Source organism: Yoonia sp. MH D7, from assembly GCF_054439475.1.
In genome coordinates this window covers 3193959-3250263 of sequence record NZ_JBTJCF010000001.1, presented here as the reverse complement: position 1 = coordinate 3250263, position 56305 = coordinate 3193959, and the positions used below count along the sequence as shown (strand labels likewise).

Genomic DNA, 56305 nt, shown 5'->3' with positions numbered 1-56305 from the left:
TCTGGCGGCACTCGGCCAATCCGTCTTCATCATGATTTCGGCCGTCGTCATCGCCTCTGCCGCGATCATGCGTCTGCTCGACGACACGGTGGCTCTCCCGGAAAATGAGACGAGCGGCATGGCCATCATCACCTTGTCGATCGTTCTCACCCTCGCATTAGTGGTCTGGCAACGGCGCGTCGCGGCCCGCACCGGCAACCGCGTGGTGGCTGCCGATAGCCTGCACTATTTGGGCGACCTCATCCCTAACGTCGGCGCGCTGCTGGCACTCTGGGCCTCGGCACAATTTGGCATCGGGCAGATCGACAGCATTGTGGCACTCGCCGCCGCCGTCCTGCTTGCGTTCGGTGCATCGCGCATCGGCAAAGCCGCATTTGACGCGCTGATGGACCGGCAAGCCGACCCCGAAATGATCGCGGGCATCGCAGACATCGCCACAAACTTCCAAGGGGTGCATGGCTACCACGATCTGAAAACACGGGTCGCCGGGTCTGCGGTGTTTGTGAACCTGCATATCGAACTTGACGGCACTCAAACCCTTGAAGACGCGCATCGTATCAGCGCAGCCCTACGCCGCGCGATCACCGACGCGTACCCCCGCGCCGATGTTCTTATCCACAAAGACCCGGCCGGCGTCGAAAAACACCCCGAGGACACGCGCTAAATCGTCTAGACACGTGCAAGACGCAAAGAAGACGCGATAAAGACAGGCGGTTAAGCCAAGCCGCGCCCCTTCAACAACGCCTCAACGCCCGGCATCCGCCCACGGAATTTGGTATATAATTCCGCCGCATCCACAGACCCGCCCGACGACAAAATGGTCTGCTCCAACCGCTTTGCCAGGATCGGGTCAAACGGCCCCTCCCCCTCTTCAAATGCGGCAAATGCATCAGCATCCATCACCTCGGACCACATGTAACTGTAGTAGCCGCAAGAATACCCGTCACCCGCAAATACATGGGCAAACTGCGGCGTAGCATGGCGCATCCCGATAGCATGCGGCATGCCAATATCTTCCAAAACCTGCGCTTGTTTCTGCATCGGATCACTGGGCGCGGCACCCTCGTGAAACGCCAGATCTACCAACGCCGAGGCAACATATTCGACAGTTGAGAACCCCATATCATAGGTCGCTGCCCCCAACATACGGGTCAACAAATCCTCTGGCATCGGTTTTCCCGTTACCGCATGGATCGCAAATTCTGCAAGAACTTCAGGCACTTCCAACCAGTGTTCGTACAACTGACTGGGCAATTCCACAAAATCTCGCGCGACCGATGTGCCACTGATGCTTTCGTAAGTCACATCCGATAACATCTGGTGCAACGCATGACCAAACTCGTGAAACAACGTGCGCGCATCGTCGTAAGACAGCAACGCAGGCGCGCCATCCTCGGGCTTGGCAAAGTTGCAAACATTAATCACATGGGGCCTGATATCCCCCGCCAATTTCTGCTGCGACCGCATCGCGGAACACCACGCGCCCGACCGTTTTGAGCCCCGCGCAAAGTAATCGCCAATGAAAACCGCCACATGCTGACCGCCACGCGTCACCTCCCATGTGCGCACATCATCATGGTATTTCGGTGCTTCAATCGGCGCAAATTCCAAGCCAAACAAACGATTTGCACAGACAAACGCCGCCTCGATCATGCGATCCAATTGCAAATAAGGCTTCAACTCGGCCTCATCCAGATCGTGCAATTCCTTGCGGCGTTTTTCACTATAAAACCGCCAATCCCAAGGCTGCAACGGCCCTTCCCATCCATCCGAATGTAGCAATCTTTCCAACTGCTTAGCGTCATGCTCTGCCGCCGCCTTGGCAGGTTTCCAGACCTCCATCAACAACCCGCGCACCGCCTCAGGCGTGCCCGCCATTTCAGTCTCTAACTTGTAATTCGCAAAGTCGTCATAGCCCAAAAGCTGCGCACGCTCATGACGCAACGCCAAAGTTTCCGCCGCAATCCCACGGTTATCCGTCTCGCCCACATTGGCCCCACGCGCGGTCCAAGCATCATAGGCTTTCTCGCGCAAATCACGACGTTCCGAAAATTGCAAAAACGGCACGATCAACGAGCGCGACAGCGTCACAACAGGCCCATCAGCACCCTTTTCGTTTCCCGCCGCCTTTGCCGTCGCAATCACAAAATCAGGCAGCCCCGCCAACCCGTCCTTGTCCAGCGCCATCGTCCACGATCGTTCATCCGCCAGCAGGTTCTGCGTGAACTGCGTGCCTAAAACCGACAACCGTGACTTCACATCACGCAAACGATCCGCCGCCGCCCCCGTCAACTGTGCCCCCGCCCGCACAAACCCGCGCCGCGTCAACATCAACACCCGCGCTTGTTCATCACTCAGACCAAGGTCATCACGTTGATCCCAAAGAGTTTCAACCCGCTCGAATAACGCCGTATTCGCCGTGATCCACGACCCATATGCACTCAATTTAGGCGCAAACTCACGCTGTAACGCCTCGCGCGCGGGGTTACTATCCGCCCCTGCAACGGTATAAAACGTCCCCAAAACACGGCCCAACAGATCCTCGGCCATCTCCAATTTCTCAATCGTATTGGCAAATGTCGGGGCCTCGGTATTCCCCGTAATCGCATCGATATTGGCCTTCGCCGCTTCTAACGCGGCATCAACTGCAGGCATAAAATCATCGTCAGAAATCGCCTCGAACGGCGGCAATTGAAACGGGGTGTCCCAGTCGGACAAAAGCGGATTGGTCATGGGGAAATCTCCTTTTTCCACAACCTAGGGTGCGCCGCCGCGTTGCGCCAGTGCTGACCTAACGCTTGTGCATTCTGCGCTCGAAATTGCGCAAATGGCTCGCGTATAGCTAGCGACCAACTTCATGCGCGACGTCCACCGTTTGTTGGTTTAAATATCACTGCGCTACGCAGGCGCGTGACGCCCAGCGCAGACTTCGCAATCATCGCGTCTGCTGGCTGAAATGACGCGGGTTTGCACGTAAAGTGCGTCATAAATCAGTAGTTTGCCTCGCAAACCCTCGCCAGCGCCGGTAATTTCCTTGACCGCCTCCAGCGCCATCATCGCGCCGATCACCCCTGGCAAGGGCCCGATCACACCTGCCTCGGCGCAATTTGGCACCAAAACAGGATCAGGCGCGTTGGGAAAAATGCAGGCAAAACACGGTGCGCCGCGCGCGGGATCATAAAGGCTCATCTGCCCTTCCCACTGCGTCAACGCGCCCGCGATCAAGGGTTTACCCGCTACTGCGCACGCAAGATTGACCGCGAAACGGGTTTCGAAATTATCGGTCCCGTCCAGCACCAGATCGTAATCAGCCAGTAATTCAGCCGCGATATCCGACGTAAACTTGCGGTGGTATGGGCGTAGCGTCACATGCGGGTTCAGCGCCGCCATCGCATCGACAGCAGAGTGAACCTTGGGCCTGCCGATTTGCGCGGTGGTGTGGATCACTTGGCGTTGCAGGTTCGTGGTGTCGACCACATCATCGTCAATCACGCCAATCGTGCCAACGCCGGCCGCCGCCAGATATTGCAGCGCAGGCGCACCCAAACCGCCCGCCCCTACTACCAACACACGCGCATTTTTCAGCGCTTTTTGCCCCGGTCCACCAACTTCGCGTAACATGATATGGCGGGCATACCGATCCAGTTCGTCGCTCTCAAATGCACCTGTTTTGACAGGCTTCGCATGGGTCGCAACGGCCATTGCTTTCACACGACGCAACCCCGCGCGGTAGGCATAGCCGATCGCCACAAACGCCAACAACAACGCCCATAGCCGCACATCGCCGCCAGTCGCTTCGCGCAACGGATGCCCGTCAGGCAGTTCGATTTGAATAAAAATCACCCCCGCCATCAGCACGCAAACCATCACCATACGAGCACGTCTAGGGGTACCCATCGCGGCCCCGATACCCCACAAAACACCCATCATGGCAAGAACAGTAATCATGCGCCTGTTGACCCGAAACCGCCCGCACCGCGCACGGTGTCATTCAATACATCGACAAGCGCGAATTGCGCTTGCACTACAGGCGCCACGACCATCTGGGCGATACGCATCCCGTGGGTGACCTCAAAATCGGCATCGCCCATATTTATTAAAATCACTCCAACAGACCCGCGATAATCACTGTCAATTGTGCCGGGCGCATTCACCATGCTGATCCCGTATTTCAGTGCCAAACCAGAGCGCGGCCTGATCTGCACTTCAAACCCCTCGGCAATCGCCATGCGCAAGCCAGTCGGGATCAAAACCCGCGCGCCCGCTTTTAGTGTCACCGCTTGGCCGTCAGCAAAATTCGCGCGCAGGTCAGCCCCCGCCGCCCCTGCAGTCTCGTATGCGGGCAACACAATATCGCGATCCGCACCCTCTGCCCACGCCAATTGCACGATCATAACAGCGCCTCTGCAATTTTGAGAGCCAAGCGCGCGGCCACCGCATCTTTGCTCATGCGCGGCCAATCCTCTGATCCGTCGGCCATGATCAAGGTCACATCATTTTCCGACCCGCCCATAATGCCCGTCGCAGGTGACACGTCATTGGCAACGATCCAGTCGCACCCCTTGCGCAGCCGCTTTGCTGTGGCATTTTCAATGACATCATCTGTTTCAGCAGCGAACCCCACTACCAATTTCGACCGTCCCTTTTCGAGTTTGGAGAATGTCGCCAAAATATCAGGGTTCTCCGCAAATTCCAAAGTCGGCAAGCCATTCCCGTCTTTTTTAATCTTGCTCGCCCCCGCATTCGCCACACGCCAATCCGCCACAGCCGCCGCAAAAATCGCTGCATCTGCCGAAGGCGCATCCATCACTGCCGCCAACATTTCCGCAGCAGTTTGCACCTTGATCACACGCACACCTTGGGGCGGCGGCACATCGGCAGGACCGGTGATAAAAGTCACATCAGCGCCCAAATCTGCCAGCGCCCGCGCAATCGCCGTACCCTGCGCACCAGCGGACCGGTTCGCGATATAGCGCACAGGATCAATCGGTTCATGTGTTGGACCAGAGGTGACCAGCACATGTTTGCCCTGCAGCGGACCGCCCCCGAGTGCCGCATCAATCGCATCCACGATCTCTAGCGGCTCGGCCATACGCCCGTAGCCAAATTCGCCACAGGCCATGTCGCCTTCGCGCGGACCAACCGTCAAAATACCATCCGATTTCAAGGTCTCGACATTGCGCTGCGTCGCACGGTGCTCCCACATACGCACGTTCATCGAAGGTGCAACCAGCACGCGCTTATCGGTCGCAAGCAGCACTGTAGAGGCGAGATCATTTGCCAAACCACCCGCCATTTTCGCCATCAAATCGGCGGTCGCAGGTGCCACAACAATCAAATCAGCGGCGCGGGACAGTTCGATATGCCCCATCTCGGCCTCGGCCGTCAGATCAAACAGGTCCTGAAATATCTTCTCGCCGGCCAACGCCGACACACTTAACGGGGTCACAAATTCAGCGCCCGCTCTGGTCAGTACCGGCGTCACCTTTGCGCCGCGTTCGCGCAGGCGCCTGATCAAATCCAGTGATTTGAACGCCGCGATTCCGCCACCAATAATCAGCAAGATGTGTTTGTCAGCGAGCATATTTCGACCTCCGGTAATTTGGCCCAACTTTACGGCACAAATCACCCGAAACACAATGAGCGGCGGTTAGTGCAGCATTGCCATCAACTCTGGCCCTTCAGCCTCTAGTGATTTGCGCATTTTGCCAAACGCTGCCGCCTCTAGTTGCCGCACGCGCTCTTTGCTCAATCCCAATTCGCCACCTAAATCTTCTAACGTGCGTGGCTCGTCGCGCATTTTACGCTCGCGTACAATGAACTGCTCGCGATCATTCAACGATGTCAGCGCGGTCAATAACCACTGGCGCAGGGTCGCAGTATCATGATTGTTGCCTACCTTTTCCTCGGCTTGCAGCCCGTCATCCTCTAGCGCATCAATCCATTCGCGACCTTCGTCCTCTGCGGATTGGGTGGCATTCAGCGAGAAATCCGAGCCTGACAACCGCCCGTCCATCATCACCACATCGTGCAACGGCACACCAACTTCGTCAGCAATCAACTTGTGCAAAACATGCGCCTCTATTGTCACGCCATCCTTGGTCGCCTCACGTTCAATGCGTGCCTGTACACGGCGCATGTTGAAAAACAACGATTTCTGCGATGATGTGGTTCCCGTCCGCACCATCGACCAGTTCCGCATCACATGGTCTTGGATAGACGCTTTTATCCACCAGACCGCGTAGGTCGAAAACCGCACGCCGCGGTCAGGGTCAAACTTTTCAGCGGCCTTCATCAAGCCGACAGACGCCTCTTGAATCAGATCATTCATCGGCGTGCCATAGCGGCGAAACTTACCCGCCATCGAGATTGCCAGCCGCATATAGGCGGTGATCAGACGGTGTAACGCCTGTTCGTCGCGGTTATCACGCCATGCATATGCCAGTGCCAATTCGGTATCAGCATCCAGCATCTCGGCCCTCATTGCCTTGCGCGTGTGTGTCTGGTCAAAATTTTTGACGTCACCCATGATTGCACCCCTTTAATGACTTGATAACTATTATTACGTGGATTGGTTGCGCTCGGATCACAATTAGTGGTTATTTTGTGCGATCACTTTCTGTGATGGCCCACCTGACCATATGTCATTGGCCGCCAGATACGGTGTCGCGTAACCTAAGCGGGTCGCCCCTTTTCACAGTGAGACTGCTTTGATGACCTACCAACTCTACCTCGGAAACCGCCTTTACTTCAGCTGGTCGATTGCGGCCTATCTGATGTTCGACCGCTTTGGGCTAGGGGATCAGGTCACAACGACCATTTTGCGCCCAGACAGCGAGGCGGCCTTGCGTCCGATGCTCAAAGACCTCGCACCGGCGCGTACACTTCCCATTGCAATCACGCCCGACGGCGCTTTGCTAAACGACAGCATGGCGATTGCCGAAGAACTGGCAAGCCGCCACCCCGACATCGCGTTTTGGCCCACCGACCCACTGGCGCGCGGCACAGCACGCGCATTGGCCAACGAAATGCACTCGTCCTTTGGCGGGTTGCGCGGCGCTTGGCCCGTGAACCTGCGGACGGCTTACGCGACCGTCACCCCACCCGACGACATTGCGTCAGAACTGGACCGGCTGGAAGAAATCTGGACCCACGCGCGCCACGTCACAGGCAGCAAAACCCAATGGCTTTGCGGAGATTACTCTCTGGTCGATGCGATTTTTGCGCCCATGGCCACGCGCCTCGCGACCTACGGCTTTGACACGCGCCCCACCAGCAAAGCCTATGTCGCGGCTCACCTGGCTGATCCATCTTTGCGGCGCTGGCGGGCAATAGGCTTGGCAAGCGAGCCGACACTCCCCGCCTTTGAGCGTGATTTCACAGAGGTCACATGGCGCGGCCCGCCGCTATTATCCGCCAAACCCGTCGCAACAGGCACGCCCGAAAATACAACCTGCCCCTACTCTGGCGGCGCAATCACGCATCTGCTCGAAATCAACGACCGCATCTTTGGTTTTTGCAATGCATCTTGCCGCGACAAAACCGTGAACGACCCCGCCGCGTGGCCAAAATTCATGAACCTCCTTTAGGCCGCGTTAACCTTTCTTAAACCGTCTACCGCTACCCGTTAACCAGATCACAACGGGGGCGGCATGACGGCGCTAGCATACACAGTCGCATTCGAAGGCATCGAGGCGCGCATGGTCGAGGTGCAATGCGCGGTCACACCAAGCATCCCAGCGTTCACAATCGTCGGACTAGCCGACAAGGCCGTATCAGAGGCGCGCGAACGGGTGCGCTCTGCGCTATCCTCGATGCAAATTGCGCTGCCGTCCAAGCGGATCACAATCAATCTGTCCCCTGCCGACATGCCCAAAATCGGTTCGCATTTTGACCTGCCCATTGCGCTGGCCCTGCTTGCCGCATTGGACATCATCCCCGCCGATGACGCCGCGAATACGGTGGCTTTGGGCGAACTCTCTTTGAACGGCGATCTTGTCCCGGTGGTCGGTGCTCTACCCGCAGCTATGGCGGCCGCAACCGAAGACCGCCAGCTTCTGTGCCCCTATGCTTGTGGCGCAGAGGCGGCGTGGGTCGGCAATGCCAAGGTAATCGCCCCGCGCAGCCTCGCCGCCGTGATCCGCCATTTCAACGGCCAAGCCGTTTTGGCACCCTCCGAACCGGGCGAAGTACGCATGCAATCAGGCACCCGCGACCTTGCGGAAGTGAAAGGTCAGGAACGCGCTAAACGTGCTTTGGAAATCGCCGCCGCAGGACGCCACCACTTGCTGCTTGTCGGCTCTCCGGGGTCAGGCAAGTCAATGCTCGCCGCCCGCATCCCCGGCATTTTACCGCCCCTCACCCCAACTGAGGCCTTGGAAACGTCAATGATCCACTCGGTATCCGGTCTGCTCGAAGAAGGCGGGATCAGCCGTGAACGGCCGTTTCGCGAACCACATCACACCGCATCCATGGCCGCGATTGTCGGCGGCGGACGCGGCGCAAAACCGGGCGAAATCAGCCTCGCGCATAACGGCGTGTTGTTCATGGACGAATTCCCGGAATTTCCGCGTACCGTTCTTGAAACCCTGCGCCAACCGATTGAGACTGGCGAAGTCATCGTCGCGCGCGCCAATGCACACATCAAATACCCCTGCCGATTTATACTGGTCGCGGCCGCAAACCCCTGTAAATGTGGCTACTTAACCGATCCTGCGCGGGCCTGCTCGCGCGCGCCAATCTGCGGTGAAGACTATATGGGCCGCATTTCCGGCCCGCTTATGGACCGCTTTGATCTACGGGTCGAAGTGCCGCCCGTCGCCTTCACCGACCTCGACCTTCCCCAAAACGGCGAAAGTTCTGCGAGCGTCGCCGTCCGCGTTGCGCGCGCCCGCGACATTCAAACCACGCGGTTCAAAGCGGTTAATCATGTGCGCGTGAACGCCGATGCCGAAGGGAAAATCCTCGAAGATATCGCCACGCCCGACGAACAGGGCCGCGCCTTGCTCACTAAAGTTGCCGAACGCTTCGGCCTATCCGCACGGGGCTATCACCGCGTCTTGCGCGTCGCGCGCACCATCGCCGATCTGGAAGGATCAGATGGCGTCCGTCACCCACATGTCGCTGAAGCCGTCAGCTACCGATTGGCGCTTTCAAAAGAAGTCTGAACAAAACTCGCGACCTCTAGCAACGCCTCACGCGCCTCTGGCAACCAGCCATCCAAGATTTGAAACACATGCAACTCAGTGTCTTTTTCACGCAAAATAGCGGCGTCACCCAGCTTTGCCGCCATGCGACGCGCATCTGCGGCCAATGCTTCGCCAGTTCCCACTTGTATCAAAACAGGTGGCGGCGCGCGAAATTCCGCAAATAACGGCGAGGCACGCGGATCATTGCGCGCAGCGCCACACAAAAATTGATCTACCGCATCGTTGATACGTGCCATCGGCAAAATCGCCTCGGTGGCGCAATACAATGTGTCCCCCGAAAGCGTCAAATCGGTCCAAGGTGAAAACGTAAATGCCCCTGCAGGTGTCTGGTCGCGCTGGGTCAAATCAGCCAAAAGCGCAAGCATCAGACCACCACCCGCACTATCACCGCCAAGAATAATATCAGCAGGTTCATAGCCCAGCGCAATCAAGTGCAGCCACGCGGCCCGCGCATCATCAAAGGCCGCAGGGAATGGCGCCTCTTGCAACAACCTGTAATCTGGCGCGCAGATTTCAACGCCCGACAGTTTGGCAATCCGCCCCAACATACCGCGATGCGTTGCACCGCTTCCCGACAAATATCCGCCACCATGCAGGTAAAGGATAATTTTGCGCGACGCAGGTTTGCCAACCCTGATCCAATGAAACCTCTGTCCATCAATCATCGTGGCCGAATGGCACAAAAACGGTGGCTCCCTGAAAAACCAGGCCGACGCACGGTCAAATTGGACCTTCGCCTTTTCGGGCGTGCCTGCCCGCGCAAGGCCGGGGCGCACAAATCGACGTGCGCCCCGTGTCGCCAAACGCAGTTGCAGGCTTTGCGTCACTTCGCGCGTCGCCGCTCGATCGCTTCCCAGATTTTGCAAGTCACGTTGGTGCCGTCAAAACGCTCCAACTCTTGCAAGCCCGTGGGCGAGGTCACGTTAATCTCGGTCAACCAATCGCCGATCACGTCGATCCCTACGAAAACCTGTCCTTTTTCACGCAAAAGCGGGCCAATCGCCGCGCAAATTTCGCGGTCACGCGCTGTGAGCTCAACTTTTTCAGGACGTCCGCCAACATGCATGTTAGAGCGCGTTTCGCCCTCGGCTGGCACACGATTGATCGCACCGACGGGTTCACCGTCAACCAAGATCACGCGCTTGTCGCCCTTGGTTACATCAGGCAAAAACTTCTGCATAATCAACGGCTCGCGGTTGATGCCAGAAAACAGCTCGTGAAGCGACGCGAGGTTACTATCACCCTTGTTCAACTTGAATACACCCGCGCCGCCATTGCCATACAGCGGCTTCAGAATGACATCACCATGGCGCGCACGGAACGCTTTCAACGTCTCCAAATCCCGCGCAATCATCGTTGGCGGCGTCAAGTCAGGGAACGTCAGAACCAACAGTTTTTCGGGGTAATTGCGCACCCAAAACGGATCATTCACCACCAATGTATCCGGGTGGATCATGTCGAGAATATGCGTTGTCGTGATATAGCCCATATCAAACGGTGGATCCTGACGCAGCCAAACCACGTCGAAATCAGACAGGTCAACCTCGACCTCGTCACCAAGTGTATAGTGATCGCCCTTGACCCGCTGCACCGTCACCGGCCAACCGCGGGCTGTGACACGCCCCTCTTGATACGCCAGCTTGTCAGGCGTGTAGTAAAACAGACTATGGCCGCGCGCCTGCGCTTCTTCCATGATGCGAAATGTGCTGTCCGCGTCAATATTAATCGGACCAATCGGGTCCATTTGGATAGCAACTTTCAACGACATAGCAGACCTCGGGGTTATAAACTGTTGCGTAATACATGGCGCAGCTACGCGCACTCTTCAACCAGCGTTACGCTTCGGCAAATGCATTTTCAATAATTTGCACCTGCCCCTGCCCGTTCACCATAGCAAGATCAAAACGCAAATCAGTCAACTGCCCATTCGGCTCATCCGCAATAAACTCGGATGCCGCACCAACCAAGCGGTCCATTTGCCTGCGACCCAACCGCGTCGCGGCGCGCGCAAAACTCGCACTTTTCTTCACTTCGACAAACGCAACCTGCGGTCCATTACGCAAAATCAGATCGACCTCGCCACTTGCGCCGCGCCAACGCGTCGCGGCCAAACTATACCCGCGCTCCAGATAATCACGTGCCACAATGTCCTCTGCAACGCGGCCTGCATGATAACTGGTCTGTCCTGTCACTCATCTTCTCCTAAGCCCAAGGCCATTTGATAGACCTGCCTGCGTGGCAAGCCCATTGCGCCCGCGACCATCGTGGCGGCATCTTTTACGCGCATGGTTTTCATCGCCTCGCGCAATGCTTCTGTCACATCCATTTCGGCAACGTCTGTGGCCCCTTCACGGCCCACAAGGACCACCAATTCACCCTTTACTGTTCGCCCGTCAAAGGCCGTGCATAACTCATCCAGTGACCCACGCTGGGTTTCCTCGAACTTTTTCGTCAACTCACGGCAAACGACCGCCTGCCGTTCACCCCCCAGAACGTCGCGTAAACTATTTAACATATGGCTAACGCGCTTGGGGCTTTCATAAAAAACCAACGTGAAAGGCGTGTCGCGCAACAGCGCAATCTCGGTCTCGCGCTGCACCTTAGCGGCAGGTAAAAACCCAACAAAAGCAAAGCGATCTGTGGGCAAACCCGACACGGTCAAGGCCGCCAAAACCGCCGATGCCCCCGGTGCCGTCGTCACCGGCAAGCCCGCCGCAATCACCGCGCGGCCCATCTCGAAGCCCGGATCGGCGATCAATGGCGTCCCCGCCTCGGAAACATAGGCTACCGATTTACCAGCCAGAATAGCATCAACAAACCCTTTGGTCGCCCCATCGCCGGTATGATCATGAAACGCAACAACCTTGCGACCATTCAACGGAACCCCATGAATTTCCATGAGTTTTCGCGCTGTGCGTGTATCTTCGGCGGCAATCAAATCAGCAGAGGCCAGAATATCAAGCCCGCGCAACGTCATGTCTCGCGCCGACCCAATCGGGGTGGCAACGAAATAAAGACCGGCAGTCAGCGGCTTGGTCAGGAAATTCATAGCTGGACCCTTTTGGCTAAGACATTATTATAGCCCCAAGTGATGACCTATGGACGGACAAACCGCCATCGGAAAAAGTCGCAATAAACTTTAGGGAGTTTGTCCATGTTTGCCCGTTTCTCTAGTGTCCGCAAGGCGGCTGCACAAATTTTCGCCCTTATGTCGATGATCTGGCTTGTGGCCTGTGAACCCGTTGGAATTGTTGGTGTAAATGACAATACAGGATTGCGTATTGACCCAAATGCACCCGTCCAAGTGGGGCTTTTGGTACCGGGCGGATCTGGTGCCGGCAGCGATCGTTTGCTTGCGTCCAATCTGGAAAACGCGGCGCGACTCGCAATTTCTGACCTGAATGGTGTGAAAATCGACCTGCGAATCTATAACACTGGCGCTGATCCGTTGCAGGCGGCTTCTGTCGCAAGCCGCGCGGTCGACGACGGCGCTAAAATCATTCTTGGGCCGCTTTTTGCGGAAGCTGCAAACGCCGCAGGTGTCGCAGTGGCGTCGCGCAACGTGAATGTGCTGGCGTTTTCGAACAACCCGACAATTGCGGGCGGCAACGTGTTTATCTTGGGCGCGACGTTCCAGAACACCGCCAACCGCTTGGTGCAATACTCCAGAGGTCAGGGGATCAACCGCTTCATGATTGTGCACGGCAACGATCTTGGCGGTCAGTTGGGACGTGACGCGATCGCAAATGCAGTGCGGGCGAACGGTGCAGAGGTCTCAGGGATCGAGAGCTACGAATTGACCCAGCAGGGTATTGTGTCTGCCTCTGGCCGGATCGCCGCCTCTACAAAAGCGGGCGGTGCAAATGCGGTGTTCATGACCGCTGGCGTGAATGCCGACCTGCCAATTCTAGCAACAACATTGCCAGATGCAGGCCTGAACCCTGCCGACACCCGCTATATCGGCCTTACCCGTTGGAACGCGGCGCCGCAGGCGCTAGCCCTTCCGGGATTGCAGGGCGGTCTGTTTGCCTTGCCTGACCAGAATATGGCGAACCTGTTCGAGAGCCGTTACAATGCCGCATATGGCGCAAAACCGCATCCTCTCGCAGGCCTTGCCTATGACGGCATCGCTGCTATTGGTGCGCTGGTTGCATCGAACAACGTCAACGCATTGACCAAAGCGGCGCTGACCTCCCCACAAGGGTTCCAAGGCACATCAGGCATTTTCCGCCTGCTGCCAAATGGCCTGAACGAGCGCGGCATGGCTGTCGCGACCATCCGTAACAATCAGGTAGTTGTCCTTGCCCAAGCCCCAAGAACCTTTGCTGGCGCCGGTTTCTAAACCGGCCCAAAGCACCACATGCGACAGCACGCCGGACAATCTAATTTGTCCGGCGTCACTGATTTTTGACACTGTGCAAACGCGCAGCGCGATTGATATGGCCGTTTCAGATCTCAGCGATGCCCGCGAGATACGCAAGGCGACCGTTGATATTCTGATGGCCGCACAAAAATCAGGACGCGAGGCAATCCGGCAGGCGTTCGAGCTAGCCCCGTTTGATGCCCGCCCCACGATCCGCGCCTATAGCTACCTGACCGATCAACTGGTGGGCGAAACGCTATACGTCGCGACGACATACCTGCACCCGTTGTCTGTACCAACTCAGGCCGAGCGCTTGTCGCTGATTGCTGTCGGCGGTTACGGACGCGGTGAAATGGCCCCGCAATCAGATGTCGATCTGCTATTCTTGATGCCCTATAAAATCACCCCTTGGGCCGAGAGCATGATCGAATCGATGCTCTATATATTATGGGATCTCAAGTTAAAGGTCGGCCACGCGAGCCGCACGATCAAAGATTGCCTGCGTCTTGCGGACGAAGATTACACGATCCGCACCAGTCTGGTCGAATACCGTTTTCTGGCGGGCGACAAGGCGCTGTCGGATGAATTGGGCAAGCGGCTCTGGTCTGACCTGTTCAAATCAACCGCTGCCGAATTTATCGAGGTCAAGCTGACCGAGCGCGACGCGCGCCACATCAAGCAAGGCGGCCAGCGTTATATGGTCGAGCCAAACGTTAAGGAAGGCAAAGGCGGGTTGCGCGATTTGCAGTCGCTTTATTGGATCGGCAAATATGTAAACGGCGTGAAAGAGGCCTCTGAACTGGTCGCGCACAAGGTGTTCACCGACGCCGAATACGAAACCTTTCACAAAGCTGAAGATTTTCTATGGGCGGTCCGCTGCCACCTGCACCTGATCGCAAAGCGACCGGTGGATCAATTGACGTTTGACATGCAAGTCGAGGTCGCGTCGCGCATGGGCTATACCGATCATGGCGGCAGACGCGCGGTCGAGCATTTCATGCAGGATTATTTCCTCCGCGCCACGCAAGTCGGCGAGTTGACCCGCATCTTTTTAACCGCACAAGAAGCCGCCTTTACCAAACCCGAACCGATGCTGACGCGCCTGCTCAAGCGCCGTAAAAAAGCAAAACCACCCTACGCGATTTTACAAAACCGGCTGACGATCGACGATACCGAGGCATTTTTGGCCGACCCGATCAATCTGCTGCGCATTTTTGAAGAAGCAATCCGCACAGGGACGCTGATGCACCCCGACGCGATGCGTTTGCTATCCGCCAATCTACATTTGATCGACGACGACGTGCGCAAAAGCAAGGTTGCCAACAAACTTTTCCTCAACACCATGATCAAATACGGCAACCCCGAACGGGGCTTGCGATTGATGAACGAGTTGGGTGTTCTATCGGCGTTTATGCCAGAATTTGCCCCTATCGTCGCAATGATGCAATTCAACATGTATCACCATTATACCGTCGACGAGCACACGATCCAATGCATCAGCCACCTTGCGCGGATCGAGCGTGAAGAGCTGATCGAAGAACTGCCCGTTGCCTCATCAATTCTGAAAAGCGGCGTGAACCGCAAAGTGCTATACGTCGCACTTTTGCTGCATGACATCGGCAAGGGTCGTCGCGAGGATCATTCGATCCTTGGCGCACAGATTGCCCGCGTAGTGGCCCCCCGTTTGGGCCTGTCCAATAAGAATTGCGATACGATCGAATGGTTGATCCGCAACCACCTCTTGCTCTCCGATGTGGCGCAAAAACGCGACATATCAGAGCCGCGCACCGTACGTAATTTTGCCAAAGCGATGAAATCGGTTGAACGGCTGGACCTTTTAACCGTGCTGACCGTCTGCGACATTCGCGGCGTGGGGCCGGACACATGGAACAACTGGAAAGCGGTGTTGATCCGCAACCTGTATAAGGCAACACGTTTTGCGCTTGAAAACGGGCTGGAAGAGATCAACCGCGATACCCGCGAGGCCGAAGCCAAACGCGCCCTGCGCAGCGAGTTGGCAGACTGGCCCACAAAAGACCTGCGTATCGAGGCGGGGCGGCATTATGGCCCCTACTGGCAAGGGCTGCCGCTGGCTGCACACAAGATTTTCGCGACCCTGTTGCGCGACATGAACGACGACGAAATCAGCATTGATGTTGTTCTGGACGAGGACCGCGACGCCACCCGCATCTGCCTTGCAATGGTCGATCATCCCGGCCTGTTCAGCCGGATGACAGGCGCGCTGGCTCTGGTCGGCGCCAATGTGGTCGACGCGCGGACTTATACCTCAAAAGACGGCTATGCGACCGCAACCTTCTGGGTGCAAGACGCGGAAGAACGCCCCTACGAGACCGCCCGCCTGCCCCGCCTACGCCAAATGATTTCGCGCACCCTGCGCGGTGAAATCGTGGCCCGCGAGGCGCTGAAAGACCGTGACAAGATCAAGAAACGCGAACGGGCGTTTCGCGTGCCAACCCATATCATATTCGACAACACAGGCTCGGAAATCTACACAATCATCGAGGTCGATACCCGTGACCGCCCGGGGCTGCTTTACGACCTGACCCGCACGTTGGCCAATAACAACGTCTATATCTCTAGCGCCGTCATCGCGACCTACGGCGAACAGGTTGTGGATACGTTTTATGTAAAAGACATGGTGGGCTTGAAATTCCATAGCCAAGACAAGCGCGACGCATTAGAGCGCAAGCTGCGCGATGCAATTACACAAGGCTCTGAAAGGGCACATACATGAAACCGATCAGGCTGATGGCAGGATTTTTCACCGTCGGCATCTGGACACTCCTCAGCCGGTTGATGGGGTTTGTGCGCGACATCATGATCGCCAGCTATCTTGGCACAGGACCGATCGCCGAAGCGTTCCTCGTCGCCTTTTCCTTGCCCAACCTGTTTCGCCGCTTCTTTGCCGAAGGCGCGTTTAACATGGCCTTTGTGCCGATGTTCTCCAAAAAACTCGAAGACGGTGATAATGCCAAAGCAGACGCGCTGAAGTTCGCACAAGACGCCTTTGTCGGACTGGCCTTTGTCCTCACCATCTTCACCGTGATCGGCATCATCTTCATGCCACTCCTTGTCACAGCCATGGCCAGCGGGTTCATCGGCGACAGCCGCTTTGACCTTTCGGTCTATTACGGACGCATCGCTTTTCCCTACATCCTGTTCATATCGCTCTCTGCACTTTTGTCAGGTGTGCTGAACGCCAATGGCCGCTTTGTCGCGGCCGCCGCTGCACCCGTGTTCCTCAATATCATATTCATCAGCGCCATGGTCCTCGCAGCCCTCGTCTGGGCATGGAGCGACACCGCAGCCGCAAGCATGGAAAACGCCCTGCGCCTGCATTTTGGCGAATGGCTCGCCTTTTCCGTGCCGGTCGGTGGCGTGGTGCAAATGGCGCTGGTCTGGGTCGCTGCAAAACGCGCAGGCTTCCCGATGCGCCTTCGCTTGCCCAAAATGACCCCCGACCTGAAACGCCTGGCCCTCATCGCCGCCCCCGCCGCCCTTGCAGGCGGTGTTGTGCAGATCAACCTGCTGGTCGGCCGCCAAGTCGCCAGTTATTTCGACGGGGCAGTCGCATGGCTAAACTACGCCGACCGCCTTTATCAACTGCCTTTAGGCGTGGTCGGCATCGCAATCGGCGTGGTCTTGCTACCCGACCTGTCGCGCCGGCTTCGCGCCGATGACGTGGCTGGCGGGAAAGACGCCTTTAACCGTGCCAGCGAGCTGAGCCTCGCTCTGACAATTCCCGCCGCCGTTGCCCTAATGGTGATTCCCGTACCACTGGTCTCGGTCCTGTTCGAACGCGGCGCATTCACCGCCGACGACACCATCCAAACCGCCATGGCTGTCGCGATCTACGGTCTTGGCCTGCCGGCGTTCGTGCTGCAAAAAACTCTGCAACCACTGTATTTTGCACGCGAAGACACCAAACGCCCGTTCTACTTTGCGCTCGCCGCGATGATCCTCAACGCGGGCCTCGCCATCGGCTTGTCCCCCTATATCGGCTTCATCGCAGCCGCCATCGGCACCACACTGACAGGCTGGGCCATGGTCATCATGCTCTACGCCGCCTCTCGCAACATGGGCGATGCAGCACGGTTCGACGCGCGGTTCTGGGTGCGGCTCTGGCGGATCATCATGGCCTCTGGCGGCATGGGCCTGTGCCTGCTCTTGGCCTCTAGCATCCTGACGCCGTTCCTCGGAACAGCTACAATCCGCTACCTCGCCCTCATCGCCCTCATCGTTATCGGGATCATCAGCTACTTCGGCATCGGCCAGATGATCGGCGCGTTCCGGCTGGGTGAATTCAAGCGGGCGCTACGGCGCGGCGCGTAAGAAGCCCTGATACATTTACAAACCTACGCCAAACAAAGCGATCTTTGGCGTAAGGATTGGAGTGAAGCCAGTGATTTATCACTGACTGCACGTTTCATAGCAGCGCCCACAGAACAGACTTACTCGATCGCCTAAGATTGCCGCCCTAACGTCGGGAATCGCTGCCGATTACCGTTGACGCAACCTGACCAACAACGCGCTCCAACCGCCTGGGGCCACTACCGTCGACACGCCGAAGCCAAACACAAACCCTGCAAGCTCTGCAATCCATGTAGGGCTGCCGCCAAAGATTAATCCAAACAACAGCTGCAATGCCAACAACACACCAATCAGGCGAAATGCTTGCAGCTGGTTTTGGCCTGTGGTGCCGAGTCGGAGCCAGATGATATAGGTGTATGCCCCGATCAGCCCGTAAACCGCGGGATAAGCCCCCAACAGTGGCACGTTCCCTCCGACAAACATCCCAAACACCAACGCGCCAAATACCAGCGACCCAATGAACACGATCAAAACCGCACCGGCACGAAACACATCACCCACAAACTTGCCCAGCGCCAACATCAAAGCGGCGGCAAATAGCGCACTGGTAAAGTTGCCATGCACAAATCCGTAAGTCACAAAACGCTTCACGATATTAAAACTGAAATCGCCAACGCCTAAAATCCGCTCTAACACTGCGGGCGAAAACGCGTAGTCCTGCATCGCGGTCAAACGCCAGCCGATCCCTAGCTGCCCACCGATCATTCCCGCCGCAGCCGCCGACAGCGCCAACTCGACCCCCACAACAATCAAGCACAACACCACAATAACAGGTGGGATCGGGTTTACGGCGGCTTCAGATTGCATTCCTAGGGTATCCTTAAGTTGACGGTCGGCTCGTGCATGGGTAAGCCGAACTAACATTAATATCCAGACCGGACCTGCGCTTATGACAAACACGACATTTACCCCCCGCGTTTTCTCAGGAATCAAACCCTCCGGCGGTTTGCAGCTTGGCAATTACCTTGGTGCGATCAAGCGGTTTGTCGGCATGCAGGGACAGATGGAAACCCTCTATTGCGTCGTTGATATGCATGCAATCACCGTCTGGCAGGACCCCGCGGCACTGGCCAATGCCACACGCGAAGTCGCCGCAGGCTACCTTGCCGCAGGTCTGGATCCGACGAAATCGATTCTTTTCAACCAATCGCAAAATGCTGCACATGCCGAGCTTGGCTGGATTTTCAGCTGCGTGGCGCGCTTGGGCTGGATGAACCGCATGACGCAATTCAAAGACAAAGCAGGCGAGAATGCAGAAAAGCACTCGCTTGGGCTTTACGCCTACCCCGCGCTGATGGCCGCTGATATTTTGTTGTATCACGCGACCCATGTGCCCGTTGGCGAAGACCAGAAACAACACGTTGAACTGACACGCGACATCGCACGCAAATTTAACCACGACTATAAGGTCGACTTTTTCCCAGAAACGACCCCCGTCATCGAAGGGGCGGCAACCCGCGTGATGAACCTCCGCGATGGCACCAAGAAGATGTCCAAGTCCGGCGAAAGCGACATGGAACGCATCAACATGACGGACGATGCCGACAAAATTGCCAAAAAATTCAAGAAAGCCAAATCCGACGCTGAACCTCTTCCCGAAACTGTCGAAGGTTTGGCAGACCGCCCAGAAGCGCGCAATCTGGTCGATATCTATGCCGCGTTGAACGACGTGACCCCCGCCGATGTGATCGCAGAATATGCAGGCGCGCAGTGGGGCAAGTTCAAGCCGGCGTTGGCCGACCTTGCCGTGGCAAAACTTGCGCCGATCTCGACGGAAATGGCCCGCCTCATGTCCGACCCTGCAGAAATCGACCGCATCTTGGGCGATGGCGCGGCACGCGCACGCGAAATTGCACAGCCGATCTTGCACAAGACTTATGATATTGTCGGCATGCTGCGCAGCTAACTCAAGAGTTGCCAGCGCGCATTCGTTCCTGCACTATCGTCAAAAATAGGGAGCGATCATGCGCAAGTTTCTAGTGGTTTTGGACGATAGCCGCGAATGCCTGAACGCAATGCGCTTTGCCGCGATGCGCGCGGCCCATTCAAACGGTGCCGTGGCGATCCTGTCCGTTATTCCGCCAGACGAATTCAATCACTGGATCGGCGTGGGTGCCATCATGCGCGAAGAAGCCCGCGAGCGCATCGAGGTCCATTTTGAGGTTTTCGCCAAATGGATGCGCGACAAACAGGGCATCGACCCCGAACTGGTGATCCGCGAAGGCGAGCCACTCACCGAAATCATGGCCCAAGTGAACGAAGACCCCGAAATCGGCGTTTTGGTGCTTGGGGCTGCCAGCGATAAAAACGGTCCCGGCCCTCTTGTCTCTGCTTTGACGCGCCAATCGGGCAGTTTGCCAGTGCCAATCACCATCGTTCCTGAAGATATCTCCAAAGAACGCCTGGAAGCGATCACCTAAATCCGCATTTCCATCACGACTCGACACACACCCAACGGCGCATGCGCCGTTTTTTGTGTCAAAAATACCATTTCAGATCACAGGCCCGTAATCTGCACGACATAAAGCAGAAAAATTAATAATAATCCTGCCCTGAAATATCTCCAAATGTGAACGACGGAAATGAAACTTTTTTGCCTATTGACCCAAAAGTAAGGTCTTCAGGGGGAGTTTCAGCGCACCTGCGCAGGGCAGTTGTGCATGCATTCACCAAAGTCAGACACGGTACGCGCGTCCGGTTTTCAAGGGGCAAAATCGATCACATTGTGCTCTCTTTTTCGTGATCGAAAGGGCTCTTTTCTTCACGGTTTGAAAGGCGCATCTCTCAATCACCAACAACGGGTAACACCGCAAACGGCAAACAATTCAATACCTTAGAAAGGTCACATCATGTCTATCAAAAAATTCTCACTTATCGCAGCAACACTTGTCGCAACAGCATCTACAGCAACTGCTGGCAACTATTTCGCTTTCGGTGAAAACCGTGAAGCAGGTTCAACACTCGAACTTGGCAACGTCACATCCGAAGCAAACGGCGTTGTACGCATCTATAACTACTCCAACGGCCAGCAAGGCGCTCTGTTGGGTTCCAAAGCAGTTTTGGCTGGTGCAAACTCTGATGTCCGCGTCAACGTAGGCAACAACAATGCCTTCGCAGTTCTCGCAGTTCTGGAAGTTGATGGCCAAGCCGTCACAACCAAAGATTACGACATCAAAAACTAAACTATTCTTTCTACCCTCCCAAGCGGGCTGGCCTTCCTCCCAAGGCCAGCCCGTTTTCCTTTTAGAATCATTCCAAACCTTGACGCGCCAGCCATGCGGGCGCATATTTAGAATATAAATAGAAAGGTTGATCCAATGTTCATCCAAACAGAATCCACGCCAAACCCTGCGACACTGAAATTCCTGCCGGGTCAGACCGTTCTGGAAATCGGCACCGCTGACTTTCCAACATCCGAGGCTGGCCAGGCCTCGCCCTTGGCCAAACGCATTTTTGCGACGAACGGCGTCACGGGCGTATTCTTTGGCAATGATTTTGTGACCGTGACCAAGACCGATGACACGGAATGGGATCACATCAAACCATCGATCCTTGGTGCGATCATGGAGCATTATCAATCGGGCCAGTCGGTCATGGCCGACGATCACGCCCCCGCATCCGGCCACGCCGAACACACCGGCGAAGACGGCGCAATTGTCGATCAGATCAAGGAATTGCTCGACACACGGGTCCGCCCTGCGGTGGCCCAAGACGGCGGCGACATCACATTCCACGGCTTTGATCGCGGCGTAGTTTACCTGCACATGCAAGGCGCTTGCGCGGGTTGCCCATCGTCAACATTAACCTTGAAAATGGGTATCGAAAATCTCCTGCGCCACTATATTCCTGAAGTGGTCGAAGTGCGTCCGGTCGCGGTTTAAGCGATGGCAAAAATCCAAGTCGAAAACGCCAACGCGCCCGACCACAAGGTCAACCTGAACGCCGACAAATACGGCGCTATGCTTGACGCGATGATGGCCGTGCTGACCGACCAACCAATGACTTACGCCCAAATCAAGGCGGGCGTCTTGCCGCTTTTGCCAGACGCCCACTTTCCTGAAGGTAATACCGCAGGTTGGTGGATCAAATCGGTGCAATTGGACCAAGAAGCCAAGGGCACGATCCTGCGGCACGCGACCAAACCGCTGTCATGGTCCAAAACGTGACATTTCCAACAATTCTGGCCTTTGACACCTCTGTGGCCCATTGCGCAGCGGCCCTATTCCACCAAGGCCAGATCACCACCCGCACGGATGAGATGGCAAAAGGACAGGCCGAACACCTGATCCCGATGCTTGAATCCGTCCTCGCAGACGCGGGCCTGACTTGGAACGATCTGGGCGGCATCGGCGTCGGCATCGGGCCGGGGAATTTCACAGGAATCCGCATCAGTGTCTCTGCCGCGCGCGGCCTTGCGCTTGGCCTTGGGATCAAAGCGGTCGGCGTGTCCACACTCGACGCGCTCTCGCTGGAAACTGAGAATAGCATCGCCTGCTTCGCCGCCCCGCGCGGACGCGCCTACATTCAATCGGTGAATGGCGTCGCGGCACTTTGCGAGTTAACAGCAGAGGATTTGCCTCCGTATGACCCCAAATCCGAACCCGTTTTGGTAGGAAACGCCGCCCAAGCCGTAAGCGAAATCCTGGGCCTGCAAACCGCCACACCCAAATATACGATCATCGAAGCCATCGCACGGATCGCGGCGATACGCTTGCACAGCACAACCGAAGCCCCCGCCCCGCTTTATTTGCGCGATGCAGACGCCGCCCCCCCACGCGACGCACCGCCAACCATCCTGCCATGACGCCCGACGACCTCGCCAGTACGCACGCTGCGGCATTCACCGACACGCGACCATGGACCGCGGACGAATTTACAAGCTTGCTTGCGCAAACCGGCATGATTCTACGCGGTGACGCGAGGTCATTCCTGCTCGGGCGGGTCACCCTTGACGAAGCCGAGGTGCTAACGCTCGCGACACACCCCGATTTTCAGCGCCAAGGATACGGGCAAACCCACCTTGCCGGTTTTTTAGACCACGTAAAAACACAAGGCGCTACCACAGCGTTTCTAGAAGTCGCATCCGATAATATTCCAGCCAACAATCTGTATCTGAATAATAAATTTGAAAAGGTCGGCCATAGACCCGCTTATTACACACGTCCGGACGGCACAAAATGTGATGCAAATGTTCTGCGACGTGCACTCTAAAACGCCAAACTGCCGATTCTGCGCCCGTATCTTGTTCAGATGACTAAATACAAGACGGATCAAAAGATAAATCGGTTGACCGCCGCCCCGCGACAAGGCTTTATCAGTCAATGAACCGATAAATCGGCTCGGCTTTTGGGGGGAAGGCAAGGTGCAGTCCCCTATGTATTCAAAGACCTGGGAGACTAACCTTATGACCCTTATGCACAAAATGCTTAGCGCTACTGCCGCACTGGCACTGTCAACTGGCGCAGCGCTTGCTGATCCGGCGATCATTTTCGACCTTGGCGGCAAGTTCGATAAATCCTTCAACGAATCCGCCTTTGCAGGTGCGTCACGTTGGGCCGAGGAAACCGGCGGTTCCTTTGACGAAGTCGAGCTTCAGTCCGACGCACAGCGCGAGCAAGCGTTGCGCCGCTTTGCTGAAAACGGCAACAACCCGATTGTGATGGCGGGCTTTTCTTTTGCAACTTCTCTGGAAGAAGTGGCTGGCGACTATCCTGACACCAAATTCCAGATCATTGATGCCGCTGTCGACGCGCCAAACGTGCGCTCGATCCTATTCGCCGAAGAAGAAGGCTCTTACCTCGTCGGCATGGCAGCAGCTTTGGCGTCCAAGACCGGCACCGTTGGTTTCATCGGCGGCATGGATATCCCGCTCATTCGCAACTTTGCCTGCGGCTACGCCCAAGGCGCGATTGCAGCAAACGCAGATATCAAAGTTCTGTCCAGCATGACCGGCACAACGCCTGCGGCTTGGAACGATCCGGTCAAAGGCTCCGAGCTGGTTCTCGCGCAAAAATCCCAAGGCGCTGACATTGTTTACGCAGCCGCTGGCGGCACAGGCGTTGGCGTTTTGCAAACCGCAGCCGACAACGAGATGTTGTCGATCGGTGTTGATAGCAACCAGAACCACCTCCACCCTGGCAAAGTGCTGACATCCATGATGAAGCGCGTTGATAACGCTGTTTACGATGCATTCACCCTTGGTGACGCGCTGGAATCAGGCATGACCACTATGGGCCTGAACAACGGCGGCGTTGGATACGCCATGGACGAAAACAACGCAGAGCTGATTACTGCGGACATGAAAACGGCCCTCGACGCCGCTGAAGCTGCGATCATCGCAGGCGAAATCACTGTCCAGAACTACAACACCAGCGAAACCTGCGATGCGCTTGACTTCTAAGTCATCGCGTTAAGGCCAAGACTAGGGGCCGCGCCGATATTCCGGTGCGGCCCACTGCATTTTACCCTAAAACGGTGCCCCATCACATGACCCAAAGCCCAGCTATCGAACTCAAAGGCATCTCCAAAGCCTTCGGCCCCGTGCAAGCCAACAAAGACATCTCGATCCGCGTGATGCCCGGCACAATTCACGGAATCATCGGCGAAAACGGCGCGGGTAAATCCACGCTCATGTCCATCCTTTACGGGTTCTACAAGGCGGACAAAGGCGAGATATTTATCGGCGGTAAACCGACCCTTATCCCTGATAGCCAATCGGCGATTGCGGCGGGTATCGGCATGGTGTTCCAGCACTTCAAACTGGTCGAAAATTTCACCGTGCTTGAAAACGTGGTGCTAGGCGCCGAGGATAGCGGGCTTTTGCGCCCCTCCCTTGCCCGCGCCCGCCGCGAGCTCAAAGCGCTGGCTGACGAATACGAGTTAAACGTCGATCCTGACGCAATCGTCGAAGACATCGGCGTTGGCATGCAACAACGCGTCGAGATCCTTAAGGCGCTTTACCGCAAGGCCGACATCCTGATCCTCGACGAACCGACAGGCGTGCTGACCCCCTCAGAGGCCGACCAGCTTTTCCGCATTTTGGAACGCCTAAAAGCCGAAGGCAAAACCATCATCCTGATCACCCATAAACTGCGCGAAATCATGAACGCCACCGACACCGTCAGTGTGATGCGGCGCGGCGAAATGACCGCCACCGTAAAAACCGCCGACACCAGCCCTGCCGAACTTGCCGAGCTTATGGTCGGACGCAAAGTGCTGTTGCGGGTCGAAAAAGCACCGCCGCAAATCGGTAAAACCATCCTTGAAATCAAGGACCTGAACGTCACCGACAACAAAGGTGTTCACCGCCTCAAGGGGATCAACCTGACCGTAAAAGCGGGCGAAGTTCTTGGCATCGCAGGCGTGTCCGGCAACGGCCAGTCCGAACTGCTCGAAGTCTTGGGCGGTTACGAGAAAGCCACCGGATCAATCACCTTGAACGGCCAAGCCCTCGACCTGACAGGCGCACATTCCGACGGACGCTCAAGACGCGCACGCGGCATCGCCCACGTCCCCGAAGACCGGCACCGCGAAGCCATGATCATGGACTATTCCGCATGGGAAAACATGGCCTTCGGCTACCACCACGACCCGAAATACCAACACGGTATCTTTATGGATAACGCCGCAATCAAGGCTGACACCATCGCCAAAATGGAACGCTTTGACGTGCGCCCCCCCGACCCCAAACTCCCCGCCAAAAGCTTCTCTGGCGGCAACCAGCAAAAAATCGTTCTGGCCCGCGAAATAGAACGGAACCCTGACCTGTTGCTGATCGGCCAACCAACACGCGGCGTAGACATCGGGGCTATCGAATTCATCCACCAACAAATCGTCGCCCTGCGCGACCAAGGCAAAGCGATCCTGCTGATCTCGGTCGAACTCGAAGAAATCCTGTCTCTGTCAGACCGCATCGCTGTGATGTTCGACGGTAAAATGATGGGCGAACGTCTGCCTTCCGAGACTGACGAAAAAGAACTCGGCCTGATGATGGCCGGCATGACCAAAGGAGAAGCTGCGTAATGGACGTGATGCCAAAATGGGCCGATGTGGTCCTGATTCCGCTGATCTCGCTGATCCTTGCCGCAATCCTCTCGGCCCTCGTTATCCTCGCGATCGGCGAAAGCCCGATGAACGCGCTGAAACTGATGATCGACGGCGCGCTCGGCTCCACTTACGGCTGGGGCTACACACTCTATTACGCGACAAATTTCATGTTCACGGGACTCGCCGTCTCCATCGCCTTTCACGCCCGCATGTTTAACATCGGCGGCGAAGGTCAGGCGATGATCGGCGGACTTGGGGTGGCACTGGTTTGCGTCTACATCCCTTGGCCACATTGGACGCTCGCCCTACTTGGCGGCACCGCTGCCGCCGCACTTTTTGGTGCCGCTTGGGCCGCAATCCCCGCGTTCCTGCAAGCCAGACGCGGCAGCCACGTCGTCATCACCACAATCATGTTCAACTTCATCGCAGCGGCATTGCTCAACTATCTGCTGATCGGCATACTGAAACCGGCAGGCTCGATGGAACCCGCAACAGGCCGGTTCCCCGAGGCAACAAACTTACCAACCTTACATGATATCCTTGGCACCGTCGGCATCGAATTCTCTCGCTCAGCGCCTGCAAATATTTCGTTCTTCGTCGCCATCGCCGCCTGTTTCGCGGTTTGGGCGCTGATCTGGAAAACCAAGCTCGGCTATGAAATCCGCGCCTTCGGCCACTCGGAATCAGCCGCTAAATACGCCGGCATCAGCCCGACCAAAATCATCATGGTCTCGATGCTGATCTCTGGCGGACTTGCCGGCATGATGGCAATCAACAACGTGCAAGGCGAAGCCGAACGCCTGGTCCTGAACGCCGTAGAAGGCGCAGGCTTCATCGGCATCGCGGTCGCGCTCATGGGGCGCAGCCACCCGTTTGGCGTTTTCCTCGCCGCGATCCTTTTCGGCTTCCTTTATCAAGGCGGCGCAGAACTGGCGCTCTGGACAAAAATCCCGCGCGAGATGATCGTCGTGATCCAAGCGCTCGTGATCCTGTTTACAGGCGCGCTGGACAACATGGTGCGCATGCCACTAGAGCGCATGTTCCTCGCCGCTGCCCGCCGCAAAAAGAGCGCCGCATGATGGAGCAATTTCTGCCCTATCTGCCCGGCTTTCTCGCCGCGTTCTCGATCCTTTTTGTCGCAGCGTCTTCGCCCGGTCCCGCCGTTGCCATGCTGCTCGGCATCGCCACAACCCAAGGACGCACGCCAGCCCTGATTGCCGCCACAGGCATCGCATCGGGCAGCGTCGTCATTAACGTAGGCACACTAATCGGCGTTGGCCTGCTGCTTTCTCAAGTTGCATGGGCCATGACCGCCCTGCGCTTTGTCGGCGCGGCCTACCTCGTCTATCTCGCTTATGGCGCCTTCAAAAAAGCCGCGTCAACACCGGTGATAAAAGCAGCCCAAGTAGACACAACCGCCAGCTGGAAACACTTCACCACAGGGTTTCTTTTGCAAGTCACCAACCCAAAAGCAATCTTATTCTGGCTCGCGATTGCCTCGGTCGGGGCCACACAAGGCGGCGGTCTGCTCGTCATCACAGCCTTCGTCGCAGGCGCATTCCTCATCTCGTTCGGCTGCCACGGTGCTTGGGCGCTTTTGCTCTCGGCACGGCCCTTTCGCGCCGCCTACCAATCAGCACGCCGCTGGATCGAAGGGGCGCTTGGCGTCTTTTTTGCCTTCGCCGCCTTCAAACTCGCAACAACAAGGATCTAAGCCATGGATCTCCTGACACTTCTGCAGATGCTCGACAGCACCATGCGCCTTGCAACCCCCTTGCTGCTCGCCTGTCTGGCAGGGCTTTACTCGGAACGCGCCGGCATCTTTGACATCGGGCTCGAAGGCAAAATGCTCGCTGCGGCCTTCATGTCCGCCGCCGTGGCTTACACATCCGGCTCGGCTTGGGTCGGCCTTGGCGCGGGCATCATGGCATCGCTCGTGCTCTCCGCAATCCACGGCCTTGCTTCGATTACCTTCCGCGGCAATCAATTGATCTCGGGCGTGGCCATCAACTTCCTCGCCGCAGGCCTTACAGTCGTCATTTCGCAAAGCTGGTTTGCACAAGGCGGACGCACACCGCAACTGTCAGGCGACGCGCGATTTAATCCAATTACCCTGCCCTTCGCCGAAAGTATGCGCGAGATCCCGGTCATCGGACCAATCTACTACGAACTGATCTCGGGCCACACCGCACTTGTCTATATTGCCCTCGCCATGGTGCCACTCACATGGTGGGTGCTCTACTCCACCCGATTTGGCCTGCGCTTGCGGGCAGTCGGCGAAAACCCTGCAGCCGTTGATACGGCTGGCGTCTCGGTCGTCGGCATGCGCTTTGCCGCCGTCGCGATTTGCGGCATTCTTTGCGGCATCGCAGGTGCATATCTTGCAACCGCACTTCAAGCCAGCTTTGTGAAAGACATGAGTGCGGGACGCGGATATATCGCCCTCGCGGCCTTGATCTTTGCAAAATGGCGCCCTTGGTATGCGCTCTACGCCTGTCTACTGTTCGGTTTTCTGCAAGCGCTGGCCCTGCGTCCGGACGTGATCGAAGGTGTCTTGAGCTTCAAAGTCAACGGACAACTGCTAGACGTTCTGCCTTACATCCTGACCGTGATCATCCTCGCAGGCTTTGTCGGCAAAGCGGTCCCACCCCGCGCCGGCGGCGAACCCTACGTCAAAGAACGCTAAATAGCTGCCAACATATACGTGCATGCGCAATCGCCCCCACTTCGGCGATTGCGCATGCACGCCAAACATCGCGGACATTCAAAAAGCCCCCCTTCTTAGCGAGCCATTGCCCCGACGACCTATTATTTGCTGCGATCGCATACAAAAGTCGTAATCATCACCTCATAATGACCCAATACCCCAACCCCGACAGGTTTCCGGCCTGTGGGGTTTGACATACTCGCGTGAAAGGGTTTTGGTGCAACGACCCAATCTCTCGCCGGGACACCGCATGCAAATATACCTTCCCATCGCCGAAGTGGCCGTAAATGCGTTCCTACTACTCGGGCTTGGCGGGCTTGTGGGGGTTCTTTCGGGCATGTTTGGCGTCGGCGGCGGGTTCCTTTTGACACCACTACTGTTCTTCATCGGCATCCCGCCAGCGGTCGCCGTGGCAACAGGGGCGACACAAATCGTGGCCTCCTCCGTCTCGGGCCTGCTGGCACATCTTAAACGCAAAACCGTTGATTTGCGTATGGGGTCTGTACTGTTGATCGGCGGCCTTATCGGCGCGGCCATCGGCATCGTGATCTTCAACTACCTGCGCTCATTAGGGCAAGTCGATCTACTGGTCACGCTCTTTTATGTCGTCTTCCTCGGCATCATCGGCACATTGATGTTCATCGAAAGCCTGAACGCAATCCTCAAATCAGGCAGCCCCCCTAAGCGGCGCAAACACCACTGGGTCCATAACCTGCCGTTCAAAGTCAAATTCCGCGTCTCTGGACTATATATCTCGGTCATTCCGCCCATCACAGTCGGCTTACTGGTCGGGATCATGTCGGCCATCATGGGCGTGGGCGGCGGCTTCATCATGGTGCCCGCGATGATCTACCTGCTGGGTATGCCTACAAAAGTCGTGATCGGCACCTCGCTGTTCCAAATCATCTTTGTCACTGCCTTCACCACGATGCTGCACGCCACAACTAACTTTACCGTCGACATCGTTCTGGCCGTGCTACTGCTCGTCGGCGGCGTCATCGGCGCGCAAATCGGCACACGCATCGGGCTTAAAATGAAGGCCGAACAATTGCGCATCCTGCTCGCGCTTCTCGTGCTGGCGGTTTGCTTCAAACTCGGTTTGGACCTGCTTATTCAACCGTCCGAGCTGTACTCAATTGGCATGGGGGGCACCTGATGCTGCGCCTCCTCGCCTTGCTCTGCGCCCTCGGTTCCCCCGCTTACGCACAAGAAGAAATCGTGCTGGGCCTCAGTCACGAATCCGTCGCCATCACCGCCACCTTTAAAGGGTCCGAAATCCTGATATTCGGGGCGATCCGGCGCGAAACCCAGCTGCCCGCTGGCGAGCTTGGGGTCATCGTCACCGTGGCTGGCCCCGACGTGCCAACAACTGTATTCCGCAAAGAACGGCGTCTGGGCATCTGGGTCAACGTCGACGATGTGAAAATCAACTCCGCACCATCATTCTACGCCGTCGCCACCAGCGCCCCGTTCAGCGATATCCTGCGCGCCTCCGAAGATTTGACCAACCAGATCAGCATCCGACAAGCCGTCCGTCAAATCGGCACCAACGTGCTCGACAGCCGCAACTTCTCTCGCGCCCTTATTCGCATTCGCCTGGAAAACAACCTCTACCAAACCCTGGAAGGGGCGGTGGACCTGTCACGTGATACACTGTTCAACACCAGTATCGCCATGCCCGCAAACCTGATTGAAGGCACCTATACAACGCGTATTTTCCTGACGCGCGACGGCACAATTGTGGACAGCTACACCACGACCATCCCTGTGCAAAAAGTCGGGCTAGAGCGCTGGCTCTACAATTTGGCCCACGAACAAGCCTTGCTGTACGGATTGATGTCACTCGCCATCGCCATCGCCTCTGGCTGGCTAGCCTCGGCCGTCTTTGGTCTGCTGCGCCGCTAATCCATCTCGGGCGCGGTCAACTCCAACGCCACCGCAGACACATGCAAATCATTCACCGTCAAAGGTGACGTCGGACGCGCCAAACGATTGCGCACAACCCAGCGCAGCTGGGTCTCGGCCCGCGTAATCGCAACATAGGCCAAACGTTTCCACAAAGGCTGCCCCGCCTCGACACGGCCCATGCGTGCGGCAATCTCGATATCAGGCGCAAAAACCTGCACCGTCCCCCACTGACTGCCCTGCGCTTTATGGATCGTAACCGCCGCGCCATGCAAAAACGTCGCCCCCATACGGGCCGCAAACGGAATAAACGGCTCGGCGTCACCCTCTTGTTCGATCTTCACAATCGACGCGGCACTGACCTGCGGATCCTCCGCGCCCATGACATGCAACCGCGAAAATCCGGGCTTGCGCCCAGGTCCCAAATACACAACCTGCGCGCCCTTAATCAAACCACGCGCTTCAAGATCAAGCCGTTTCTTGCGGTGCTTCATCGGCAATTCAATCCCGTCACAAATCAACGGCTCGCCTTCCAGCAGCTCGTCAATCGGAGCATCAAAGGCGGTGCGAAACGCATGGATCAACTTGATGCGCGTGGCATTGCGCCAAACCAGAACCGGACTGCGCGCCATCAAATCAGCCTCAACACGTTGCGCCATCACCACACGCTCGTCGCGTGATGCAGCTTCGGCCACCATCTTTTCAAAGGCATAAAAATCAACCATCGGGTCGGCTAGTGCATGGGCCAAATCCAAAATCGGATTGCCCGCATCCTGCCTGTGCACCCGCGACAAAACCATGACCTTCTCAGGCGGCAATGTCTCGAACACCATCCCGCCCGACGTTTGCACCGGCGGCAACTGTGCCGGATCACCAAACAACACTAAGGTCGGGAAAATCTCTTGCAGATCCTCAAACTGCTTGGCATCCAACATCGAACTTTCATCAACAAAGCCAATGTCCAAACCCTCTTCGCGCCGCTTCCATCCGGTGATAAAATCCGACCCGCGCAACCCCGCCGCAGCCAAGGCCGCAGGCACCGACTTATGTGTCTGAAAACTCGAAAACGCACGGTCCAGCGCAATATCCGTCAGCCCTTCAATCTCGGGACGCTCGCCTTGTCCCGCCAACCATTCGGCCACTTTCTCATACTCGGGATCATAGACAGGCGTATACAAAATCCGGTGGATCGTGGTGGCAGGCACGCCGCGATTGCGCAACACAGAAGCCGCTTTATTCGTCGGCGCTAAAATCGCTAAAGTCCTGCGATCCTTCTTCTTTTTGCCTTCCCAGTCGCCCGAGATAACATCAACACCCGCCTCTTCCATCGCCTTATACAAACGGGCTAGCAACATCGTCTTGCCCGACCCCGCCTTGCCAATCACGGCCATCACTGACGAGGTTTCAGAGGGCGGCGACATCAATAGGCTATCATCCAAATCAACGCCGGATTGACGCAACATCGCGGCCACGTTGTCCCATGCCTCGGTTTGGTCGTCAGAAAATGTAATCAGGTTGCTCATGGCGGGACACTACCCGCCCCGCCCGTCAGCTGCCAGCGATTATGCGGCGATCGCAGCCCTAATCGGATGCCCGAACGCACGCTCGAACCAATGCTCCGAAATATCAGACGACACGCCTGCACGGCGCAAGACGCGCACACGGTCCTGCGGCTTAAACGACCACAGCCCAACGCTAATCCTGTCACGCCCTTCACCCATGCTCCCTAGCACCTCTGGCGCGGCCCCGATCATATTATAAATCCGCACTATGCGGGCATCGAACACCCCCAACAAACGGGTTAATCCAAAGGCGCGCATCAACTCACCACCCGCCAACATCAACGCACCTGCAACATGCGCCCCCGTCCCTTGCGCAATGCAAACTGGCCATTCGGCCCACGGATCGGGATGGAAAACCCCTGATTGCCAATACCATTGGCAATCGCATCCTTCTGAAACGCACGCGCGGCACGCGACGACCAATCCAGACGCTTCCAATCCACAGGATGAAACCGCTGGAAGCACCCTAAAACGACGGGATCAACGCGCAGATAATCCTGATCAATATACCGCTGCACCCACTTGGGATCATAGGTGCCAAATCCGTATTGCTCACCATCGGCGCTGACCCAATGGTAAACGATATTATCAACCGCCAGACTGCTGCGCAGCCCGACAATCAACTCCTGAATTTGATCCAGCGTCTCTGCCTGCTCCAACGCTCGTAAAAATCGATCCAGTTTCAGCGCAATCTCCTCGCACCACCACCGGTGCCATTTTGGATGTCTGCGTTATCTCCGCCCTAGCCACTTCCGAGGTCTCATCAAGATGATCCGCCAATAAGGGCAGTCCGTTCTTTAGAGCAAAGCTTTTAAGGTCTGCGAGTACGCCCACAATCCAGTCATTTCCCATGGTTACGCTCCCAAAAATTCATCAACCAATCATCATCAACCTATGGTAGCATTTTCATATGGAAGCAAAAACCCGCTCCTTTGCCCCCCCATTTATAGCGGGGCTGATTTTTTTAAGCCATTGATCCTAAAAAGCACAGTTGAAACACAAAAACGCCGACCACTTGGCCGGCGCTTCCATATCAACCTGTCAAACCCGTTCAGGATTGCGATTCAATAACCGTATCTTCAAACGTGCGCAGCCCGGTTTTTGGACTTTGTACCAGCACCGCCATATTGCCTGGCTTATGCTCGTTACGGCGCATCTTGGTATGGGCCGCAGGAATATCTGCCCATGTAAATACTTCCGACATACATGGGTCCAAACGACGCTCGATCATCAGTTTATTAGCCGAAGACGCCTGCTTGAGATTGGCAAAGTGGCTGCCCTGCAAACGCTTCTGATGCATCCACATGTAGCGCACGTCAAACGTCAGATTATAACCCGTAGTCCCCGCACAAATCACAACCATACCGCCACGCTTACATACGAAAGTCGACACTGGGAACGTCGCCTCACCGGGATGTTCGAATACGATATCAACATTATTGCCCTTGCCCGTAATCTCCCAAATCGCCTTGCCGAACTTGCGCGTCTCGGTGAACCACTCTTTATATTCGGGCGTATTCACCGTCGGCATCTGCCCCCAGCACTTGAAATCGTTGCGGTTAATCACGCCCTTGGCTCCCAAAGACATCACAAACTCACGCTTGCTCTCATCCGAAATCACACCAATCGCATTGGCACCTGCCGTATTGATCAACTGGATCGCATAAGATCCCAAACCACCAGACGCACCCCAAACCAGAACATTCTGGCCGGGCTTCAAATCATGCGGCTCATGGCCAAACAACATGCGATACGCCGTGGCTAGCGTCAGCGTATAACAGGCACTCTCTTCCCACGTCAGATGACGGGGGCGCGGCATCAATTGCTGTGCCTGCACTGATGTGAACTGGGCAAATGAGCCATCAGGCGTCTCATATCCCCAAATGCGCTGGCTCTCGGAAAACATCGGATCACCGCCGTTGCATTCTTCGTCGTCACCATCATCCTGATTGCAATGAATAACAACTTCGTCGCCAACCTTCCAGCGCTTGACCTTGTCCCCTACGGCCCAAACAATCCCCGATGCATCCGATCCGGCAATATGAAAATCGGCACCATGCACATCAAACGGGCTGATCGGAATCCCAAGACCGGCCCAAACGCCGTTGTAATTCACACCAGCCGCCATCACCATCACCAACACTTCATGGCTGTCAGGCTTGGGGCAATCAACCACTTCAATCTCGAACGCCTTATCCGGCTCGCCGTGCCGCTCGCGGCGGATTGTCCACGCATACATCTGTGCGGGCACATACCCTAAAGGCGGCATTTCACCCACCTCATACAGCGGCTTTTCAGGAGCGTCATAAGGGATCGGAGCAGTCTGCGTGTCTAAAGCCATGTCGGCCTCCTCAGGTCGAAATTACCGTTTTGCCGCACTGCAGAATCAATGCGCCCCCTGAGGAATAGTTTCCCGCACGCAACATTGCAACAACCAGACGTTAAATTTTGTAATTTAATTTCTGCCGCATCGCAGCGTCACGTGCGGGACTAAGTTTATCTAAATGTCACTGCCGAAGCCGTGCAAACGTTCACATTGTTCTGCACAATGCTTCTGCCATCTTGGAATTCGGCCTTGAGGTCAAAGTTACAGTGGCCGGTGCGGTCGTCAAAATTGATATTGACCGATCCACCGCTCGCCAGAACGTCAGCACCCAGAATATCTTCTTCCCACGAATTTGTGCCAACATTTGATCCATAAAATCGCCAGATCGGACGGCCGGTCTGGTTCACAATCAATACGTTACGGTTTGGCGCAACCGAACTGGTAGTACCGGTATTGGTGGCATCGACACACCCGGCCATGGTCACCATAAATGCTGTTGTAGTCAAAATAGACTTAAAAAACATAATACTTCCCTTTTTTATAAGCGCGGTCGTAATGATACCGCTTCAAAAAGATTACGTTAGGGAAATTTACCGGGCAACAGTTTTGACCGGCACATTAGCCTTTAGATGATGCTCGATCGAGTTTGCATAAAACGCCAGCAGGTCCACGTCAGCAGGATTAACCGAAATCCTGGCGTCAATTTCTGTCACCGCACCGCGCGCCAAAAGGTCGGCAACAGCCTCTTTCACCACCAGTTCCGCCCCGCGACGCGGTGCCGGAATTCCGCGCTCCAACAGATCTTGCGTATACTCCCCCACACGTAAAATTAACGCCGCGCGGTCCATCGGCCCCTCGTGCAACAACACACGACTGACCAAAGGCACAGATAAGACAGGGATCACATCGCGGATACGCGCCATCAATTCCGCAGCCACCTCATCGGTAAAATCACCACGACGCCCATCCAGAAACGCCGCCAGATCCAGCGGCGTGCCAAAGCTGACAGCCGCCGTGCCAAACTTGTTGAACCGTCCCGTGATCCGCGCCCCAAAATGCCCTATCGTGACCTTCGCCACCTGCCAGAATGGCGGACGGAAACTACGCCTGCCGGTCTTGTCGGCCTTGATCAAAAACCGGTCCTCTAGAACACGGTCATAATTCAACGCCACAGGCACAAAAATAACATCACGCTTGTCGGGTCCGAAATCTGACACAATATAGTTCAGCAACCCCAGCTTCGGCTCCGCAGTCGCCCCGGTCACACTCAAACGACCTTCAGGGAATACCGCCTGACTGACACCACCCGCCGTGGCCATCTGCACATAGCGCGCCAAAACCACACGGTATAACGCCCCGCGTGACCGACGCCGGATAAAATACGCGCCCATCATGCGGATCATCCCCGACAACGGCCAGACCCGCGCCCACTCGCCCACGGCATAGGACAAAGCCCCCGCACGCGCCGCTAAATACGTCACCAGCACATAATCCATGTTGCTGCGGTGGTTCATCACAAAGATCACAGTCGCATTCGGATCCAGCTTGGACAGCGCCTCACGATCGAACCTGCCAATGCGAATGCGATACAAAGACTTGGACAACCACTCCGCCAAACGGATCCCGACCGAGAAATAAACAGTTGCCGAAAACGATGGCACAATCTCGCGGGCATACGACCGCGCCCGCTCGAACGCCACATTCTCCGGCACATTCTCTTTTGCCGCATATGCCACAATCGCCCGGGTAATCTCGGGATCATAAATCAACCGCTGGATCATGTCATAGCGCTTGGCCAGCTTGAATGGCTCGATAGGCCGTTGCAGTCGCGTATTCAGCCTCGCAATCACACGCTCGGCGCGTTTCCGAAAAAACCAGCGCACTGACGGAAACAAAAAATGCGACGCAAACGTCACCACTGCAAACAGTAAAATAAGCACAAAGGCCCATAGCGGCATCGAAACAGTTTGCGTCATAGAACGACATTGACAGGGAACGGCGCAGAGGTAAATCCCGTCATGCCGCAACGCAGCGAATTGACAGCGCCATAAAATGTCGGATAATACCCACTAATACGAAACAAAATTACGCCACCCATTCTGGAGCCGCCCAATGTCGCACCCGATCAAAGACCGCCCATGGCTGTTCCGCACCTACGCGGGCCACTCCACTGCCAGCGCCTCGAACGCGCTTTACCGTGGCAACCTCGCCAAAGGACAAACCGGTCTTTCCGTAGCCTTCGATCTGCCGACCCAAACCGGCTACGACAGCGATCATATCCTCGCCCGTGGCGAGGTCGGCAAAGTCGGCGTGCCCGTCAGCCACCTTGGCGACATGCGCGCCCTCTTCAATGACATTCCGCTTGAACAAATGAACACTTCGATGACGATCAACGCGACCGCCCCGTGGCTGTTGTCGCTCTACATCGCTGTAGCCGAGGAACAAGGCGTCGACACAACAACCCTACAAGGCACCGTGCAAAACGACATCATCAAAGAATACCTGTCGCGCGGCACCTACATCTGTCCGCCTGAACCCAGCTTGCGCATGATCACCGACGTGGCAGCCTATACGCGCGAACACCTGCCCAAATGGAACCCGATGAACGTCTGCTCTTACCACCTGCAAGAGGCAGGCGCGACACCCGAAGAAGAACTCGCTTTTGCCCTCGCCACCGCCTGCGCCGTCCTCGACGATCTGCGCGGCAAAGTGCCCCCCGAAAATTTCCCCGAAATGGTTGGCCGCATCTCTTTCTTCGTGAACGCAGGCATCCGCTTCGTGACAGAACTGTGCAAGATGCGCGCCTTTGTCGAGCTTTGGGACGAAATCTGCGCCACCCGCTACGGCGTAGAAGACGCCAAATACCGCCGCTTCCGCTACGGTGTGCAGGTCAACTCTCTTGGCCTCACCGAACAGCAACCCGAAAATAACGTCTACCGTATCCTCTTGGAAACACTCGCGGTCACCCTCTCGAAAAACGCCCGCGCCCGCGCCGTGCAACTGCCCGCCTGGAACGAAGCCCTCGGCCTGCCCCGCCCATGGGACCAGCAATGGTCGCTCCGCATGCAACAAATCCTCGCCTATGAAACCGATCTGTTAGAATTCGACGACCTGTTCGACGGCAACCCCGCAATCGACCGCAAAGTCGCCTCACTCAAAGAAGGCGCGCGCGCAGAATTAGCCCAAATCGACAGCATGGGCGGCGCCGTGAACGCGATTGCCTACATGAAAGGACGCCTCGTCGACAGCAACGCCGCCCGCATCGCAGGTATTGAAAACGGCACCACCACCGTCGTCGGCGTGAACAAATGGCAAGCGGGCGAACCCTCGCCGCTCACCGCTGGCGACGACGCGATCATGGTCGCCGACAAGGGCGCCGAAGCCGACCAACTTGCCCGCCTTGCCGCATGGAAAACCTCCCGCGACAATACCGCCGTGCAAAACGCACTCACCGCCCTGCGCGCCGCCGCCGCCGATGGCACAAACATCATGATCCCCTCCATCGCTTGCGCGCGCGCTGGCGTGACAACCGGCGAATGGTCCGACGTGATCCGCGCCGCCTTCGGCCAATACCGCGCACCCACTGGCGTCAGCAAAAACCCCTCCAACCGCACCGAAGGCCTCGACGATTTACGCGAAAACGTTGACCGCGTCAGCCATGCGCTAGGACGCCGCCTGAAATTTCTCGTCGGCAAACCGGGCCTCGACGGCCACTCCAACGGTGCTGAACAAATCGCGGCCCGCGCGCGCGACTGCGGCATGGACATCGCCTACGAAGGCATCCGCCTGACCCCCGACGAAATCGTTGCCGCCGCTGCCGCCGACGACGCGCACGTTATCGGCCTTTCCATCCTGTCTGGCTCGCACATCCCGCTGATCGGCGATGTCATCACCAAACTTGCTGCTGCGGGCCTCTCGCACATCCCCGTCATCGCAGGCGGCATCATCCCCGAAGACGACGCCACGAAACTGCGCGCAATGGGCGTCGCAGCGGTTTACACCCCCAAAGACTTCGAATTGAACAAAATCATGGCCGACATCATCACCCTCGTAGATCCCGATAACCGCGCGCCCTAATTGTTCAACTTTTCCACCAGCGCATCATAGGTATAACTCTCGGCAATTTCCCCGTTGGTTTCTTTACGAAACCCGTCCGACACCGGCAAACAGGCAATACCGCATACCTGCCGCGCCACCATCAAACGGCTGTCAATATACCACAACCGCCCGCCAGGCGTGGCGACATAGCCGTTCAAATAAAACGCGCGGTCGCCCTCCATATCAATGTCACTGGGGATTTCGTTGAAATAGCCATCATCATAATCACCATGGGTATGATACGATGCAGTGACAGCCACATTGCGCGGAAACGGCGCAGTACACCCGTCGTGCGTGCCAGCCACAGCAGGGGTCGCCACCATCACACCCGTTTCGTCATAGCCGATATAGCCGCAATACTCGCGCTGCTTTTCAAACGACTTCAGTTGCAATTCCGTTAAAATCTCTCGCGCAATCTCTAGCTCGACCGCGTCTTGCGCCGCGACAGCCTGGCCAACAACCGCCGCAAAAATCACACTACCGATACGCATTTGTCTTCTACCCGCTGCCTCATTCACGCTAAACTAACCGCAACATTGAAAGGAAGCCATCATGACAATCCACATCGGCGCAAAATCCGGCGACATCGCCCCAACCGTCCTCATGCCGGGCGATCCCTACCGCGCAAAATGGGCGGCCGAGACCTTCCTCACCGACGCGCGCCTCGTGAACGAAGTCCGCGGGATGCTTGGCTACACAGGCACATGGCGCGGCAATCCCGTCACGATCCAAGGGTCGGGCATGGGCATGCCATCACTCTCGATCTACGCCAATGAACTGATCTCGGATTACAACGCCCAAACCCTGATCCGCATCGGCTCTTGCGGCGGCATGCAAGACCACGTGGGCATCCGCGACGTCATCCTCGCCATGACCGCGTCCAACATCTCGACCCCCTCTCGCGGCATCTTCAAAGAATTCAGTTTCGCACCCTGCGCGGACTACGGATTGCTCTCCGCCGCCCATGCAACAGCCATCGCAAAAGGTGTGAAAACCCACGTTGGCGGAATCTATTCGGCGGACGTCTTTTATGACGAACGCCCCGACCTGAACAAAGAAATGATCCGGCACGGCATCTTGGGCGTCGAAATGGAAGCCGCCGAACTCTACAACCTTGCCCACCGGCACAAACGCCGCGCCTTGGCGGTCCTCACCGTTTCCGACCACCTGATCACCCACGAATCCCTCCCCGCCTCCGAACGCGAAAGCAGCTTCGGCGAAATGGTCGAAATCGCTCTAGAGGCCGCGTTCCCATCATGAAAACCCTAGGAAATACGGGCATCCCCATCTCTGCAATTGGCCTTGGCTGTATGTCGTTTGGGCGCGCGATGGGCGACAGCACCACCGCTGAAAGCCACGCAACATTGGACGCCGCATGGGATGCAGGGATCAATTTTCTCGACGTGGCCAACATTTACGGCCCACACATCTCGGAACAGGTCATCGGCAGCTGGCTCGCCTCGCGCCCCCACCAACCTGTGATCGCCACCAAAGCGGGCCTTACCCGCAACACCGCCCGCCCCGTCAACAACGATCCCGCCTACCTCGAATCAGAACTCGACGGTTCTCTCAAACGCTTAGGCACCGAGGCAATCGACCTGTTCTACATCCACCGCCACGAAAAATCCGTCCCCATCGAGGACGTCGCAGGCTTCATGGGCACCCTTATCACCAAAGGCAAAATCAAAGGCTGGGGCATCTCCGAAATCTCGCCCACAACCCTACGCCGCGCCCACGCCGTCACCCCCGTTAGCGCCGTGCAGAACGAATACTCATTGTGGACACGCCAGCCCGAACTCGGGCTGATCCAAGCCTGTGCCAGCCTCGGCGTCACCTTCGTCGCCTTCTCACCCCTCGCGAGGGGCGTTTTCGGGCGCGATATCATCGACGTCAACGACGCAGGCTTCGGCACGTTCCGCGCAGCCATGCCACGCTTCCACGCTGAACACTGGCCCCAAAACGCGGCAACCGCCCAAGCCTTCCACACACTCGCCCGCGACCACGGCTACACCGCACCGGCCCTCGCACTTGCATGGATCATGGCCCAAGGCGACCACATCATCCCCATCCCTGGCACACGCAGCGTAGACCACCTGCACGACTGGGCCGCCGCCGATCAAATCAAAATCAGCCCCGATCTCGCCGCAAAAATCGACGCGACCCTGCCCGTCGGCTGGGCATGGGGCGACCGCTACAGCGAGGCACAATCAGCGACCGCCGAACGGTACTGCTAACGCCCGTGGGTGCGGTCATAGGCGTTCACCGCAGGCGGCACCCACCCTTCCAACGCCCCATCCGCAGGCGTGAAAACCTCCATCTTCAACGGATAACAGGCAGCAGTGTCACTCGAATGCTCATCACTGCAATCCCCACCGGGACACGCACTCAATACCGCGACCACATCAATCTCGGCAAATAATTCCAGATAATCACCCTCCCGCACAGGGCTGGCCTTCATGAAATACTGCCCCGTATCGCGGGTAAATCCGGTGCACATAAACAGGTTCATCACATCATGCACATGCGCCTCAGCCTGCACCAAACTCAGCCCCGCATAATCCGCCAAGGCCCGCGTCAGGTTCGAATGGCAGCAATGATGATAATCATCCCCCGACAATAACTTGCCGGTATAAGGATCGCAGCGCGTGCCAATCACGTCGTGCACAGAACCGCCAAACTCATCGATGCCATACCACGCCAGCGTATCCTCAAACACCGTCGCCATCGGCCGCAAATAAGGAAAACACGACCACATGCGGTCCCCTGTGGTGATATGCGTGCCATGCAATGCGCGGGTCTTGCCCGAATAAAACCGCTCTGCCAAATCCCCCTTGGCAAACAAGTTTAAGTCGCCAACCTGCGGTCCATCCACGGAACTCATCCGCAAAAACGACCCCGCAGGCACTTCAATCACCGCGGCCTCTCGCGGCGGCACTAGCACCTCGTCCGTCAAAGCGGCCCCCTCCCGCGCCCGCGCATAAAGCGCCAGATCAGGCTGCGGCAAGGTCTCCACAGGATAACAAATCACAGGTTTCACCGCACGGCGCGCTGCCGCATCTTTAGGTTCATTCATCACTCTGTTTTCTCCTCAACGCTTAATTTCTTCTTACGTGTAAAAAGGCGCGGCGTCCCTTCGGGCGCACTCCATTCCTCATTGCGCGTCGCGATCATTGTGCCAGCAAGAGCCGCAAACGACAGCGTAGCACCCGCAAGTAACGCATAATCCGCCGACCGCAAAATCATATACAAAAGCCCGTAAAGCACGACCAACATCGCCGCCAACACCCAGACACGCCGCCCCAGCTTCAACCCCGTGACCCCGTAAACAATCAAAAGCCCGACCGTCGCCACCGACGCCAGCAAATACGCATAGGCAAATCCAATTTGCTCGGCATAGGCCACCATCAACAACACAAATATCGCCTGCGCCAAACCGATCAAAATATATTGCACCGGATGCGCCTGCTTTTTCTGCCGCATTTCGATCAACAGCACCGTTAGAAACGTCAACGACACAAACAAAATGCCGTAATTCGCCGCCCGAAACGCCTTTTGATAAAAATCATTGGGTTGATAAAACCGAACACCAAAGGCAACAGCCTCCTCCATGCCGCCCGTATCACTGCGCGACACCTGCGGCAAATTCCGCGCCAGATGCGGTATCGACCAAGTTGCCTCGAACCCCGCCTCCGTCACTTCATGCTCATTGGGCAAATAAGCACCGCTGAAACTTGGATGCGGCCAATCGCTCTGCATGGTTACATTCGACGTGCGCCCAACAGGCGACACCATCACGCTTTCTGCCCCATTGAACCCTAACGCCAGCTGATAGGTTTGATGCAAACGCGGATCGCCCAAGTCCGCCCTGATCCCGCTCTCGCCAGTGCCATCCGCGCCGCGCGGCTCCAGCGGAAAATCGGCACCATCCACCGTCAAAGACGCGACTCCGCGCAACGCTTTATTTGCGGTCAGTCCCACCTGCAAATAGGCATCGCTCCATAAAATCTCTTCGCCCGCCTGCAACTGCGCATCCACACCGGCGGTGTCATAGTCAAACGCGATCGACAGATCCGCCGTATAAACCGGCACCTGAAAAATCCCGCGCTTTCGCTGCTCGGTCTGCGTGCCCAAATCCGCATCAAACAACATCGGCAACACAAATACCGGCCTTTTCGCTTGAATTTTTGTCACCTCGAACATCTCGACCGTGACCGCACCCGTGACAGGATCAACCGCCTCACGACTTTCCTTGATCGTCACAGGACCCTGCACGGGCAACACCAGAATGGGACCATAAATACTCTGACGGCCACCCCATTCGTCACCCACTGTGCGAATTGCCTCGCGCGAATAATGCGCGCGCGCATCAATCACAGAGCTGACCATCATCAGCGGAATCACCATAAACAGCGCCAAAACCCCGACAATCAGGAACCGCGCACCAGTAGACTTCAACATAACCAATCCTTCTCTTTTTCACTGACCCAGTGCTAACCCGGACATCGCACACAGCCCCACGACTATTTTCGCAGTTCTTGTGCAGAACGCAAAACGGCGACGCCACCGCGCCGCCGTTTCAAATACATCAAATAGATCGCGCCTTAAACGACGCGCTCAACCATCTTCTGTTTGATATGCGCAATCGCCTTGGCAGGGTTCAATCCCTTAGGGCACGTCTTGGCGCAGTTCATAATCGTGTGGCAACGGTACAATTTGAACGGATCTTCCAACTCGTCCAAACGCTCGCCAGTCGCCTCATCACGGCTATCAATGATCCAACGATACGCATGCAACAACGCAGCTGGGCCCAAATACCGATCGCCATTCCACCAATACGACGGGCAAGACGTGGAACAACAGGCACACATCACGCACTCATAAAGACCGTCCAGCTTTTCGCGGTCCTCAATCGACTGACGCCATTCCTTTGCAGGAGCCGCTGTTTTGGTCTCAAGCCACGGCATAATGCTCGCGTGCTGGGCATAAAAATGCGTCAGATCAGGGATCAAATCCTTGATCACGGGCAGATGCGGCAATGGGTAAATCTTCACATCGCCGGAAACTTCATCCATGCCATAAATACAGGCCAATGTGTTGATCCCGTCGATGTTCATCGCACAAGACCCGCAAATCCCCTCGCGGCAAGAGCGGCGGAACGTCAGCGTCGGATCAATCTCGTTCTTGATCTTGATCAACGCATCCAGAACCATCGGACCGCAATTATCCATATCAATGAAATAAGTGTCCAACGACGGATTTTTTCCATCATCAGGGCTCCAACGATACACCTGCACCTTACGCAGATTTTTCGCGCCCTCAGGTTTCGGCCATGTTTTGCCCGTCACCATGCGGCTATTCTTAGGAAGCGTCAGTTCTACCATAATCGTGTCTCCTCAAGGGCAAATGCCCCAAAACCTTACATATTCCGCAGTACAGGGCGACGAATTGGGCCCTCACCAGTAATTTCGATAACGCAACGATCATACAACACATCAGGATCAGCCCCGCGCAGGAAATCGCTCGAAATGCCAATCTCCGCCTCGGTAAACGCACCCGATTTATTGTTCACGCCAAAGGTCACACCACCGGTCGGCCCCTGCGCATCACGCGCGCGCTTTTCGCAATGATCTGCCGCCTGCTGCGGCGTCATCGTGGTGCTACAAGCCCCCAACATCAGCAAAACTACAGCCAAGCGGATCATAACGGCCCACCTGTGCAATAAAGCGTGCCAGCATACATGCCAGTATATCCAGCCGGACAAGAACCACCCGTCACAGACGCAGGGGTCGCTTGAACAGGCAAAGTTGTCTCAACGCGCGCCACAGGCACAGGCATCAGCGGCGCAGCACCCAATGGCACAACTTCCATACCATCTGCCAATGTCACCGGCTGGCCTGCGCAAATATTAATGCGATCCGCATCCGTCGGTGTGATCTGGTCAAACGGCACAGCGCGCGCCTGCGCCACACCACCATCAAACGACACTTCAGTCTGCAACTGACCGCCCAGCCCCAACTGCGCCTTACAATTCACGATCGCCAATTCCATCTGCTCTGCCTGCGCGTTCAGCGTAGGACCCTGCGCAGTGCAAGCCCCCAACATCATTGCGCCAAGCAATGGTAAGTGTCTGACGGCAGCAAAGATCATCGTGACAACATACTCAGACCGTTACCCAAAATGCAGGCATTGGCCGCTGGCCGCTGGGCAACCTGCAAAATGATCTCCGTCGACGCGGCCGTGCTGCCTACCGCCGCATTGGCCGCAATCATTGCAATCTCTTCGCCTGACGCCGCATCAACAATGCAATCGGTAATCGGCGCGGCATTCACGCCCGGAAACCGCTGCGCAACTTGACCGTTAATTACCATTTTGGCCTGATCGCGCATCGAAACCTCGATAATCTCTTCTGCACCCACGCAAGCCGAAACCGCTAAAAACGCCATGATACCTAATGACTTATGCATCAGAATGTCCGTTCTTTTGGTGCAATTTTGTTCAGGCTTATGCCGCCGTCTTTCTCCGTCGTCAGCGGTTCGGTTATCACAGGACGGTGGCTCAACGCGACCTTCACACCGTCAACGCGGCTGATCGTATGCACGCGCCAGTTTTCGTCGTCGCGGGTCGCGTAATCCTCATGGGCATGCGCGCCACGGCTTTCCTTGCGGGCCTCAGCACCAACAATCGTCGCCAGCGCATTTGGCATCAGATTGGTCAACTCAAGCGTTTCCATCAAGTCGGAATTCCAGACCATAGAGCGGTCAGTCACTTTGATATTGCCCATCTTACCGGCGACTTCGGTCATCTTTACGACGCCTTCTTTCAGCGTCTTATCGGTACGGAACACCGCCGCATCAGCCTGCATGGTTCTCTGCATTTCCAACCGCAATTCCGCCGTCGAGATATCACCCTTGGCATGACGCAACCCGTCAAAACGGTCAAACGCCGCGTCCACGGACGCTTGGTTCAGCACAGGGTTCGCTGCATTCCGGTCCACAACCTTGCCCGCTTGTATCGCCGCCGCACGGCCAAACACGACCAGATCGATCAGGCTGTTGGATCCAAGACGGTTCGCACCATGCACAGACGCACAACCTGCTTCACCAACCGCCATCAGACCAGGCACAACCGCGTTCGGGTCTCCCTGGGTCGGGTTCAAAACCTCACCATGATAGTTCGTCGGAATACCGCCCATGTTATAATGCACCGTCGGCAAAACAGGGATCGGCTCTTTGGTCACATCAACACCCGCAAAAATACGCGCGCTTTCAGAAATACCGGGCAAACGCAGGTTCAACGCTTCGGCTGGCAAGTGGTTCAGGTTCAGGTGGATATGATCCTTGCCCGCACCAACACCGCGCCCTTCGCGCATCTCCATCGTCATACAGCGCGATACATAATCGCGTGGCGCCAAATCTTTATAGTTCGGCGCATACCGCTCCATGAAACGCTCGCCTTCAGAGTTGGTCAGATAACCACCCTCGCCGCGCGCGCCCTCGGTGATCAGGCAACCCGCGCCATAAATCCCCGTCGGGTGAAACTGCACAAATTCCATATCCTGCAAAGCAAGACCCTGACGGGCCACCATGCCACCACCATCACCTGTACAAGTATGCGCAGACGTCGCAGAGAAATACGCACGACCATACCCGCCCGTCGCCAACACAGTCGTCTTGGCGTTAAACACATGCATGGTGCCATCATCCAGCTTCCACGCAACTACACCCTGACACTGCCCGTCCTCGGACATGATCAAATCAGTCGCGAAATACTCGATGTAAAACTCGGCTTTTTCCTTCAACGACTGGCCATAAAGCGTATGCAAAATCGCGTGACCAGTACGGTCAGCCGCCGCACAGGTCCGTTGCACAGGCGGGCCGTCACCGAATTCTGTTGTGTGACCACCAAACGGGCGCTGATAAATCTTGCCCTCTTCAGTGCGCGAGAATGGCACACCGTAATGCTCCAACTCGTAAACCGCCTTGGGGGCTTCACGCGCCAGATACTCCATCGCATCCGTATCGCCCAGCCAATCAGAGCCCTTTACAGTGTCAAACATATGCCACTGCCAGCTATCCGGTCCCATATTACCAAGCGAGGCAGCAATGCCACCTTGTGCCGCAACAGTGTGTGAACGGGTCGGGAAAACCTTGGTAATACACGCGGTCTTTAACCCTTGCTCGGCCAAGCCCAGCGTCGCACGCAACCCCGCACCGCCCGCGCCAATAACAATGGCATCATAAGTGTGAGTTTCATATTCATAAGCAGCCATCGTCATCATCTCCGGCGAAATTAAAGCGCGATGCGCAGCACGGCGATAACGCCCAGCGCTGCGGCACCATAAGAAAGGCAAATCATCGAAATCAGCAGGACCTTACGGGCCGTGCCTCTCACATAGTCCTCGATCAAGGTCTGAACACCCCCACGAAAATGGTGAAATCCGACCAACAGCGTCAGCACGGCAATCGTCGCCGGTACAGGACGCTGATAATAAGCGACGACCTCCGCATAAGGCTGGCCCAGAATGCCGCCAAATGTGAAAATAAACAACGGCACCAGCACAACAAGCGCCACAGAACTAACCATCATACTCCAATGATGCTGCGTACCAGACTTCGCTGAACCCATGCCGACGGCGCGTTGGCGATCTGTCATAAAACCCATATCAACGGCCCCTTACAATACAATTACAGTGAAAATAGTTAGCACAACCGAGGCCGCAATCATTACCAGCCCCGCCCGCTCCGAGCGTTTAACATCCAGCATATGACCCGAATCCCAGATCAGATGACGAATACCACCCGCCATGTGATACCAAATCGCCCATGTCGACAAAAACAGCACCAGATCACCAAACCAACTACGCACAAACCCGTCCGCAGTTGCAAATGCATCAGGCCCGGTCGCTGCCGCCGTTAACCACCAAACGATCATCAACGCCGTGACAAACAACGCATTCCCCGTCAAACGCACAAAGATCGATGTGATCGACGTCAGTTGCGGACGATAGATCGTCAAATGCGGCGAAAGCGGGCGATTGCCCCGGTTCACATCAGCCATTCCTAAATTCCCTTCAGACAGCGCAGCGCGCGATTAACTCTGTTTTGCACCATATCGCTGCCAGAGTCACGCAGCCACACCTTGATAAATCATGAAAAAGCGTCGCGTTAGCGCTAATTCTTGCGCTCTGTGATCACAGCCGAAATTTTTGTGATCACAAGCCCTACCTAAACTGGCATCAACGCCCAGTAATCCAGATCCAACAAAACCTCTGGCAGATATTTACCGTCATCACCGCGCAAATCACCCGCAGCACCGGTCGTCGCCACCAGCCGCAAACGAATAGCCCCAACGCCCGGCGCATTCGTCTCTGCCGTTTCCAGCACCTGCGACCACGCCCGCACGGTATCACCTGCGAAACAAGGATTGGCATGTGCGCCACCATTCAACGCCACAATCATCTGCGCATTCGCCAGCCCATTGAACGATAGCGCCCGCGCCATCGACATCACATGACCGCCATAAATCAACCGCTTGCCATCGGCACGGCTGGTTGCATCAAAATGCACCTTGGCCGTATTCTGCCACAACCGCGTGGCCAACATATGCTCGGCCTCTTCAATGGTGACACCATCCACATGGTCAATGATCTCGCCCACCGCGTAATCCGCCATCCGGTGTGGCTCGCCCGCCAGCGTAAAATCATAACGCGTGAAATCCAGCCCGTCAGGAATCACCAAGTCGGCCGCATCCACCACAGCACGCAACTCAGGCACAACCGCCTCAGGTGCTGCCCCCGCATCACGGCGTTTCACCATCACCCAACGCACATATTCCATCAACACATCACCATGCTGATTGCGCCCCGTGGTGCGGACCCAAACAATTCCGGTTTTGCCATTCGAGTTCTGCTTGACGCCAATCACCTCCGACGTCGCGGTAACGGTATCACCCTCCCACAACGGCGCAATCCAGCGGCCCTCTGCATAACCCAAATTCGCCACCGCATTCAGCGACACATCAGGCACAGTCTTGCCAAACACCGTGTGAAACGTGATCAAATCATCCAGCGGACTGAACGGCAAACCACAAGACTTCGCAAACATATCCGACGAATGCAGGGCATGACGGGCAGGATATAGCGCATGATATAACGCCCTCTCGCCCATCTTGATCGTACGCGGCACGGCATGTGTGATCACATCGCCAACGCCGTAATCCTCAAAAAACCGCCCCGCATTCGTCTTGCTCATTACACAGCGCCCAGCTTCATCTCACGCGAATACTCCACGTCAGCCTCTTTGGTCACTGCCTGTGCACAGCGCATCACGCCATTAGCGGCATCAAACCCATAGGCAGGCGAGCCATGCAGCGACCAGCCCTTAGACAAAGCCTCCGTCACGCGGTGGCAAAACTCGGACGTGTCGTCCTCGGTTATCATACGGTAAACAATCATATCTTATCCAAACGGGTTATAGCCGAGCCATGAGTGGATCAGCGAGACAACAACAAAAACCACGACAGTCACGACAATCGGGATCAATTCTTTAATCGGCGCACGCTCTGGTGCAGGGGTCCATACAGGCTCGGCACGGTTGATCAAAACCATGCTCACAACAGCCCAAACCAGCAAGCCGCCAAATAACACAAACGATGGCGTATCACCATTCACCAGCAAATGCGCAACCGCCCAAACCGAAAATCCGGTTAACTGCGGATGCCGCAGCTTGCGGCCCAGCCAAACCCGTGGACGACCCGGACCAGGCGCACCCGTCGCATAGAGATATAGCGCCAAAAACATCAGCAGGTTGTTAATCCCCGCCATCGCAGGGGTACGGCCCCAATAAATGGTGCCATCCCATGCACGATACCCCAGCACCATCATCACAATCGCCAGAACAGAGGCAATCGCCACAAACAATTTGCCCTTATCGCCAAATTTTGCACGGCTCTCGGGCGCGACACGCTTCCACAAATGGACCGCCGACCAAATAACCACACCCAGAACAAGTAAAAACATCTAAGCCTCCAAAGCGGCGATTGCCGCAGCTTTGCGCAACGTCGCCTGTGCCGTCACGATATGCAAGTTCTCAACGATCTTGCCGTCAACAACCACTACACCACCGTCGCCCGCTTCGAACGCCGCGATTTGCCGCGCCGCCAAATCCACCTCATCCGCACTGGGGCCAAACGCGGCATTACAAATCGCAATCTGCGCAGGATGGATCAAAGTCTTGCCATCAAACCCCATATCGCGGCCCTCGGCACATTCTGCCGCAAGCCCGTCATCATCCTTGAACGCATTATAAACACCGTCCAACACAACAATTCCCGCTGCTCTGGCCGCGAGAACAGACAATTGCAACGATGTCATTAACGCTCCGCGCGTCCGCGAGTTCAGATCCTTCGCCAGATCATTGGTCCCCAAAACGAACCCCGCCATTTTAGGGTGCGCCGCAATGCTTGCGGCATTCATCACCCCCTGCGGTGTCTCGATCATCGCCCAGAAAACCTTATCCGGGATAAGGTTTTGCAACGCATCCAAATCCGCCGTGCTATTCACCTTGGGCAATAAAACCGCATCACAGTCCATCTGCGCAATCGCCGCCGCATCGTCCGCACCCCACATGCTATCCAGCGCATTCATCCGCACCACCTTCAAACGCGGACCGTAATCAGCAGCCAATGCTGCGGCCAATGTCACACGCGCCTCCACCTTGGCATCAGGGCCGACCGCATCCTCCAAATCAAACAAGATCACATCAACAGGCAAGCCGCGAGCCTTCTCCAAGGCGCGCTCCTTTGATGCAGGGATATACAGCGCAGATCGGTAGGGGCGGTCAAACATAGCTTCTTCCTCGCAATAATGTTGCGCCAGATTGGACAGAAAACACGCAATCAATCAACCAAAAACGCGCCGCAACGCAGCATAAACCACGCGCAATGAGCCACCGTCGCGGTGATACGAACACTGTCACGGCTCTCGCGCACTCTTTGCAACCACACATTATGCCGCCGCAAGCCCTAGCCTGAACTGCGGCGATACCCCCACCATTCAATGCCTAAATCGCAATCCAGATCAGGCGGATACCCGTCAGCGTCAACAACACATATGTCAAACCAAAGAACACGCGCTCGGGCACCAAATGATGCATCTTCACGCCGATCCACGCACCAATCAATGCAAACGGCGCCAGCAATAACGCCCCCTTGAACGTATCCAGCGTGAAAATGCCGAGGAAAAAATACGGCACAAACTTCATCCAGTTAATCGCCCAAAAGGTAATCACCGTCGTCGCCTGAAACACCAGCTTACTAAACCCCTGCGACAACATAAACACAGCAGCCGGCGGGCCGCCTGCATGGCTGACAAAACTGGTAAAACCTGACACAGCCCCTGCAATCCACGCATAACGCCGTAGCGCAGGCAAACGACGGACCTGCATCAAACCCCAACTTTGCGACAATTGAAACACCACAAACCCCAGACAAATAAGCCCGATCAAGACGCGGAACACATTGGCATCCACAACGCTATAAACCCAAGACGCGACCAGCACCCCCGGAATAGCGCCCAGCATCATGCCCTTGGCGGCGGGCCAATCCCATTTGCCCCAATAGGGTTTTAACGCGGCAGCATCCACCAACATAAATAGCGGCAACACAATGCCCAGCGCCGCCCCAGGTGGCACCACCAACGCCAGAATCGCACCCGCAGCAAATGATGCACCCGATCCGAAACCGGCCTTGGAAATTCCACCAAAAATGATCGCGGGAATACCTATCGCGAAAAACTGCCAACCAAATTCGATCATCCGATGTCCTGCTATGGTTCTCTTATTAAGCACTCTTTAGCTGAGACAGCTGTCAGGAACTATAACGTTTTCACCACGCTGCACCGCGGCGCACTTGCTTTGCGACGGACAAAGCCTTACCCAAAGCGGCAGAATTCAACCCAAATAGGACGCATCAAATGGCTAGACCTAAAATTGCCCTCATCGGCGCCGGACAAATCGGCGGTACGCTTGCACACCTCGCAGCCGTAAAAGAACTCGGCGACGTCGTGCTTTTCGACATCGCGGAAGGCTTCCCGCAAGGCAAATCTCTCGACATCGCAGAATCCGGCCCTTCGGCTAAATTCGACGGGTCGTTCAAAGGCACCAATGACTACGCTGATATCGCAGGCGCAGACGTTTGCATCGTGACCGCTGGCGTTCCGCGCAAGCCGGGCATGAGCCGTGATGACCTTCTGGGGATCAACCTCAAAGTGATGAAATCCGTTGGCGAAGGCATCAAAGCCCACGCGCCAAACGCATTCGTCATCTGTATCACAAACCCGCTTGATGCGATGGTTTGGGCGCTTCAGACATTTTCGGGCCTGCCCCCACATATGGTTTGCGGCATGGCTGGCGTGCTTGATTCGGCACGTTTCCGTCACTTCCTTGCAGAAGAATTCAACGTCTCGATGCGCGATGTAACCGCGTTCGTTCTGGGCGGTCACGGCGACACAATGGTGCCGCTAGAGCGTTACTCGACAGTTGCGGGTATCCCTTTGCCAGATCTGGTGAAAATGGGTTGGACCACGCAAGAGAAGCTGGACACAATCGTTCAGCGGACACGCGACGGCGGCGCAGAAATCGTTGGCTTGCTGAAAACAGGCTCTGCTTTCTACGCACCAGCAACATCCGCAATCGAAATGGCCGAAGCGTTCTTGAAAGATCAAAAGCGCCTGTTGCCATGCGCGGCACACGTTGACGGCGCTTACGGCCTCGACGGGTTCTATGTTGGTGTGCCAACAATCATCGGTGCTGGTGGCATCGAGCGCGTTGTCGAAATCCAGATGAACAAAGACGAGCAAGCGATGTTCGACAAATCTGTCGACGCGGTCAAAGGTCTGGTTGCAGCCTGCAAAGACATCGACAGCACGCTGGCGTAAACCATTAAGTATCACCCAAGAAAAGCGTCCCTTCTGGGGCGCTTTTTGCGTTTTGAGGGTAGAGCCACGTTGCTACATGTCTTGACCTAGCTTCCAAATCTGCTGGCTTTTCACTCCTAGCCGCTCATTACTACTGTCTCAAATCGTTTTGCAAAAATCACGGCCAAAGCAAGCAGTCACCTTGGCAAAATGGGCGCTTCTTTCTCGCGCTTAGATCACCTCACCTCGGTCGAAATTATTTCTTCAAAGACATCATCGCGTGTCCAAAATCGCGATCTGATGCATAACCCGACACACACTAAACTGGGCAAAAAGTAGGCATTTTACAGTCGAATCCTTTGCCAAAACGTCGCATCTCTCCGACTTATTCCATTATCCGAATCACAGTTAACGCCCAATAGCTGACATTTGTGATCACAGCATTTTCGCGTGTGATCACAAATGTCACTTTTTTCGCTTTGTTCATAAATCCTTGTTCTTTTAGGTGTCGGACTGTGGTTCAAATGGTCAACACCCAGCAACGCAAGGGACGCATTGATGAATATCCACGAATACCAAGCCAAAGCGCTACTGGCCTCCTACGGGGCACCCGTCAGCGACGGACGCGCCGTTTTGAAGGCCGAAAACGCCAAAACAGCCGCAGGCGAAATGGACGGCCCACTTTGGGTTGTGAAGGCCCAAATCCACGCAGGTGGCCGTGGCAAAGGCAAATTCAAAGAAGCCGATGCAGGTGAAGCTGGCGGTGTACGTCTGACCAAATCTGTCGAAGAGGCCGCGCAAGAGGCCAAGAAAATGCTGGGCCGCACCTTGGTCACACACCAGACCGGACCTGCGGGCAAGGTCGTGAACCGCGTCTATATCGAAGACGGTTCTGGCATTGAAACAGAAATGTATCTGGCACTGCTGGTTGATCGCCAGTCGTCGCGCATCGGCTTTGTTGTCTCGACCGAGGGCGGTATGGACATTGAAGAAGTGGCCGCAAACACCCCTGAGAAAATCATCAACTTTACCGTTGATCCGGCGACAGGCTATCAGGCATTCCATGGTCGCCGCGTCGCATTTGCGCTGGGCTTAACCGGCGGTCAGGTCAAGCAGTGCGTGACCTTGATGGGTCAGCTTTACAAAGCATTCACCGAAAAAGACATGGAGATGCTGGAAATCAACCCGCTGATCGTGACCGACAAGGGCGACCTTAAGGTGCTTGACGCGAAAGTGTCATTCGACGGCAACGCGATTTACCGCCACGCGGATATCGCCGCATTGCGCGATGAAACCGAAGAAGATCCAAAAGAGCTGGCAGCGTCCAAATTTGACCTGAACTACATCGCCCTTGACGGTGAAATCGGCTGCATGGTGAACGGCGCAGGCCTTGCGATGGCCACAATGGACATCATCAAGCTGTATGGCGCCGAGCCTGCCAACTTCCTCGACGTTGGTGGCGGTGCGACCAAAGAAAAGGTCACAGAAGCCTTCAAGATCATCACCTCTGATCCACAGGTCAAAGGCATTCTGGTCAATATCTTTGGCGGTATCATGCGCTGCGATGTGATCGCAGAGGGTGTAGTTGCGGCCGTAAAAGAGGTCGGCCTGAAAGTGCCATTGGTTGTCCGTCTTGAAGGCACCAACGTCGCCGAAGGCAAAGCCATCATCAACAACTCCGGTCTCGACGTTATCGCGGCTGACGACCTGAAGGATGGCGCACAAAAAATTGTCGCCGCAGTGAAAGGGTAAAACGATGACGAAAGCAACATTCGTGATGACCATATGCGGCGTTCTGGTAATGGCAGGTTGCGTAGATAGTCGCGAGCCAAGCACAGTGCGTAGCGGTCCGCAGGCCGAAAGCCCGATTGCGGATGCACCGGGCGGCAAATTGCCAATCGGCACAGCGGCGGCGACCCGCGTGATCATCGACGACAGCACATCAATGGTGAGTGCTCCAATGAATGTCGCTAGTCCGGCGGTCACAACCGCGCCGGCACAAACCAACGGCAGTATCTTTGAATTCACCCGCTAAGATCGCCCTTTGACCGCGACCGCGCCGATAACGCCGACAAACAGGTGAAATCGGCGCAGGCAAACATGACACAAGCAGACGGCGCAAAACGCGTCCGATTTGCGAACCAAGGAGGCCCATATGGCCATTCTCGTTGACGAAAACACCCTTGTGATCTGTCAGGGCCTCACCGGCTCGCAGGGCACTTTTCACTCTGAACAGGCGATTGCCTACGGCACCAAAATGGTCGGCGGCGTAACGCCAGGCAAAGGCGGGCAAACCCACCTTGACCTGCCGATTTTCAACTCGGTGCATGAGGCGCGCCACACAACAGGCGCGAATGCCTCTGTGATTTATGTGCCGCCTCCCTTTGCAGCGGATTCGATCCTCGAAGCGATCGACGCCGAAATGGAGCTGATTATCTGCATCACCGAAGGTATCCCTGTGCTGGACATGATGCGCGTGAAACGTGCGCTGGAGGGATCAAAATCCCGCCTGATCGGGCCAAACTGCCCCGGCGTGATTACGCCTGATGCCTGCAAAATCGGCATTATGCCCGGCCACATCCACAAACGCGGCTCCGTCGGTGTTGTGTCCCGCTCTGGTACATTGACTTATGAAGCGGTCAAGCAGACCACTGATCTGGGCCTCGGCCAATCCACGGCTGTTGGCATCGGCGGCGACCCGATCAAAGGGACCGAACACATCGACGTCCTCAACATGTTCCTCGACGACGACGAAACACACTCGATGATCATGATCGGCGAAATCGGCGGCTCCGCAGAAGAAGAAGCAGCCGAGTTCCTCGCAGACCAACGCAAAAAAGGCCGCTGGAAACCAACCGCTGGCTTCATCGCAGGTCGCACCGCCCCTCCAGGCCGACGCATGGGCCACGCAGGTGCCATCGTCGCAGGCGGCAAAGGTGATGCGGAATCCAAGATCGAAGCGATGAAATCCGCAGGGATCATCGTGGCCGACAGCCCAGCCACTCTCGGCGAAGCCGTGATCAAGGCAATTGGGTAAGGCTTAAAACACATGCTAGAAACGTCAAACGGGCACAGTATCACGACCCCTTTCACAGCGGATCTTGCTTCATATAGCTGGAGAAAATCTGCTGGTCAGGGCAAATGGATACCAGCGGTTGTGTGCCTATTGGCGTTTCTAGCACTAACTCTTGTTTGGTACACCTCTTACCAGTTAACCACTTTTCCATTTTGGATGTCACATTCCAACTAGGCTGACATGGCCAATCGGAGCTTCTCATGAACGATCACTCTCCAAACGAACAGTTCCACGCTTCCTCCTTTTTGCAAGGACATAACGCTGAATATGTCGAGCAGCTTTATGCCCGTTATGCCGACAATCCGAATGCGGTTGACGAAAGCTGGCAGGAATTTTTCAAGTCTTTGGGCGACGCGCCCGCCGATGCAAAGGCAGAGGCCGCAGGTCCGTCGTGGGGGCGCGCCGATTGGCCGCCTGTGCCAAACGATGATCTGACCGCAGCCCTTGACGGGCAATGGCCGTTGGAACCCGCCGCCGCAGGCGAAAAGATCAAAGCTAAAGCCGCCGAAAAAGGTGTGTCGCTGGACGAGACGCAGGTGCGTAATGCCGTGCTCGACAGCCTACGCGCGCTGATGATTATTCGTGCCTACCGTATTCGCGGGCATCTGATTGCCGACCTCGACCCGTTGGGCATGCACGAAAACGAACCACACCCCGAGCTGGACCCTGCATCTTACGGCTTTAACGCTGATAACATGGATCGCCCGAT

General features: G+C 56.3%; 57 protein-coding genes and 2 pseudogenes (2 of these 59 only partly in view). 28 read left to right on the top strand and 31 right to left on the bottom strand.

What is annotated here, in order from left to right:
* Positions 1-664 carry the 3' portion of a cation diffusion facilitator family transporter gene (locus ACXLHR_RS16185; protein WP_458792399.1) on the top strand. The gene continues 242 nt to the left of window position 1, outside the view, so 664 of the gene's 906 nt are visible here — the last part of the coding sequence; its start codon lies off the left edge, out of view; its stop codon occupies positions 662-664.
* 50 nt (positions 665-714) lie between these two features.
* On the opposite strand, the gene ACXLHR_RS16180 is transcribed toward ACXLHR_RS16185, so the two are convergent.
* The 5 genes from ACXLHR_RS16180 to ACXLHR_RS16160 all read right to left on the bottom strand — a co-directional run bounded on the left by ACXLHR_RS16180 (position 715) and on the right by ACXLHR_RS16160 (position 6529).
* Complete coding sequence (locus ACXLHR_RS16180) at positions 715-2733, bottom strand: M3 family metallopeptidase (RefSeq protein ID WP_458792398.1); 2019 nt, start codon at positions 2731-2733, stop codon at positions 715-717.
* 165 nt (positions 2734-2898) lie between these two features.
* On the bottom strand, positions 2899-3948 hold the full coding sequence (locus ACXLHR_RS16175) for a HesA/MoeB/ThiF family protein (protein ID WP_458792397.1): 1050 nt from the start codon (positions 3946-3948) through the stop codon (positions 2899-2901).
* Positions 3945-4394: a dUTP diphosphatase gene (gene dut / locus ACXLHR_RS16170; RefSeq protein ID WP_458792396.1), complete on the bottom strand. Its 450-nt coding sequence runs from the start codon at positions 4392-4394 to the stop codon at positions 3945-3947. Before dut ends, ACXLHR_RS16175 begins: the two co-directional genes overlap by 4 nt.
* Entirely contained in the window at positions 4391-5584 is a 1194-nt protein-coding gene (coaBC, locus tag ACXLHR_RS16165; RefSeq protein ID WP_458792395.1) for a bifunctional phosphopantothenoylcysteine decarboxylase/phosphopantothenate--cysteine ligase CoaBC, read from the bottom strand. Before coaBC ends, dut begins: the two co-directional genes overlap by 4 nt.
* A gap of 66 nt (positions 5585-5650) precedes the next feature.
* Positions 5651-6529 carry an RNA polymerase factor sigma-32 gene (locus ACXLHR_RS16160; protein WP_458792394.1) on the bottom strand — a complete coding sequence of 293 codons (879 nt, stop codon included), beginning with the start codon at positions 6527-6529 and terminating at the stop codon, positions 5651-5653.
* A gap of 184 nt (positions 6530-6713) precedes the next feature.
* Here ACXLHR_RS16160 and ACXLHR_RS16155 point away from each other — a divergent pair, with 184 nt between their 5' ends.
* Together ACXLHR_RS16155 and ACXLHR_RS16150 are read left to right on the top strand one after the other, a co-directional pair.
* A complete protein-coding gene (locus ACXLHR_RS16155; protein WP_458792393.1) occupies positions 6714-7589 on the top strand; it encodes a glutathione S-transferase in 876 nt (291 codons plus the stop codon).
* 63 nt (positions 7590-7652) lie between these two features.
* Positions 7653-9167, top strand: a complete 1515-nt coding sequence (locus ACXLHR_RS16150) for a YifB family Mg chelatase-like AAA ATPase (RefSeq protein WP_458792392.1) — start codon at positions 7653-7655, stop codon at positions 9165-9167.
* On the opposite strand, the gene ACXLHR_RS16145 is transcribed toward ACXLHR_RS16150, so the two are convergent.
* The 4 genes from ACXLHR_RS16145 to rsmI form a co-directional block, all read right to left on the bottom strand.
* Positions 9137-10075 (bottom strand): alpha/beta hydrolase, encoded by a 939-nt coding sequence (locus tag ACXLHR_RS16145; RefSeq protein ID WP_458792391.1) that lies wholly within the window; start codon positions 10073-10075, stop codon positions 9137-9139. The genes ACXLHR_RS16150 and ACXLHR_RS16145 overlap by 31 nt on opposite strands.
* A complete protein-coding gene (gshB, locus tag ACXLHR_RS16140; protein ID WP_458792390.1) occupies positions 10033-10977 on the bottom strand; it encodes a glutathione synthase in 945 nt (314 codons plus the stop codon). Before gshB ends, ACXLHR_RS16145 begins: the two co-directional genes overlap by 43 nt.
* A gap of 67 nt (positions 10978-11044) precedes the next feature.
* Complete coding sequence (locus ACXLHR_RS16135; protein ID WP_458792389.1) at positions 11045-11401, bottom strand: YraN family protein; 357 nt, start codon at positions 11399-11401, stop codon at positions 11045-11047.
* The gene (rsmI, locus tag ACXLHR_RS16130) at positions 11398-12258 is read right to left on the bottom strand and encodes a 16S rRNA (cytidine(1402)-2'-O)-methyltransferase (protein WP_458792388.1); all 861 of its coding nucleotides are present in this window, start codon (positions 12256-12258) and stop codon (positions 11398-11400) included. Before rsmI ends, ACXLHR_RS16135 begins: the two co-directional genes overlap by 4 nt.
* A gap of 105 nt (positions 12259-12363) precedes the next feature.
* Between rsmI and ACXLHR_RS16125 the strand changes: the two genes are divergently transcribed.
* From ACXLHR_RS16125 to murJ, 3 genes are read left to right on the top strand one after another with little or no spacing between them, the layout of a single operon-like run.
* The gene (locus ACXLHR_RS16125; RefSeq protein WP_458792387.1) at positions 12364-13551 is read left to right on the top strand and encodes a penicillin-binding protein activator; all 1188 of its coding nucleotides are present in this window, start codon (positions 12364-12366) and stop codon (positions 13549-13551) included.
* Positions 13532-16327, top strand: a complete 2796-nt coding sequence (locus ACXLHR_RS16120) for a [protein-PII] uridylyltransferase (protein WP_458792568.1) — start codon at positions 13532-13534, stop codon at positions 16325-16327. The genes ACXLHR_RS16125 and ACXLHR_RS16120 overlap by 20 nt, the downstream gene beginning before the upstream one ends.
* Positions 16324-17925, top strand: coding sequence for a murein biosynthesis integral membrane protein MurJ (gene murJ, locus ACXLHR_RS16115; RefSeq protein WP_458792386.1), 1602 nt, complete (start codon positions 16324-16326; stop codon positions 17923-17925). Before ACXLHR_RS16120 ends, murJ begins: the two co-directional genes overlap by 4 nt.
* A 168-nt stretch (positions 17926-18093) precedes the next feature.
* Here murJ and ACXLHR_RS16110 read toward each other — a convergent pair whose 3' ends face one another.
* On the bottom strand, positions 18094-18771 hold the full coding sequence (locus ACXLHR_RS16110) for a rhomboid family intramembrane serine protease (RefSeq protein WP_458792385.1): 678 nt from the start codon (positions 18769-18771) through the stop codon (positions 18094-18096).
* 82 nt (positions 18772-18853) lie between these two features.
* Here ACXLHR_RS16110 and trpS point away from each other — a divergent pair, with 82 nt between their 5' ends.
* From trpS to ACXLHR_RS16040, 14 genes are all read left to right on the top strand, one after another.
* On the top strand, positions 18854-19870 hold the full coding sequence (gene trpS, locus ACXLHR_RS16105; protein WP_458792384.1) for a tryptophan--tRNA ligase: 1017 nt from the start codon (positions 18854-18856) through the stop codon (positions 19868-19870).
* Between the two features lie 58 nt (positions 19871-19928).
* Positions 19929-20384 carry a universal stress protein gene (locus ACXLHR_RS16100; protein WP_458792383.1) on the top strand — a complete coding sequence of 152 codons (456 nt, stop codon included), beginning with the start codon at positions 19929-19931 and terminating at the stop codon, positions 20382-20384.
* A gap of 429 nt (positions 20385-20813) precedes the next feature.
* Positions 20814-21146, top strand: coding sequence for a hypothetical protein (locus ACXLHR_RS16095; protein WP_458792382.1), 333 nt, complete (start codon positions 20814-20816; stop codon positions 21144-21146).
* A 135-nt stretch (positions 21147-21281) separates the two neighbouring features.
* Positions 21282-21845, top strand: coding sequence for a NifU family protein (locus ACXLHR_RS16090; protein WP_458792381.1), 564 nt, complete (start codon positions 21282-21284; stop codon positions 21843-21845).
* Positions 21846-21848: 3 nt separating this feature from the next.
* On the top strand, positions 21849-22130 hold the full coding sequence (locus ACXLHR_RS16085) for a DUF6958 family protein (RefSeq protein WP_458792380.1): 282 nt from the start codon (positions 21849-21851) through the stop codon (positions 22128-22130).
* Positions 22127-22768 (top strand): tRNA (adenosine(37)-N6)-threonylcarbamoyltransferase complex dimerization subunit type 1 TsaB, encoded by a 642-nt coding sequence (gene tsaB / locus ACXLHR_RS16080; RefSeq protein WP_458792379.1) that lies wholly within the window; start codon positions 22127-22129, stop codon positions 22766-22768. The genes ACXLHR_RS16085 and tsaB overlap by 4 nt, the downstream gene beginning before the upstream one ends.
* The gene (locus ACXLHR_RS16075) at positions 22765-23175 is read left to right on the top strand and encodes a GNAT family N-acetyltransferase (RefSeq protein WP_458792378.1); all 411 of its coding nucleotides are present in this window, start codon (positions 22765-22767) and stop codon (positions 23173-23175) included. Before tsaB ends, ACXLHR_RS16075 begins: the two co-directional genes overlap by 4 nt.
* 193 nt (positions 23176-23368) lie before the next feature.
* Positions 23369-24364 carry a BMP family lipoprotein gene (locus ACXLHR_RS16070; RefSeq protein ID WP_458792377.1) on the top strand — a complete coding sequence of 332 codons (996 nt, stop codon included), beginning with the start codon at positions 23369-23371 and terminating at the stop codon, positions 24362-24364.
* 86 nt (positions 24365-24450) lie between these two features.
* A complete protein-coding gene (locus ACXLHR_RS16065) occupies positions 24451-25986 on the top strand; it encodes an ABC transporter ATP-binding protein (RefSeq protein ID WP_458792376.1) in 1536 nt (511 codons plus the stop codon).
* Entirely contained in the window at positions 25986-27089 is a 1104-nt protein-coding gene (locus ACXLHR_RS16060; RefSeq protein ID WP_458792375.1) for an ABC transporter permease, read from the top strand. The genes ACXLHR_RS16065 and ACXLHR_RS16060 overlap by 1 nt, the downstream gene beginning before the upstream one ends.
* A complete protein-coding gene (locus ACXLHR_RS16055) occupies positions 27086-27724 on the top strand; it encodes a LysE family translocator (protein WP_458792374.1) in 639 nt (212 codons plus the stop codon). Before ACXLHR_RS16060 ends, ACXLHR_RS16055 begins: the two co-directional genes overlap by 4 nt.
* 3 nt (positions 27725-27727) lie before the next feature.
* Positions 27728-28696: an ABC transporter permease gene (locus ACXLHR_RS16050; protein WP_458792373.1), complete on the top strand. Its 969-nt coding sequence runs from the start codon at positions 27728-27730 to the stop codon at positions 28694-28696.
* Positions 28697-28967: 271 nt separating this feature from the next.
* Positions 28968-29873 (top strand): sulfite exporter TauE/SafE family protein, encoded by a 906-nt coding sequence (locus tag ACXLHR_RS16045; RefSeq protein WP_458792372.1) that lies wholly within the window; start codon positions 28968-28970, stop codon positions 29871-29873.
* Complete coding sequence (locus tag ACXLHR_RS16040) at positions 29873-30622, top strand: TIGR02186 family protein (protein WP_458792371.1); 750 nt, start codon at positions 29873-29875, stop codon at positions 30620-30622. Before ACXLHR_RS16045 ends, ACXLHR_RS16040 begins: the two co-directional genes overlap by 1 nt.
* Here ACXLHR_RS16040 and ACXLHR_RS16035 read toward each other — a convergent pair.
* From ACXLHR_RS16035 to ACXLHR_RS16010, 6 genes and pseudogenes are all read right to left on the bottom strand, one after another.
* Entirely contained in the window at positions 30619-32145 is a 1527-nt protein-coding gene (locus ACXLHR_RS16035) for an ATP-dependent DNA helicase (RefSeq protein ID WP_458792370.1), read from the bottom strand. The genes ACXLHR_RS16040 and ACXLHR_RS16035 overlap by 4 nt on opposite strands.
* A 39-nt stretch (positions 32146-32184) precedes the next feature.
* Positions 32185-32463 (bottom strand): hypothetical protein, encoded by a 279-nt coding sequence (locus ACXLHR_RS16030; RefSeq protein ID WP_458792369.1) that lies wholly within the window; start codon positions 32461-32463, stop codon positions 32185-32187.
* Positions 32464-32498: 35 nt separating this feature from the next.
* Positions 32499-32876 (bottom strand): annotated as a pseudogene (locus ACXLHR_RS16025) (autoinducer binding domain-containing protein); the annotation flags it as partial.
* Positions 32877-33235: 359 nt separating this feature from the next.
* On the bottom strand, positions 33236-34525 hold the full coding sequence (gene ccrA, locus ACXLHR_RS16020) for a crotonyl-CoA carboxylase/reductase (protein ID WP_458792368.1): 1290 nt from the start codon (positions 34523-34525) through the stop codon (positions 33236-33238).
* Between the two features lie 155 nt (positions 34526-34680).
* On the bottom strand, positions 34681-35034 hold the full coding sequence (locus ACXLHR_RS16015) for a hypothetical protein (protein WP_458792367.1): 354 nt from the start codon (positions 35032-35034) through the stop codon (positions 34681-34683).
* Between the two features lie 66 nt (positions 35035-35100).
* Complete coding sequence (locus ACXLHR_RS16010) at positions 35101-36486, bottom strand: 1-acyl-sn-glycerol-3-phosphate acyltransferase (protein WP_458792366.1); 1386 nt, start codon at positions 36484-36486, stop codon at positions 35101-35103.
* 130 nt (positions 36487-36616) lie between these two features.
* Here ACXLHR_RS16010 and ACXLHR_RS16005 point away from each other — a divergent pair.
* A pseudogene (locus ACXLHR_RS16005) lies at positions 36617-38587 on the top strand (protein meaA); the annotation flags it as partial.
* On the opposite strand, the gene ACXLHR_RS16000 reads toward ACXLHR_RS16005, so the two are convergent.
* Positions 38584-39099 (bottom strand): DUF4329 domain-containing protein, encoded by a 516-nt coding sequence (locus tag ACXLHR_RS16000; RefSeq protein ID WP_458792365.1) that lies wholly within the window; start codon positions 39097-39099, stop codon positions 38584-38586. The pseudogene ACXLHR_RS16005 and the gene ACXLHR_RS16000 sit on opposite strands and share 4 nt — an antisense overlap.
* A gap of 61 nt (positions 39100-39160) precedes the next feature.
* Between ACXLHR_RS16000 and deoD the strand changes: the two genes are divergently transcribed.
* Positions 39161-39868 (top strand): purine-nucleoside phosphorylase, encoded by a 708-nt coding sequence (gene deoD, locus ACXLHR_RS15995; protein WP_458792364.1) that lies wholly within the window; start codon positions 39161-39163, stop codon positions 39866-39868.
* Positions 39865-40842, top strand: a complete 978-nt coding sequence (locus tag ACXLHR_RS15990; protein ID WP_458792363.1) for an aldo/keto reductase — start codon at positions 39865-39867, stop codon at positions 40840-40842. The genes deoD and ACXLHR_RS15990 overlap by 4 nt, the downstream gene beginning before the upstream one ends.
* Here the strand turns inward: ACXLHR_RS15990 and ACXLHR_RS15985 are convergent.
* The 14 genes from ACXLHR_RS15985 to ACXLHR_RS15920 form a co-directional block, all read right to left on the bottom strand.
* Entirely contained in the window at positions 40839-41681 is an 843-nt protein-coding gene (locus tag ACXLHR_RS15985) for an urea carboxylase-associated family protein (RefSeq protein WP_458792362.1), read from the bottom strand. The two genes, ACXLHR_RS15990 and ACXLHR_RS15985, sit on opposite strands and share 4 nt — an antisense overlap.
* A complete protein-coding gene (gene creD / locus ACXLHR_RS15980; protein ID WP_458792361.1) occupies positions 41681-43066 on the bottom strand; it encodes a cell envelope integrity protein CreD in 1386 nt (461 codons plus the stop codon). Before creD ends, ACXLHR_RS15985 begins: the two co-directional genes overlap by 1 nt.
* A 143-nt stretch (positions 43067-43209) precedes the next feature.
* Entirely contained in the window at positions 43210-43989 is a 780-nt protein-coding gene (locus tag ACXLHR_RS15975) for a succinate dehydrogenase iron-sulfur subunit (protein WP_458792360.1), read from the bottom strand.
* Between the two features lie 35 nt (positions 43990-44024).
* Positions 44025-44309 (bottom strand): hypothetical protein, encoded by a 285-nt coding sequence (locus ACXLHR_RS15970; protein ID WP_458792359.1) that lies wholly within the window; start codon positions 44307-44309, stop codon positions 44025-44027.
* Entirely contained in the window at positions 44306-44755 is a 450-nt protein-coding gene (locus tag ACXLHR_RS15965) for a hypothetical protein (RefSeq protein WP_458792358.1), read from the bottom strand. Before ACXLHR_RS15965 ends, ACXLHR_RS15970 begins: the two co-directional genes overlap by 4 nt.
* Positions 44752-45072 carry a succinate dehydrogenase gene (locus tag ACXLHR_RS15960; RefSeq protein ID WP_458792357.1) on the bottom strand — a complete coding sequence of 107 codons (321 nt, stop codon included), beginning with the start codon at positions 45070-45072 and terminating at the stop codon, positions 44752-44754. Before ACXLHR_RS15960 ends, ACXLHR_RS15965 begins: the two co-directional genes overlap by 4 nt.
* Positions 45072-46877 carry a succinate dehydrogenase flavoprotein subunit gene (sdhA, locus tag ACXLHR_RS15955; protein WP_458792356.1) on the bottom strand — a complete coding sequence of 602 codons (1806 nt, stop codon included), beginning with the start codon at positions 46875-46877 and terminating at the stop codon, positions 45072-45074. Before sdhA ends, ACXLHR_RS15960 begins: the two co-directional genes overlap by 1 nt.
* A 20-nt stretch (positions 46878-46897) precedes the next feature.
* On the bottom strand, positions 46898-47269 hold the full coding sequence (sdhD, locus tag ACXLHR_RS15950; protein WP_458792355.1) for a succinate dehydrogenase, hydrophobic membrane anchor protein: 372 nt from the start codon (positions 47267-47269) through the stop codon (positions 46898-46900).
* A gap of 12 nt (positions 47270-47281) precedes the next feature.
* Complete coding sequence (gene sdhC, locus ACXLHR_RS15945) at positions 47282-47665, bottom strand: succinate dehydrogenase, cytochrome b556 subunit (protein ID WP_458792354.1); 384 nt, start codon at positions 47663-47665, stop codon at positions 47282-47284.
* Between the two features lie 167 nt (positions 47666-47832).
* On the bottom strand, positions 47833-48858 hold the full coding sequence (locus tag ACXLHR_RS15940) for a MaoC family dehydratase (RefSeq protein WP_458792353.1): 1026 nt from the start codon (positions 48856-48858) through the stop codon (positions 47833-47835).
* Positions 48858-49061, bottom strand: a complete 204-nt coding sequence (locus ACXLHR_RS15935) for a DUF1737 domain-containing protein (protein WP_458792352.1) — start codon at positions 49059-49061, stop codon at positions 48858-48860. The genes ACXLHR_RS15940 and ACXLHR_RS15935 overlap by 1 nt, the downstream gene beginning before the upstream one ends.
* A 3-nt stretch (positions 49062-49064) precedes the next feature.
* Entirely contained in the window at positions 49065-49625 is a 561-nt protein-coding gene (locus ACXLHR_RS15930; RefSeq protein ID WP_458792351.1) for an NnrU family protein, read from the bottom strand.
* Positions 49626-50453, bottom strand: a complete 828-nt coding sequence (locus tag ACXLHR_RS15925; protein ID WP_458792350.1) for an HpcH/HpaI aldolase/citrate lyase family protein — start codon at positions 50451-50453, stop codon at positions 49626-49628.
* A gap of 214 nt (positions 50454-50667) precedes the next feature.
* Positions 50668-51420: a sulfite exporter TauE/SafE family protein gene (locus tag ACXLHR_RS15920; protein ID WP_458792349.1), complete on the bottom strand. Its 753-nt coding sequence runs from the start codon at positions 51418-51420 to the stop codon at positions 50668-50670.
* Positions 51421-51578: 158 nt separating this feature from the next.
* Between ACXLHR_RS15920 and mdh the strand changes: the two genes are divergently transcribed.
* The 5 genes from mdh to ACXLHR_RS15895 form a co-directional block, all read left to right on the top strand.
* Positions 51579-52541 (top strand): malate dehydrogenase, encoded by a 963-nt coding sequence (mdh, locus tag ACXLHR_RS15915; protein WP_458792348.1) that lies wholly within the window; start codon positions 51579-51581, stop codon positions 52539-52541.
* Between the two features lie 537 nt (positions 52542-53078).
* Positions 53079-54272, top strand: coding sequence for an ADP-forming succinate--CoA ligase subunit beta (sucC, locus tag ACXLHR_RS15910; RefSeq protein WP_458792347.1), 1194 nt, complete (start codon positions 53079-53081; stop codon positions 54270-54272).
* 4 nt (positions 54273-54276) lie between these two features.
* Positions 54277-54555, top strand: coding sequence for a hypothetical protein (locus tag ACXLHR_RS15905; RefSeq protein WP_458792346.1), 279 nt, complete (start codon positions 54277-54279; stop codon positions 54553-54555).
* A 120-nt stretch (positions 54556-54675) separates the two neighbouring features.
* Positions 54676-55557 (top strand): succinate--CoA ligase subunit alpha, encoded by an 882-nt coding sequence (gene sucD, locus ACXLHR_RS15900; protein ID WP_458792345.1) that lies wholly within the window; start codon positions 54676-54678, stop codon positions 55555-55557.
* Between the two features lie 239 nt (positions 55558-55796).
* A protein-coding gene (locus ACXLHR_RS15895; protein WP_458792344.1) for a 2-oxoglutarate dehydrogenase E1 component crosses the window boundary here: on the top strand, positions 55797-56305 show its 5' end (the start). It continues 2452 nt past the right edge of the window; only the first 509 of its 2961 coding nucleotides appear in the window; it begins with the start codon at positions 55797-55799; the stop codon falls past the right edge of the window.

What these genes read in the sequence shown, in the direction of transcription:
- ACXLHR_RS16085 (WP_458792380.1), top strand. Translation starts at nt 21,849, where the DNA reads ATGGCAAAAATCCAAGTCGAAAACGCCAACGCGCCCGACCACAAGGTC.
- dut (WP_458792396.1), bottom strand. Translation starts at nt 4,394, where the DNA reads ATGATCGTGCAATTGGCGTGGGCAGAGGGTGCGGATCGCGATATTGTG.
- ACXLHR_RS16030 (WP_458792369.1), bottom strand. Translation starts at nt 32,463, where the DNA reads ATGTTGGCGGGTGGTGAGTTGATGCGCGCCTTTGGATTAACCCGTTTG.
- coaBC (WP_458792395.1), bottom strand. Translation starts at nt 5,584, where the DNA reads ATGCTCGCTGACAAACACATCTTGCTGATTATTGGTGGCGGAATCGCG.
- creD (WP_458792361.1), bottom strand. Translation starts at nt 43,066, where the DNA reads ATGTTGAAGTCTACTGGTGCGCGGTTCCTGATTGTCGGGGTTTTGGCG.
- ACXLHR_RS16010 (WP_458792366.1), bottom strand. Translation starts at nt 36,486, where the DNA reads ATGACGCAAACTGTTTCGATGCCGCTATGGGCCTTTGTGCTTATTTTA.
- ACXLHR_RS16065 (WP_458792376.1), top strand. Translation starts at nt 24,451, where the DNA reads ATGACCCAAAGCCCAGCTATCGAACTCAAAGGCATCTCCAAAGCCTTC.
- ACXLHR_RS16060 (WP_458792375.1), top strand. Translation starts at nt 25,986, where the DNA reads ATGGACGTGATGCCAAAATGGGCCGATGTGGTCCTGATTCCGCTGATC.
- ccrA (WP_458792368.1), bottom strand. Translation starts at nt 34,525, where the DNA reads ATGGCTTTAGACACGCAGACTGCTCCGATCCCTTATGACGCTCCTGAA.
- ACXLHR_RS16160 (WP_458792394.1), bottom strand. Translation starts at nt 6,529, where the DNA reads ATGGGTGACGTCAAAAATTTTGACCAGACACACACGCGCAAGGCAATG.
- ACXLHR_RS15990 (WP_458792363.1), top strand. Translation starts at nt 39,865, where the DNA reads ATGAAAACCCTAGGAAATACGGGCATCCCCATCTCTGCAATTGGCCTT.
- sdhD (WP_458792355.1), bottom strand. Translation starts at nt 47,269, where the DNA reads ATGGGTTTTATGACAGATCGCCAACGCGCCGTCGGCATGGGTTCAGCG.
- ACXLHR_RS16000 (WP_458792365.1), bottom strand. Translation starts at nt 39,099, where the DNA reads ATGCGTATCGGTAGTGTGATTTTTGCGGCGGTTGTTGGCCAGGCTGTC.
- ACXLHR_RS16155 (WP_458792393.1), top strand. Translation starts at nt 6,714, where the DNA reads ATGACCTACCAACTCTACCTCGGAAACCGCCTTTACTTCAGCTGGTCG.
- ACXLHR_RS15970 (WP_458792359.1), bottom strand. Translation starts at nt 44,309, where the DNA reads ATGATCCGCTTGGCTGTAGTTTTGCTGATGTTGGGGGCTTGTAGCACC.
- ACXLHR_RS15905 (WP_458792346.1), top strand. Translation starts at nt 54,277, where the DNA reads ATGACGAAAGCAACATTCGTGATGACCATATGCGGCGTTCTGGTAATG.
- gshB (WP_458792390.1), bottom strand. Translation starts at nt 10,977, where the DNA reads ATGTCGTTGAAAGTTGCTATCCAAATGGACCCGATTGGTCCGATTAAT.
- ACXLHR_RS15940 (WP_458792353.1), bottom strand. Translation starts at nt 48,858, where the DNA reads ATGAGCAAGACGAATGCGGGGCGGTTTTTTGAGGATTACGGCGTTGGC.
- ACXLHR_RS15975 (WP_458792360.1), bottom strand. Translation starts at nt 43,989, where the DNA reads ATGGTAGAACTGACGCTTCCTAAGAATAGCCGCATGGTGACGGGCAAA.
- ACXLHR_RS16070 (WP_458792377.1), top strand. Translation starts at nt 23,369, where the DNA reads ATGACCCTTATGCACAAAATGCTTAGCGCTACTGCCGCACTGGCACTG.
- murJ (WP_458792386.1), top strand. Translation starts at nt 16,324, where the DNA reads ATGAAACCGATCAGGCTGATGGCAGGATTTTTCACCGTCGGCATCTGG.
- ACXLHR_RS16035 (WP_458792370.1), bottom strand. Translation starts at nt 32,145, where the DNA reads ATGAGCAACCTGATTACATTTTCTGACGACCAAACCGAGGCATGGGAC.
- ACXLHR_RS16055 (WP_458792374.1), top strand. Translation starts at nt 27,086, where the DNA reads ATGATGGAGCAATTTCTGCCCTATCTGCCCGGCTTTCTCGCCGCGTTC.
- ACXLHR_RS15920 (WP_458792349.1), bottom strand. Translation starts at nt 51,420, where the DNA reads ATGATCGAATTTGGTTGGCAGTTTTTCGCGATAGGTATTCCCGCGATC.
- ACXLHR_RS16125 (WP_458792387.1), top strand. Translation starts at nt 12,364, where the DNA reads ATGTTTGCCCGTTTCTCTAGTGTCCGCAAGGCGGCTGCACAAATTTTC.
- ACXLHR_RS16075 (WP_458792378.1), top strand. Translation starts at nt 22,765, where the DNA reads ATGACGCCCGACGACCTCGCCAGTACGCACGCTGCGGCATTCACCGAC.
- ACXLHR_RS16095 (WP_458792382.1), top strand. Translation starts at nt 20,814, where the DNA reads ATGTCTATCAAAAAATTCTCACTTATCGCAGCAACACTTGTCGCAACA.
- ACXLHR_RS16180 (WP_458792398.1), bottom strand. Translation starts at nt 2,733, where the DNA reads ATGACCAATCCGCTTTTGTCCGACTGGGACACCCCGTTTCAATTGCCG.
- ACXLHR_RS16090 (WP_458792381.1), top strand. Translation starts at nt 21,282, where the DNA reads ATGTTCATCCAAACAGAATCCACGCCAAACCCTGCGACACTGAAATTC.
- trpS (WP_458792384.1), top strand. Translation starts at nt 18,854, where the DNA reads ATGACAAACACGACATTTACCCCCCGCGTTTTCTCAGGAATCAAACCC.
- ACXLHR_RS16015 (WP_458792367.1), bottom strand. Translation starts at nt 35,034, where the DNA reads ATGTTTTTTAAGTCTATTTTGACTACAACAGCATTTATGGTGACCATG.
- deoD (WP_458792364.1), top strand. Translation starts at nt 39,161, where the DNA reads ATGACAATCCACATCGGCGCAAAATCCGGCGACATCGCCCCAACCGTC.
- ACXLHR_RS16100 (WP_458792383.1), top strand. Translation starts at nt 19,929, where the DNA reads ATGCGCAAGTTTCTAGTGGTTTTGGACGATAGCCGCGAATGCCTGAAC.
- sdhA (WP_458792356.1), bottom strand. Translation starts at nt 46,877, where the DNA reads ATGGCTGCTTATGAATATGAAACTCACACTTATGATGCCATTGTTATT.
- mdh (WP_458792348.1), top strand. Translation starts at nt 51,579, where the DNA reads ATGGCTAGACCTAAAATTGCCCTCATCGGCGCCGGACAAATCGGCGGT.
- ACXLHR_RS15965 (WP_458792358.1), bottom strand. Translation starts at nt 44,755, where the DNA reads ATGATCTTTGCTGCCGTCAGACACTTACCATTGCTTGGCGCAATGATG.
- ACXLHR_RS16050 (WP_458792373.1), top strand. Translation starts at nt 27,728, where the DNA reads ATGGATCTCCTGACACTTCTGCAGATGCTCGACAGCACCATGCGCCTT.
- ACXLHR_RS15985 (WP_458792362.1), bottom strand. Translation starts at nt 41,681, where the DNA reads ATGAATGAACCTAAAGATGCGGCAGCGCGCCGTGCGGTGAAACCTGTG.
- ACXLHR_RS16040 (WP_458792371.1), top strand. Translation starts at nt 29,873, where the DNA reads ATGCTGCGCCTCCTCGCCTTGCTCTGCGCCCTCGGTTCCCCCGCTTAC.
- ACXLHR_RS15960 (WP_458792357.1), bottom strand. Translation starts at nt 45,072, where the DNA reads ATGCATAAGTCATTAGGTATCATGGCGTTTTTAGCGGTTTCGGCTTGC.
- sdhC (WP_458792354.1), bottom strand. Translation starts at nt 47,665, where the DNA reads ATGGCTGATGTGAACCGGGGCAATCGCCCGCTTTCGCCGCATTTGACG.
- ACXLHR_RS15930 (WP_458792351.1), bottom strand. Translation starts at nt 49,625, where the DNA reads ATGTTTTTACTTGTTCTGGGTGTGGTTATTTGGTCGGCGGTCCATTTG.
- ACXLHR_RS16110 (WP_458792385.1), bottom strand. Translation starts at nt 18,771, where the DNA reads ATGCAATCTGAAGCCGCCGTAAACCCGATCCCACCTGTTATTGTGGTG.
- rsmI (WP_458792388.1), bottom strand. Translation starts at nt 12,258, where the DNA reads ATGAATTTCCTGACCAAGCCGCTGACTGCCGGTCTTTATTTCGTTGCC.
- ACXLHR_RS15925 (WP_458792350.1), bottom strand. Translation starts at nt 50,453, where the DNA reads ATGTTTGACCGCCCCTACCGATCTGCGCTGTATATCCCTGCATCAAAG.
- ACXLHR_RS16045 (WP_458792372.1), top strand. Translation starts at nt 28,968, where the DNA reads ATGCAAATATACCTTCCCATCGCCGAAGTGGCCGTAAATGCGTTCCTA.
- ACXLHR_RS16150 (WP_458792392.1), top strand. Translation starts at nt 7,653, where the DNA reads ATGACGGCGCTAGCATACACAGTCGCATTCGAAGGCATCGAGGCGCGC.
- sucC (WP_458792347.1), top strand. Translation starts at nt 53,079, where the DNA reads ATGAATATCCACGAATACCAAGCCAAAGCGCTACTGGCCTCCTACGGG.
- ACXLHR_RS16175 (WP_458792397.1), bottom strand. Translation starts at nt 3,948, where the DNA reads ATGATTACTGTTCTTGCCATGATGGGTGTTTTGTGGGGTATCGGGGCC.
- sucD (WP_458792345.1), top strand. Translation starts at nt 54,676, where the DNA reads ATGGCCATTCTCGTTGACGAAAACACCCTTGTGATCTGTCAGGGCCTC.
- ACXLHR_RS15935 (WP_458792352.1), bottom strand. Translation starts at nt 49,061, where the DNA reads ATGATTGTTTACCGTATGATAACCGAGGACGACACGTCCGAGTTTTGC.